57 protein-coding genes, 1 tRNA gene and 1 pseudogene (2 of these 59 only partly in view) are annotated in these 55,183 nt (G+C 62.9%); 33 read left to right on the plus strand and 26 right to left on the minus strand.

What is annotated here, in order from left to right; genetic code table 11:
* Window positions 1–429, plus strand: partial view of a mechanosensitive ion channel family protein gene (locus KBY99_RS05120; protein ID WP_254997756.1) — the final stretch only. The gene continues 813 nt to the left of window position 1, outside the view; 429 of the gene's 1,242 nt are visible here — the last part of the coding sequence; its start codon lies beyond the left edge, outside the window; it ends in the stop codon at window positions 427–429.
* Here KBY99_RS05120 and KBY99_RS05125 read toward each other — a convergent pair.
* A complete protein-coding gene (locus tag KBY99_RS05125) occupies window positions 394–1,095 on the minus strand; it encodes a hypothetical protein (protein WP_254997757.1) in 702 nt (233 codons plus the stop codon). The genes KBY99_RS05120 and KBY99_RS05125 overlap by 36 nt on opposite strands.
* Window positions 1,096–1,311: 216 nt before the next feature.
* Here KBY99_RS05125 and KBY99_RS05130 point away from each other — a divergent pair, with 216 nt between their 5' ends.
* Window positions 1,312–1,575 (plus strand): Nif11 family protein, encoded by a 264-nt coding sequence (locus KBY99_RS05130; RefSeq protein ID WP_254997758.1) that lies wholly within the window; start codon window positions 1,312–1,314, stop codon window positions 1,573–1,575.
* On the opposite strand, the gene KBY99_RS05135 is transcribed toward KBY99_RS05130, so the two are convergent.
* Window positions 1,566–2,192: a 2OG-Fe(II) oxygenase gene (locus KBY99_RS05135; protein ID WP_254997759.1), complete on the minus strand. Its 627-nt coding sequence runs from the start codon at window positions 2,190–2,192 to the stop codon at window positions 1,566–1,568. The genes KBY99_RS05130 and KBY99_RS05135 overlap by 10 nt on opposite strands.
* Window positions 2,189–2,641: a protein phosphatase gene (locus KBY99_RS05140; RefSeq protein WP_254997761.1), complete on the minus strand. Its 453-nt coding sequence runs from the start codon at window positions 2,639–2,641 to the stop codon at window positions 2,189–2,191. Before KBY99_RS05140 ends, KBY99_RS05135 begins: the two co-directional genes overlap by 4 nt.
* 47 nt (window positions 2,642–2,688) lie before the next feature.
* Here KBY99_RS05140 and KBY99_RS05145 point away from each other — a divergent pair, with 47 nt between their 5' ends.
* Together KBY99_RS05145 and KBY99_RS05150 are read left to right on the plus strand one after the other, a co-directional pair.
* Window positions 2,689–2,946: a hypothetical protein gene (locus tag KBY99_RS05145; protein WP_106502661.1), complete on the plus strand. Its 258-nt coding sequence runs from the start codon at window positions 2,689–2,691 to the stop codon at window positions 2,944–2,946.
* 148 nt (window positions 2,947–3,094) lie between these two features.
* Complete coding sequence (locus KBY99_RS05150; RefSeq protein WP_254997763.1) at window positions 3,095–4,153, plus strand: alpha/beta fold hydrolase; 1,059 nt, start codon at window positions 3,095–3,097, stop codon at window positions 4,151–4,153.
* A gap of 102 nt (window positions 4,154–4,255) precedes the next feature.
* Here the strand turns inward: KBY99_RS05150 and KBY99_RS05155 are convergent.
* Window positions 4,256–4,327: transfer RNA gene (locus tag KBY99_RS05155), tRNA-Val, on the minus strand.
* Window positions 4,328–4,348: 21 nt separating this feature from the next.
* Between KBY99_RS05155 and KBY99_RS05160 the strand changes: the two genes are divergently transcribed.
* The 3 genes from KBY99_RS05160 to mazG are packed head-to-tail and all read left to right on the plus strand — an operon-like array spanning window position 4,349 to window position 6,594.
* The gene (locus KBY99_RS05160; protein WP_254997765.1) at window positions 4,349–5,275 is read left to right on the plus strand and encodes a lysophospholipid acyltransferase family protein; all 927 of its coding nucleotides are present in this window, start codon (window positions 4,349–4,351) and stop codon (window positions 5,273–5,275) included.
* Window positions 5,276–5,278: 3 nt separating this feature from the next.
* Entirely contained in the window at window positions 5,279–5,779 is a 501-nt protein-coding gene (locus KBY99_RS05165; RefSeq protein WP_254997766.1) for a DUF2227 family putative metal-binding protein, read from the plus strand.
* On the plus strand, window positions 5,776–6,594 hold the full coding sequence (gene mazG, locus KBY99_RS05170) for a nucleoside triphosphate pyrophosphohydrolase (RefSeq protein WP_254997768.1): 819 nt from the start codon (window positions 5,776–5,778) through the stop codon (window positions 6,592–6,594). The genes KBY99_RS05165 and mazG overlap by 4 nt, the downstream gene beginning before the upstream one ends.
* Before the next feature lie 82 nt (window positions 6,595–6,676).
* Here mazG and arfB read toward each other — a convergent pair whose 3' ends face one another.
* Entirely contained in the window at window positions 6,677–7,129 is a 453-nt protein-coding gene (arfB, locus tag KBY99_RS05175) for an alternative ribosome rescue aminoacyl-tRNA hydrolase ArfB (RefSeq protein WP_106502657.1), read from the minus strand.
* Between the two features lie 66 nt (window positions 7,130–7,195).
* Between arfB and speE the strand changes: the two genes are divergently transcribed.
* Both speE and speB read left to right on the plus strand, forming a co-directional pair.
* Complete coding sequence (gene speE, locus KBY99_RS05180; RefSeq protein ID WP_254997770.1) at window positions 7,196–8,068, plus strand: polyamine aminopropyltransferase; 873 nt, start codon at window positions 7,196–7,198, stop codon at window positions 8,066–8,068.
* 7 nt (window positions 8,069–8,075) lie between these two features.
* Window positions 8,076–8,951, plus strand: coding sequence for an agmatinase (gene speB, locus KBY99_RS05185; RefSeq protein WP_254997772.1), 876 nt, complete (start codon window positions 8,076–8,078; stop codon window positions 8,949–8,951).
* 13 nt (window positions 8,952–8,964) lie between these two features.
* Here speB and KBY99_RS05190 read toward each other — a convergent pair whose 3' ends face one another.
* Entirely contained in the window at window positions 8,965–9,363 is a 399-nt protein-coding gene (locus tag KBY99_RS05190; protein ID WP_254997773.1) for a Crp/Fnr family transcriptional regulator, read from the minus strand.
* Between the two features lie 121 nt (window positions 9,364–9,484).
* On the minus strand, window positions 9,485–9,727 hold the full coding sequence (locus KBY99_RS05195) for a hypothetical protein (RefSeq protein WP_254942848.1): 243 nt from the start codon (window positions 9,725–9,727) through the stop codon (window positions 9,485–9,487).
* 112 nt (window positions 9,728–9,839) lie between these two features.
* On the opposite strand from KBY99_RS05195, the gene gcvT reads away from it, so the two are divergent.
* From gcvT to KBY99_RS05220, 5 genes are all read left to right on the plus strand, one after another.
* Complete coding sequence (gene gcvT / locus KBY99_RS05200) at window positions 9,840–10,952, plus strand: glycine cleavage system aminomethyltransferase GcvT (protein ID WP_254997774.1); 1,113 nt, start codon at window positions 9,840–9,842, stop codon at window positions 10,950–10,952.
* 43 nt (window positions 10,953–10,995) lie between these two features.
* A complete protein-coding gene (aspS, locus tag KBY99_RS05205; protein ID WP_254997777.1) occupies window positions 10,996–12,822 on the plus strand; it encodes an aspartate--tRNA ligase in 1,827 nt (608 codons plus the stop codon).
* Window positions 12,823–12,943: 121 nt separating this feature from the next.
* Window positions 12,944–13,882 (plus strand): RNA polymerase sigma factor, RpoD/SigA family, encoded by a 939-nt coding sequence (locus KBY99_RS05210; RefSeq protein ID WP_254997778.1) that lies wholly within the window; start codon window positions 12,944–12,946, stop codon window positions 13,880–13,882.
* A 45-nt stretch (window positions 13,883–13,927) separates the two neighbouring features.
* Entirely contained in the window at window positions 13,928–14,404 is a 477-nt protein-coding gene (locus KBY99_RS05215) for a Dps family protein (RefSeq protein ID WP_254997779.1), read from the plus strand.
* A 261-nt stretch (window positions 14,405–14,665) separates the two neighbouring features.
* On the plus strand, window positions 14,666–16,285 hold the full coding sequence (locus tag KBY99_RS05220; protein WP_254997780.1) for a CTP synthase: 1,620 nt from the start codon (window positions 14,666–14,668) through the stop codon (window positions 16,283–16,285).
* 34 nt (window positions 16,286–16,319) lie between these two features.
* On the opposite strand, the gene KBY99_RS05225 is transcribed toward KBY99_RS05220, so the two are convergent.
* The 3 genes from KBY99_RS05225 to KBY99_RS05235 are packed head-to-tail and all read right to left on the minus strand — an operon-like array spanning window position 16,320 to window position 21,171.
* On the minus strand, window positions 16,320–17,462 hold the full coding sequence (locus tag KBY99_RS05225) for an HlyD family secretion protein (protein ID WP_254997781.1): 1,143 nt from the start codon (window positions 17,460–17,462) through the stop codon (window positions 16,320–16,322).
* Entirely contained in the window at window positions 17,462–20,395 is a 2,934-nt protein-coding gene (locus KBY99_RS05230) for an ABC transporter transmembrane domain-containing protein (protein ID WP_254997783.1), read from the minus strand. The genes KBY99_RS05225 and KBY99_RS05230 overlap by 1 nt, the downstream gene beginning before the upstream one ends.
* A 5-nt stretch (window positions 20,396–20,400) precedes the next feature.
* The gene (locus KBY99_RS05235) at window positions 20,401–21,171 is read right to left on the minus strand and encodes a peptidylprolyl isomerase (protein WP_254997785.1); all 771 of its coding nucleotides are present in this window, start codon (window positions 21,169–21,171) and stop codon (window positions 20,401–20,403) included.
* A 267-nt stretch (window positions 21,172–21,438) separates the two neighbouring features.
* On the opposite strand from KBY99_RS05235, the gene KBY99_RS05240 reads away from it, so the two are divergent.
* Complete coding sequence (locus KBY99_RS05240) at window positions 21,439–22,083, plus strand: 7-carboxy-7-deazaguanine synthase QueE (RefSeq protein ID WP_409996533.1); 645 nt, start codon at window positions 21,439–21,441, stop codon at window positions 22,081–22,083.
* On the opposite strand, the gene KBY99_RS05245 is transcribed toward KBY99_RS05240, so the two are convergent.
* Window positions 22,084–22,602: an ecotin family protein gene (locus KBY99_RS05245; protein ID WP_254997788.1), complete on the minus strand. Its 519-nt coding sequence runs from the start codon at window positions 22,600–22,602 to the stop codon at window positions 22,084–22,086.
* Between the two features lie 123 nt (window positions 22,603–22,725).
* Here KBY99_RS05245 and queC point away from each other — a divergent pair, with 123 nt between their 5' ends.
* From queC to KBY99_RS05265, 4 genes are read left to right on the plus strand one after another with little or no spacing between them, the layout of a single operon-like run.
* Window positions 22,726–23,382, plus strand: a complete 657-nt coding sequence (queC, locus tag KBY99_RS05250) for a 7-cyano-7-deazaguanine synthase QueC (protein ID WP_254997893.1) — start codon at window positions 22,726–22,728, stop codon at window positions 23,380–23,382.
* Complete coding sequence (locus KBY99_RS05255; protein ID WP_254997789.1) at window positions 23,379–24,716, plus strand: anthranilate synthase component I family protein; 1,338 nt, start codon at window positions 23,379–23,381, stop codon at window positions 24,714–24,716. Before queC ends, KBY99_RS05255 begins: the two co-directional genes overlap by 4 nt.
* Complete coding sequence (locus tag KBY99_RS05260; RefSeq protein ID WP_254997790.1) at window positions 24,713–25,579, plus strand: aminotransferase class IV; 867 nt, start codon at window positions 24,713–24,715, stop codon at window positions 25,577–25,579. Before KBY99_RS05255 ends, KBY99_RS05260 begins: the two co-directional genes overlap by 4 nt.
* Window positions 25,580–25,586: 7 nt before the next feature.
* Window positions 25,587–27,107, plus strand: a complete 1,521-nt coding sequence (locus tag KBY99_RS05265) for an APC family permease (RefSeq protein ID WP_254997791.1) — start codon at window positions 25,587–25,589, stop codon at window positions 27,105–27,107.
* Here the strand turns inward: KBY99_RS05265 and KBY99_RS05270 are convergent.
* The 6 genes from KBY99_RS05270 to urtA all read right to left on the minus strand — a co-directional run bounded on the left by KBY99_RS05270 (window position 27,077) and on the right by urtA (window position 32,806).
* Entirely contained in the window at window positions 27,077–27,550 is a 474-nt protein-coding gene (locus tag KBY99_RS05270) for a hypothetical protein (RefSeq protein ID WP_254997792.1), read from the minus strand. The two genes, KBY99_RS05265 and KBY99_RS05270, sit on opposite strands and share 31 nt — an antisense overlap.
* A 38-nt stretch (window positions 27,551–27,588) precedes the next feature.
* On the minus strand, window positions 27,589–28,341 hold the full coding sequence (gene urtE / locus KBY99_RS05275; RefSeq protein WP_254997793.1) for an urea ABC transporter ATP-binding subunit UrtE: 753 nt from the start codon (window positions 28,339–28,341) through the stop codon (window positions 27,589–27,591).
* A complete protein-coding gene (gene urtD / locus KBY99_RS05280; protein WP_254942219.1) occupies window positions 28,338–29,087 on the minus strand; it encodes an urea ABC transporter ATP-binding protein UrtD in 750 nt (249 codons plus the stop codon). Before urtD ends, urtE begins: the two co-directional genes overlap by 4 nt.
* A 20-nt stretch (window positions 29,088–29,107) precedes the next feature.
* Window positions 29,108–30,250 carry an urea ABC transporter permease subunit UrtC gene (gene urtC, locus KBY99_RS05285; RefSeq protein WP_254997794.1) on the minus strand — a complete coding sequence of 381 codons (1,143 nt, stop codon included), beginning with the start codon at window positions 30,248–30,250 and terminating at the stop codon, window positions 29,108–29,110.
* A 3-nt stretch (window positions 30,251–30,253) separates the two neighbouring features.
* Window positions 30,254–31,411, minus strand: coding sequence for an ABC transporter permease (locus KBY99_RS05290; RefSeq protein ID WP_254997795.1), 1,158 nt, complete (start codon window positions 31,409–31,411; stop codon window positions 30,254–30,256).
* 99 nt (window positions 31,412–31,510) lie between these two features.
* Window positions 31,511–32,806, minus strand: a complete 1,296-nt coding sequence (gene urtA, locus KBY99_RS05295; protein ID WP_254997796.1) for an urea ABC transporter substrate-binding protein — start codon at window positions 32,804–32,806, stop codon at window positions 31,511–31,513.
* 448 nt (window positions 32,807–33,254) lie between these two features.
* Here urtA and KBY99_RS14865 point away from each other — a divergent pair, with 448 nt between their 5' ends.
* Entirely contained in the window at window positions 33,255–34,487 is a 1,233-nt protein-coding gene (locus KBY99_RS14865; protein ID WP_254997797.1) for a GGDEF domain-containing protein, read from the plus strand.
* On the opposite strand, the gene KBY99_RS05305 is transcribed toward KBY99_RS14865, so the two are convergent.
* From KBY99_RS05305 to ureE, 4 genes are all read right to left on the minus strand, one after another.
* The gene (locus tag KBY99_RS05305) at window positions 34,484–35,452 is read right to left on the minus strand and encodes an ABC transporter substrate-binding protein (RefSeq protein WP_409996534.1); all 969 of its coding nucleotides are present in this window, start codon (window positions 35,450–35,452) and stop codon (window positions 34,484–34,486) included. The two genes, KBY99_RS14865 and KBY99_RS05305, sit on opposite strands and share 4 nt — an antisense overlap.
* 102 nt (window positions 35,453–35,554) lie before the next feature.
* A complete protein-coding gene (gene ureG / locus KBY99_RS05310; protein ID WP_106502637.1) occupies window positions 35,555–36,151 on the minus strand; it encodes an urease accessory protein UreG in 597 nt (198 codons plus the stop codon).
* A 9-nt stretch (window positions 36,152–36,160) separates the two neighbouring features.
* A complete protein-coding gene (locus KBY99_RS05315; protein WP_254997798.1) occupies window positions 36,161–36,802 on the minus strand; it encodes an urease accessory protein UreF in 642 nt (213 codons plus the stop codon).
* Window positions 36,792–37,298 (minus strand): urease accessory protein UreE, encoded by a 507-nt coding sequence (ureE, locus tag KBY99_RS05320; protein WP_254997799.1) that lies wholly within the window; start codon window positions 37,296–37,298, stop codon window positions 36,792–36,794. Before ureE ends, KBY99_RS05315 begins: the two co-directional genes overlap by 11 nt.
* Window positions 37,299–37,319: 21 nt before the next feature.
* Between ureE and KBY99_RS05325 the strand changes: the two genes are divergently transcribed.
* The 4 genes from KBY99_RS05325 to ureC are packed head-to-tail and all read left to right on the plus strand — an operon-like array spanning window position 37,320 to window position 40,651.
* Window positions 37,320–38,246: an urease accessory protein UreD gene (locus KBY99_RS05325; protein WP_409996529.1), complete on the plus strand. Its 927-nt coding sequence runs from the start codon at window positions 37,320–37,322 to the stop codon at window positions 38,244–38,246.
* A 36-nt stretch (window positions 38,247–38,282) separates the two neighbouring features.
* Window positions 38,283–38,585, plus strand: a complete 303-nt coding sequence (locus tag KBY99_RS05330; protein ID WP_254997801.1) for an urease subunit gamma — start codon at window positions 38,283–38,285, stop codon at window positions 38,583–38,585.
* Window positions 38,586–38,597: 12 nt separating this feature from the next.
* Window positions 38,598–38,915, plus strand: coding sequence for an urease subunit beta (locus tag KBY99_RS05335; protein ID WP_254997803.1), 318 nt, complete (start codon window positions 38,598–38,600; stop codon window positions 38,913–38,915).
* Window positions 38,916–38,926: 11 nt separating this feature from the next.
* Window positions 38,927–40,651 (plus strand): urease subunit alpha, encoded by a 1,725-nt coding sequence (gene ureC / locus KBY99_RS05340; RefSeq protein ID WP_254997805.1) that lies wholly within the window; start codon window positions 38,927–38,929, stop codon window positions 40,649–40,651.
* Here the strand turns inward: ureC and KBY99_RS05345 are convergent.
* Window positions 40,648–41,163 (minus strand): PilZ domain-containing protein, encoded by a 516-nt coding sequence (locus tag KBY99_RS05345; protein ID WP_254997807.1) that lies wholly within the window; start codon window positions 41,161–41,163, stop codon window positions 40,648–40,650. The genes ureC and KBY99_RS05345 overlap by 4 nt on opposite strands.
* A gap of 144 nt (window positions 41,164–41,307) precedes the next feature.
* Here KBY99_RS05345 and KBY99_RS05350 point away from each other — a divergent pair, with 144 nt between their 5' ends.
* Genes KBY99_RS05350 through KBY99_RS05370 form a run of 5 tightly spaced genes read left to right on the plus strand, consistent with a single transcriptional unit; the run spans window position 41,308 to window position 47,019 of the window.
* Window positions 41,308–42,747 (plus strand): circularly permuted type 2 ATP-grasp protein, encoded by a 1,440-nt coding sequence (locus KBY99_RS05350; protein WP_254997809.1) that lies wholly within the window; start codon window positions 41,308–41,310, stop codon window positions 42,745–42,747.
* Window positions 42,741–43,700: an alpha-E domain-containing protein gene (locus KBY99_RS05355; protein WP_254997812.1), complete on the plus strand. Its 960-nt coding sequence runs from the start codon at window positions 42,741–42,743 to the stop codon at window positions 43,698–43,700. Before KBY99_RS05350 ends, KBY99_RS05355 begins: the two co-directional genes overlap by 7 nt.
* Window positions 43,685–44,566 (plus strand): transglutaminase family protein, encoded by an 882-nt coding sequence (locus KBY99_RS05360; protein WP_254997814.1) that lies wholly within the window; start codon window positions 43,685–43,687, stop codon window positions 44,564–44,566. Before KBY99_RS05355 ends, KBY99_RS05360 begins: the two co-directional genes overlap by 16 nt.
* A 50-nt stretch (window positions 44,567–44,616) precedes the next feature.
* On the plus strand, window positions 44,617–45,108 hold the full coding sequence (locus tag KBY99_RS05365) for a GGDEF domain-containing protein (RefSeq protein ID WP_254997816.1): 492 nt from the start codon (window positions 44,617–44,619) through the stop codon (window positions 45,106–45,108).
* A 36-nt stretch (window positions 45,109–45,144) separates the two neighbouring features.
* Window positions 45,145–47,019, plus strand: coding sequence for a sensor domain-containing phosphodiesterase (locus tag KBY99_RS05370; RefSeq protein ID WP_254997818.1), 1,875 nt, complete (start codon window positions 45,145–45,147; stop codon window positions 47,017–47,019).
* Here the strand turns inward: KBY99_RS05370 and KBY99_RS05375 are convergent.
* From KBY99_RS05375 to KBY99_RS05390, 4 genes are all read right to left on the minus strand, one after another.
* Window positions 47,009–47,485 carry a redox protein gene (locus KBY99_RS05375; RefSeq protein WP_254935613.1) on the minus strand — a complete coding sequence of 159 codons (477 nt, stop codon included), beginning with the start codon at window positions 47,483–47,485 and terminating at the stop codon, window positions 47,009–47,011. The genes KBY99_RS05370 and KBY99_RS05375 overlap by 11 nt on opposite strands.
* Window positions 47,486–47,628: 143 nt before the next feature.
* Complete coding sequence (cobA, locus tag KBY99_RS05380; protein WP_254997821.1) at window positions 47,629–48,417, minus strand: uroporphyrinogen-III C-methyltransferase; 789 nt, start codon at window positions 48,415–48,417, stop codon at window positions 47,629–47,631.
* Window positions 48,414–49,784: a CbiX/SirB N-terminal domain-containing protein gene (locus KBY99_RS05385; protein WP_254997825.1), complete on the minus strand. Its 1,371-nt coding sequence runs from the start codon at window positions 49,782–49,784 to the stop codon at window positions 48,414–48,416. Before KBY99_RS05385 ends, cobA begins: the two co-directional genes overlap by 4 nt.
* Window positions 49,784–51,322, minus strand: coding sequence for a ferredoxin--nitrite reductase (locus KBY99_RS05390; RefSeq protein ID WP_254997827.1), 1,539 nt, complete (start codon window positions 51,320–51,322; stop codon window positions 49,784–49,786). Before KBY99_RS05390 ends, KBY99_RS05385 begins: the two co-directional genes overlap by 1 nt.
* Window positions 51,323–51,547: 225 nt before the next feature.
* Between KBY99_RS05390 and KBY99_RS05395 the strand changes: the two genes are divergently transcribed.
* The 4 genes and pseudogenes from KBY99_RS05395 to KBY99_RS05410 all read left to right on the plus strand — a co-directional run.
* Window positions 51,548–52,615, plus strand: a complete 1,068-nt coding sequence (locus KBY99_RS05395) for an anthranilate phosphoribosyltransferase (protein ID WP_409996535.1) — start codon at window positions 51,548–51,550, stop codon at window positions 52,613–52,615.
* 153 nt (window positions 52,616–52,768) lie between these two features.
* The gene (locus KBY99_RS05400) at window positions 52,769–54,082 is read left to right on the plus strand and encodes a CmpA/NrtA family ABC transporter substrate-binding protein (protein WP_254997830.1); all 1,314 of its coding nucleotides are present in this window, start codon (window positions 52,769–52,771) and stop codon (window positions 54,080–54,082) included.
* Between the two features lie 43 nt (window positions 54,083–54,125).
* Window positions 54,126–54,959 (plus strand): nitrate ABC transporter permease, encoded by an 834-nt coding sequence (gene ntrB / locus KBY99_RS05405; protein WP_409996530.1) that lies wholly within the window; start codon window positions 54,126–54,128, stop codon window positions 54,957–54,959.
* A pseudogene (locus KBY99_RS05410) lies at window positions 54,960–55,183 on the plus strand (nitrate ABC transporter ATP-binding protein) (its annotated part continues 580 nt past the right edge of the window); the annotation flags it as partial.

The raw sequence follows: 55,183 nt of genomic DNA on the forward strand, positions 1-55,183 counted from the left end.
GATCGTGACAATGCCGAACTACTGATCCCCAACCAGACCTTCTTCACCGAGGCGGCCACCACCTACACCGCTAGCGACCGCATGCGCCGCAGCCAGGTAAGCATTGGCGCCGCCTATCACCACAACCCAGCAGAAGTGATTGCGCTGCTCGAGGCCACAGCTCTGGATGTGGCACGGGTGCTTCCCCAGCCAGCCCCCAAAGCCCTACTGCTGAATTACGGCGACTCCGCTATTAATTACGGCCTGCGCTTTTGGATAGCCAACCCGATGGACAACGTGGGTATATGCAGCGAGGTGAACCAGGCAATTTGGCAGGCCTTCCGTCAGGAGGGCATCGAAATTCCGTTTCCCCAGCAAGTTCAATACCCCATGGCTTGGCCTCCTGAAAACCATTTAGGATGCGGAAGCAGGCGGCAAATCGACCTTTAGCCTAACAACAATATCTTCTAGAAGATGAATCGAAACATCTTCAGCCGAGTTGATATCAGACTGCCCAAAGGGGTTGTCAATATCATTAATTAACCGAAGCAACAGAATTAACAGAAACGAAATTACTCCAAGGAAGAATACTGACTCAGGAAGGTTTTCTGACTTGGTCACAACCAAGCCAGCAAATAGGAGGGTAGAGGCAATTTCTGCCATCCAGTATACAAGCGGCACAAATGTTGTATCGCGGATGGTTCTGACTCGGTTGACCTTCTGCAAAATCACAGCCAAGTCCTGCATCAACCTCCCCCGCAGCGTGGAGGCATCCCCCTTGAACTGAACGGCAGCTCCAACCACGTCACTGTGGGCCTTCCTGTAATTGATCAGGAGCTGCTCAGTACTCAAGCCCTCCCGCAGCCAATAGAGCAAATCTTCAGCAAGGGCAGCAATTGAGAATACTGCTACATCGACCTTAGCTTCAGGATGATATTTTGGTATGGCCCTAACTTCTAAGTCGAGGGATTCCAATGCCGTAGCGAATTCGCCAGGAATTTTTTCACTTTCCTTAAAGTCTGCCAGAACACCGTTCAGCAAAAAACCGAGAAGGAATACCGTAGATGCGACCAACGCCGAAAATAAAGCATTGGCACTAATCTTTTCGAAGCCCATAAAATGGACAATGATTTTAATGCCACAAAGAACAGCTACCTGAAGCGCAACGCTTCGAATTTTTCTCAGCCTTCGACGCTTAGCGCTAGCCAGAACCGGTCCGCAAGTTTATTGATCTTTGCAACAGAGGCCTACTAAGCAGAGGTATTGCAGGACACACCTGAAAGATTTAGCCCATCCTGACGCTCTAAAGTCATTTCATACGATTGAAGACACATGGTTGAGGATTTCCTGGTCGCGATCCGCACCAATGAGGATTTGCAACGCCAGTTGCGCAGTGCCACCACGGCGGCTGACCTGGCTGCGGTGGGCGCTCAGGCAGGCCTGACCATCGAACCTGCTGCGCTGGTGAAGGGCTTCGCCCAGTTGCTGCTCGAGAGCGACGACGCCATGGCCGTACGCAACTTCGACAACCTCGGCTGGGACATGGGCGAGCTGCTATGGGCAGCCAAGACCTGGGAAAGCCCCGATCAGGCCTGAGCTAGACGGGCCAAATAGTCCGGATAGCTGCCGGCATTGATCCAGCCGGTAGCGATCGTTTTGGTGTGCTCCTCGCTCACCCTGCCTCGGTGTATGTGGGAGGGGCCAGCCGGAAAGATCACGAGCTTGCCCCGCTCAGCAGGCTCGTGGTGAGCCTGCCAATGAAACTCGGTGCCTCCGTTGGGCACATCGTTGCAATAGAGGATCCAGGCCAGCACCCTGTGCACCGGTTCAGTGGCTTCGTCGCTGATTGTCCAGTCGCAGTGCCAGCGCTTAAAACCCTCACCAGGGGCGTATCGCTGCAGGTTGAAGATTGGATTCACAAACAGCTCCTGCTCCGGGCAGCACTGGCGAAAGAGGCCGCGCTCCTGCAGGTAGCGATCCAGCCCAGCCGTTACGCCGCGCAGGATCACCTCCGCTAGGGCGAAGGCCTCAGGATCGGAGCGGTCGATGGCTACCAGGCTGATATCGGTGGAAATTTTGGCAGGCTCAGTTTTGCCGCCAGGGCCAAAGGCCACCCCGGGCCGCCGCAGGTCAACGCGCCGCTCATAAAAGGCCATCACCCCATCGGCGAGGGCCTCGAAGCCGGCATTGCGATAGGTAGCTAGCAGGTTCATCGGGAGAGCTCCTGCCAGGGAAGGGCCAGGGCCGCCTCCAACTGCTGCCAGCGCTGCGGCTCCGCCGCGACCCTTGCCAGCAGACCCAGCCGCTCCAGAGCCGCCACCACTCGCCCATGATCCAGGGGGCCAGCAGGCCCTAGGGGCAGCACCAACACCTGGGGCTCGGCGGGATCGGCAAGCACCCGCAGCTCCAAATCCTCCAGCTCGCGCTCAAAGAAAATTCGCCGCATGCGGCCGGTGAGCCCTGGCCCCAGCGCCTCGGCATAGGCCTCCAGCGAGTCACGATCTCCGCTGCAACCGCAATTGAGCGCCAACCAGATCAGCAGCTTGGCCCAGCTATCAGCAGTCCAGAGCGGCTGAAAGCTCTCACGGTGCTGCCGCACCAACTCGCCAATGGCGAAATCAAACAGGGTTGCCTGCAGGTTGATGGCATTCATGCCTGCCATCCTGCCCAGCTGCCGGCAGACTGCACGGGCATGCGACTGCCCCACCCATGGCCCTCGACTTCAACGACCCCGATTTGGAGTTCAGCGATCTCGTTTACGCCTACCAGAGCTGGGTAATGGCGGTGATCAACGACGAAAAGCTCGGCGGCGAAGAAACCCTGCTCACCGACGAGATCGCTGACGACGCCCTCAACGCCATGCGCTTTCTGCCCGGCGAAGTGACCAGCGCCATCGAAACCAGCCTCGCCCGTGTCTACGACGTAGATGCCGACGAACTCGCCAGCCTGTTGTTCCCAGAAGGCTGACGCCCACGACTGCCCTGGTACCCCTGCTCGCCCTCGGAGCAGCCGGCGCGCTGATCTGCGGCGCCTCCCCACCGGGGATGGCGACCGCGGCCCGCGTGGGTCAGGACTCCATGACCAGGCTGCCTGAGAAACACGCTGAAACAACTGATTGGGAGTAATAGCCGGCGACGACATATCAATCCACATGCATGATCTTAATACGCTGATCGGCGAGGACGGCGAAAAGCTGCATTTGATTCGCAATATTGAGTTTGACGGTGGTCAGACCCTTGCCCAAGCACGCATCAATTACGTCACTCTGGGCACGCCTCAGCATGACTCAAATGGGCATATCAATAATGCGGTCTTGCTCATTCATGGAACCGCAAGCAGCTGGCACATGTATGCGGAGAAATGGTGGAGCAGCCACATGTATGGCCCTGGACAACCGCTAGATCTCCGCAACACGTTCATCATTATTTCAGACAATATTGGAGCGGGGAGCTCCAGCAAGCCCAGCGATGGCATGCGCATGGGATTCCCCTCCTATCAACACAGCGACGTTGTGCGCGCCCAGCACGACCTGGTGACCAAAAAGCTCGGCATCCAACAATTAAGGGCAGTAATCGGCAGCTCCTATGGCGGCAGGCTCACATGGCAGTGGGGCGTTCAATACCCGGATGCGGTAAGAGGCATTATTCCAATGATTGCCTCCCCATTTGCTCTGGCCGGCCGTCGCGGCATGCAAGATTATCTCGGAATCGAACCCTTGCTGCTTGATCCAACCTGGGATGGCGGCAATTACAATGAACCACCACGGAACTTCCCCTTAGCCATCATGGCCTATTGGGTTTTCATGTCTGGGGTGAACCATCTTTGGAATGCTGCGCCCACGCGAGAGCGGTCCCAACAGCACCTGCCCAGGCTGGCGGAAAAGATCGCCGCAAAACTAGATGCCAACGACTGGATCTATCAACTGCGGGCCAATGACGAATTCAACGTTGCCCCAAAGCTTGAGGAGATTCAAGCCCAAGTGCTAGCCATCGCTGTGGATGGGGACGAAATGGTAGCGGTTGAACTCGGACACCTGGACGAAGCCAAGCGAAGACTCGGTGACAAAATGGATATTGTTCTGGCCAAAGATTCAGGGCGGGGCCACGCCGCTTTGCAGCATGAAGTTGGGGCTTATGCACCAAAAATCAACCAATTCCTAAAATCCCTTGACTGACAACCTGGGGCCTACACCTTCAACGGGTTACCGCACTGCAAGAGAGTCCTTGGCACGGGAGAGTCCATTGCCCCAGATAGTCCATTGAGCGGTTGGGTCCAATGCGCGATGCCGGGTTCGAACCAGCGACATCCTGCTTGTAAGGCAGGCGCTCTACCGCTGAGCTAATCGCGCGGTGTAGGCAAAATACACCCCATGGCTCAGGCCCCACTTCAACGCAAGCTGCGCTGGCAACTTGAGGCCCTCGGGGTGCGGCTGCTGCTGCTGGCGCTGCGGGGGCGCTCCCACAGCAGCATGGCCCGCGGCATTGCCCAAGCCCACCGGCTAGCCAGGCCCTGGCTGCGGCGGCGCCACACCACGGCGATCGCCAACCTGACGCGGGTCTATGGCGAGCAGCTCAGCCAGGGCGAGCGGGAAGCCATCGCCGAGCAGTCGATCAACAGCTTTTTTCTCTCCTGCCTCGAATCGATCATCCAACCGGTTGACGCCTGCTTGATCAGCGCTGAGGGGGAGGGGCTCGACGAACTGTTGCAGCTGCATCGCCAGGGCCAGGGGGTGATCGTGGGATCGCTGCACCTGGGTTGCTGGGATCTGGGGCTGCGCTGGCTGAGCGAACGGCTGGATACCCCATCTGTCGTGTACCGCCCCGCCCGCAACCCCTACAGCGACGAGCTGCTCAACCGGGCCCGCCAGGCCAACAGCTACTGCAACTGGATTCCCCAGGCCGATGCCAGGTCAATGTTGCGCTGTCTGCACAGCGGCGGCAGCCTCGTGGTGATGACCGACCTTTACAGCCGCAACAGCGAAGTGCAGGTCGACTTCCTCGGCCTGAGCACCAACTTCGTCAAAGGGCCTGCGGCCCTTTCGCAGAAATCGGGTTGCCCCCTGTTTCCCGTGGCCCAGGTGCGGGAAGCCAACGGCCGCTTTCGGCTGATCTTTGGCGCACCGCTATGGCCCGGCCAGGGTGCCGCTGCCCTGAGCGACCAGCTTGCCGCCGTAGCCCGCTGGCACGAACCCCTGATTCAGGCCTATCCGGAGCAGTACTACTGGATCAACCGGCGCTGGCGAACGGGCGATGGCAGCGGTGAGCGGCTGCGGCCCATCGGCCCACCCGGGCGCTGATCGATGGCCAGCGGCCGCAGCCACGACCGAGCCACCTGGCTCCTGAGCCTCCCCTTTGGGCTGCTGTGGTGGCCCTGGCTGGGGTTGGCGGGGGTGAGCGTGGCCGGCCTGAGCTTTCTGCTGGGAGGCCTGCTGCTCTCCCCCGACCTCGACACCCGCTCCAACCCCACCCGCCGCTGGGGACCGTTGCGGCTGCTCTGGTGGCCCTACCGCAACCTGCTGCGCCATCGCTCCCTGGTCTCCCACAGTCCCCTGCTGGGCACCAGCGGGCGCCTGGCCTACCTGGCGGCGCTGCTGCTGGTGAGCTGCCTGCTGCTGCAACCCCTCGGTGGACCAGCACCCCAGCAGCTCATAGCCACCGCCCAAGCGCTCTGGCAGGGCGAGCGTCCGCTGCTGCTGGCCGCCCTGGTGGGCCTGGAGGCCAGCAGCTGGCTGCACCTGATCCAAGATGGCGACCCGATGCCGCGCCTGCCCCGCCTGCTGCGCCGCCGCCGCCGCCGATGAACCCCCACCCCCAAACCCCAGCCCACCTTGAGGCCCTAGCTGAGCTGATCGCCGTGGTGGCTCGCCTGCGCGACCCCGAGGGCGGCTGCCCCTGGGATCTGGTGCAAACCCACGCCTCCCTGGTGCCCTACGTGCTGGAGGAGGCCCACGAGGTGGCCGATGCGATCCGCTCGGGCGACGATCACCACCTGGCGGAGGAACTGGGCGACCTGCTGCTGCAGGTGGTGCTCCACGCCCAGATCGCCAGCGAGGCTGGCAGCTTTGATCTGGCCCAGATCGCTGCAGGCATCAGCGCCAAGCTGGTGCGCCGCCATCCCCATGTGTTTGGTGGCGGCGAGCCGGCCAGCTGGGAGGAGATCAAGGCCGCAGAAAAACCCCAACCCGCCTCCACCAGCCCCCTGAGCGATCGGCTGGCCGGCAAGGTGCGCGGCCAGCCAGCCCTAGCCGGTGCCATGACGATCTCCAAGCAAGCCGCCGCCGCCGGCTTCGAGTGGGATGACATGGCAGGGGTGTGGGCGAAGGTGCACGAGGAGCTAGACGAGCTCAAGGAAGCTGTGGCCTCCGGGGATCGCCGCCATGCCCAGGAGGAGCTGGGCGACGTGCTGTTCACCCTGGTGAACGTGGCCCGTTGGTGCGGCCTCGACCCAGAAACCGGCCTGGCGGGCACCAACAGCCGCTTCCTCGATCGTTTCTCCCGGGTGGAAGCAGCCCTGGATGGCGACCTAAAGGGCCGCAGCATCGGCGAGCTCGAAGGCCTCTGGCAGCAGGCCAAGGCCGAAATCCGCGCTGAAAACAAGCCAACGCCAGGCTGCTAAGCCCTGAGCGCAACAGCCTCGCGAATTCCGTACAACCTGCAGATTTAGGGGCACCCAGTCAACAGCTCAATCCTCCGGCAGCTCAGTCCTCCGGCAGCTGAGGACGCGACCCCCGCTGCCCCTTGATCGCACCGCGCTGCTTCTTGGCCGCCAGACGCCGCTGCACAGAACCACGGGTGGGCCGAGTCGCCCGACGCGGTGGCGGCGGCGGCTTGATCGCCTCCTGCAGCAGCTCCACTAGGCGCCGCTGGGCCGCCACCCGGTTTTGCCATTGGGAGCGGTGCTCACTGGCCGCAATCACCACACAACCTTCCACCAGCTTTCCCTCCAGTCGCCCCAGGGCCCGGGCCTTGATCGTGGGCGGCAGCGCCGCAGAGGCCGCCAGATCAAACACCAGCTCCACCCGAGAATCGGTGGTGTTCACGTTTTGGCCGCCGGGGCCGGAGGAGCGAGAAAAACGCCAGGCCAGCTCGGCGGCGCCGATCACCAGCGCTGGGGTCAGCCGCAGATCCGCCGTGGGTCGCAGGGGAGCCATGGATTCAGGGCAGCCAGGAAATCAGGGGAGCCAGGAAATCAGCCTGTCACGGCCAACACACCGGCGATGCGCAAGGCTGGAGACTGCGAAATTTTGGCAATGGGCTGGATCGACGAGGTCTTCGACGGCGTGCGCTACGGCCTGGAGGGCACGGTGGTCGCCGAACAGGATTCAGCCTTCCAGAAGGTGACGATCATCGACAGCCAGCGCTACGGCAAGGGCCTGCTGCTCGATGGCTGCTGGATGACTGCCGAGCGCCAGGAGCGGCACTACCACGAGGCGATCGTGCATCCGGCCCTCTGCAGCGCCGCCAGCATCGAGCGGGTGCTGGTGATCGGCGGCGGCGATGGCGGCACCGCCCGCGAGTGCCTGCGCCACGCTGGCGTGCAGCACCTCGACCTAGTGGAGATCGACGGCCTGGTGGTGGAGTGGAGCCAGAAGTACCTGCCCAGCATCGGCGGCGGCTGCTGGAGTGACCCCCGCTTCCACCTCACCGTGGGCGACGGCATCGCCTGGGCCGCCAATGCCCCTGAAGCCAGCTACGACGTGGTGATCGTGGATGGCTCAGACCCCGCCGGCCCGGCCGAGGGCCTGTTCAACCGGGCCTTCTTCGAGCACTGCCGCCGCATCCTCAAGCCAGGCGGCGTGTTCGCCACCCAGAGCGAATCACCCGAGGCCTTCCGAGTGGTGCATATCGACACGGTGAAGCTGATCCGTGAAGTGTTCGGCCACGCCGATCCGATGTATGGCTGGGTGCCCATGTATCCGAGCGGCTGGTGGAGCTGGACGTTCGCCGCCACAGACGGCCGTCGCTATCTGCAGCCGGATCCCGCCCGCGCCGCGGCCGTCGACTGTGGCTGTGAGATCTGGTCCCCCCGCTGGCAGCGCGGCGCCTTTGATGCTGTGCCCGCCGCCATCGAGCGCGCCCTCAACGCCTGAGCCCGCCATGCCCGACCTTTCCCTGTTTGACACCGATCTCTTTGACCAAGACGGCGCTATTTACATGGGCAGCCAGCGCGACCCCGCCGGCTGCCGGGTGGGTCTGTTCGGCGTGCCCTACGACGGCACCACCTCCTTCCGCCCCGGCACCCGCTTCGGCCCGGCGGCAATCCGCGAGGTGAGCAGCGGCCTGGAGAGCTACGACCCCCAGCTCGATCGCGACTTGGAGGAGCTGGCCATCGCCGACCTCGGCGCGGCGGACATTCCCTTCGGCGCCCCCGAGCCGGTAGTGGCGGCCGTGAAGCGGGCCACCGAAGCTGTGCTGGCCCTGGGGCTCAAGCCACTGATGCTGGGCGGCGAGCACTCGATCAGCTCCGGCGCCGTGGCGGCCGTGGCCGCGCAGCACCCGGAGCTGGTGCTGGTGCAGCTCGATGCCCACGCCGACCTGCGCCAGGAGTGGCTCGGCGCCCACCACAGCCACGCCTGCGCCATGCGCCGCTGCCTGGAGGTGCTGCCCAGCCAGCAGCTGCTGCAGATCGCCATCCGCAGCGGCACCCGCGAGGAATTCAGCGAGTTGCGGAGCAGCGGCCGCCTGGTGGCGATTGAGCGGATGGCCGAAAGCCTGAAACCCCTGCGCGGCAAGCCCCTCTATCTCACAGTGGATCTGGATTGGTTTGATCCAGCGGTGATGGCCGGCACCGGCACCCCGGAGCCCGGCGGCTTCCTCTGGCGGGATTTCGCCGCCCTAGTGGAGGAGCTGCGCCACCACAACCTGGTGGCCGCCGATGTGGTGGAGCTGGCGCCGATGCTGGATGCCACCGGCGTGAGCAGCGTGCTGGCCGCCAAGGTGGTGCGCAGCCTGCTGTTTCTGCTCGACCGTTAATGCCGAAAGCCGATCAGTAGCAGCAGGTGCCGCTGGTGCGCTGTTCGCGCAGGCGCTCGTGCTGCTGGCTGATCAGCAACACCGCCAGAGTCGGATGGTTGTGGAGCAGGTTCAAGAAGCGCAGGCGATCTAGCCGCAGAATCTCAACAGGGGTACAGGCCACGGCTTCGTTGCGATAAATGCCGTCGCGCCAAAGGATGTCTTGATAGCTGAACAGCTCTCCGGGGCGGTAGCAAAGCTTCTCGCCGCTCTCGCTGATCACCTCGATGATGCCGCGGCGCACCCCATAAATCGAGTCGGCCCGGGAGCCCCTGGAAAACACCTTGGAGCCGGTGGGCAGGGTAAGAACCTCGCAGTCCACTTGAACCGCCATCAGCTCTAGTGGAGTGGTGATCGCCACCGAAGCAACCATGCCCCACACCCCCTAATCGATACCAGTGATCCTTAATACAGCTCTGCCGCCCATGGCGGCTAGCCATGGCGAGCACAAAAGCCAAAAAAGCCCCAAAACGAGACAAAATTACAGATTTTCTTCAGCTTTTGCCAAAGGCTGATTCAAGGCTGAGCTGCTGATTCGGCTGGGCTGGTGTCCCCCCAGCTGCTGGCGCCGCATTAATCGCAGGCAGCCGCGGCGGCCGGGCCGTCCAGTGGTGGCACCACAGCTCCAGCGCCAATTCAGGGTGGATCGGCAACTGGCGCAGCTGACACCAGCCGAATTCAGCGCCACTGGGTGGGGCGCAATGGCGGCAGCTGCGGCAGCAAGGGCGCTGACCCATCCAAGGGAGAGATCTGGTCTCTCAAGGTATGGACGTTTGGTCAAAGTGGTATCGAATACGGCGAATCTTCCAGGTTCCTTATTGATTCCGCAGGCCTGCATAGGATCCGGCCATGGGTTTAATACGCACCCCCCTGTTTGAAGCCGCCCAAGCCGCGGGTGGCCGGATGGTGCCCTTTGCCGGCTGGGAGATGGCTGTGCAATTTGAGGGCTTGGTGGCAGAGCACCAAGCCGTGCGGCGCCGCTGCGGCATCTTCGACATCTCCCACATGGGGGTGCTGACCCTGCGGGGCGCAGGCGCCAAAGAAGCCCTGCAGGCTCTGGTGCCCACCGACCTGTTTCGGATTGGCCCCGGCGAGGCCTGCTACACAGTGCTGCTCAACGAGCGGGGCGGCATCCGCGACGACCTGATTGTTTACGACCGGGGCTGGCAGGCAGATGGCCAGTGCCACGAACTGCTGCTGGTGATCAATGCCGCCTGCGCCGCAATCGACACTGCCTGGATCCGCAGCCAGCTAGAGCCCCAGGGCATCAGTGTTGAAGATCGCAAAAGCGATGGCGTGCTGCTGGCCCTGCAGGGGCCGGAGGCGGCCGCTCGGCTGGAGGAGTTGGCGGGTACCAACCTGAGCGGCCTGCCCCGCTTCGGCCACCGGGAGCTGAAACTGGCTGGCGCCAGCGCCTTTGTGGGCCGCACTGGTTACACCGGCGAAGACGGCTTCGAACTGCTGCTGAACCGGCCAGACGGCCTGATCCTGTGGGACAAATTGCTGGCCAGCGGCGTCAGCCCCTGCGGACTCGGCGCTCGCGACACCCTGCGCCTGGAAGCGGCCATGCACCTCTACGGCCACGAGCTGGATGAGCACACCACACCCCTGGAGGCCGGCCTGGGCTGGCTGGTGCACCTGGAAATGCCCAAAGGCTTCATTGGCCGCGAGGTGCTGGAGCGCCAAAGCGCCGCGGGGCTCCAGCGGCGCCTGGTGGGATTGAAGCTGCAGGGCCGCGCCATCGCCCGCCATGGCTACCCGGTGCTAGCTGCCGGGGCTCCAGTGGCTAGTGAGCCGTTGGGGCACATCACGAGCGGCAGCTGGTCACCCAGCCTCGAACAAGCGATCGCCCTGGCCTACGTACCAGCCAGCGCCGCCAAGCTGGGCACCGAACTGGCGGTGCAGATTCGCGGCAAGGCCCAGCCAGCGCTGGTGGTGAAGCGTCCCTTTTACAAGCGCTGACGCCACCGGGTGGGACAATCGCCCATTCACTCCGGATCTCAGCATGCGCAGCCACGGATGCGGCGACCTGCGTCACGACGCCAGCGGCCAGACCGTGCAGCTCTGCGGCTGGGTAGACCGATGTCGTGACCACGGCGGCGTGATTTTTGTCGACCTGCGCGACAGCAGCGGCAGCGTGCAGATCACCGTCGATCCCGACAATGGCGCCGAGATGTTCGCCATAGCGGAGCACCTGCGCAACGAAACGGTGATTCAGGTGGAAGGCAAGGTGCGGGAGCGACCCGCCGATGCCATCAACGACCGACTGGCCACCGGCCGCATCGAAGTGCTGGCCAGCGCCATCACCGTGCTCAACGCCGTTAAGGGCAACCTGCCCTTCCCCGTGTCGGTGCACGACGAGGAGAACACCCGCGAAGAGCTGCGGCTGCGCCACCGCTACCTCGACCTGCGCCGCGAGCGCATGAACAGCAACCTGCGCCTGCGCCACCGCACCGTGCAGGCGATGCGCCGCTTCCTGGAAGACCAGGGCTTTATCGAGGTAGAAACCCCGGTGCTCACCCGCTCCACCCCCGAGGGCGCCCGCGACTACCTGGTGCCCAGCCGGGTGTGCGGTGGTGAGTGGTTTGCCCTGCCCCAGTCGCCCCAGCTGTTTAAGCAGCTGCTGATGGTGGGCGGGCTGGAGCGCTACTACCAGGTGGCCCGCTGCTTCCGCGACGAAGATCTGCGGGCCGATCGCCAGCCGGAATTCACCCAGCTGGACATCGAAATGAGCTTCATGGACCAGGAGCAGATCCTGGAGCTCAACGAGGCCCTGATCGCCTCGATCTGGAAGGCCGTGAAAGGGGTGGAGTTGCCCCGTCCCTTCCCGCGCCTCACCTGGCACGAGGCCATGGCCCGCTACGGCACCGATCGCCCCGACACCCGCTACGGCCTGGAGCTCACCGATGTCTCCGACCTGGTGGCCGGCATGGGCTTCAAGGTATTCAGCGGCGCCGTGGCCGCCGGCGGCTCCGTGAAGTGCATCGCCGTGCCTGGTGGCAACGACGCCATCAGCAACGTGCGCATCAAGCCCGGCGGCGATGTGTTTTCCGAGGCTCAGAAGGCTGGGGCAGGCGGCCTGGCCTTCATCCGGGTGCGCGAGGGCGGCGAGATCGACACGATCGGCGCCATCAAGGACAACCTCACAGAAGACAAAAAAGCCGAACTGCTGGCCCGCACCGGTGCCACCCCCGGCACCCTGCTTCTGTTCGGCGCGGGCGATACCGCCACGGTGAATAAGGCCCTCGATCGAGTGCGCCAATTTCTGGCCCGCGAGCTTGGCCTGGTGCCGGCCGACCGTGACAACGACCAGTGGAATTTCCTCTGGGTGGTGGATTTTCCGATGTTTGAGTTCAACGCCGGCGAAAACCGCCTAGAAGCCCTACACCACCCCTTCTGCGCCCCCAACGCAGACGACCTTGGGGCAAATCCCGCCGCCTGGGCCAACACCCTGCCCACGGCCCGCGCCCAGGCCTACGACCTTGTGCTCAACGGCCTCGAGCTGGGCGGCGGCTCGCTGCGCATCCACGATTCAGCCCTGCAGCGCCAGGTGCTGCAAACCATTGGTCTGCCCCTGGAGGAGGCCAACCAGCAGTTCGGCTTCCTGATGGACGCCCTCGACATGGGTGCCCCACCCCACGGTGGCCTGGCCTACGGCGTAGATCGGATCGTGATGCTGCTGGCGGGCGAGGAATCGATCCGCGACACGATCGCCTTCCCCAAGACCCAGCAGGCCCGCTGCCTGATGACCGGCGCGCCTGGCGGCGTGGCCACCAAACAACTCGACGAGCTGCATGTGGCCAGCACCTGGAGCGAAGAAGACGAAAGCTGAAGCCCAAAAGAACAACTGAAAGCAAAACTGAAAACCAAAACCAAAAACCAAAACAAAACGGGGCATTTGGCGCCGCAGCTGCCCAGCGCAGCAACGGTGAAGCACCACTAATCCATTGGGCGTGCCCCACACCCCCACCAGCACCGATCCGGTGCGGCTTTACCTGCAGGACATCGGTCGGGTCGACCTACTTACCCAGGAGCAGGAGCTCACCCTGGCCCGGCTGGTGCAGCGGCGAGAACAGCTACTGCGCGAGGGAGATCCAGACAAAGACGAACTGGCCAAAGACGAACTGGCCGACAAAGAGCGACGGCTGACCCTGCACCGCGGCAAAAGGGCCAAGGAGCGGATGATCCAGGCCAATCTGCGACTGGTGGTGTCAGTGGCCAAGAAGTACCAGCGCCGGGGCATGGACCTGCTGGATCTGGTCCAGGAGGGCACCTTGGGACTGGAGCGGGCCGTGGAGCGCTTTGACCCGACCCGGGGGTTTCGCTTCAGCACCTACGCCTACTGGTGGATTCGCCAGGGCATCACCCGGGCCCTTGCCAGCCAGAGCCGCACGATCCGGCTGCCGGTGCACATCACCGAGAAGCTCAACCGAATTAAACGGGCCCAGCGTGAACTCAGTGCCCGGCTAGGCCGCCTGCCCTGCGTGGCTGAAATCGCCCAGGAGCTGAATCTCAGCGAAGCGCTGATCCGCGAAACCCTGCTGCAGCTGCCCAAACCCGTCTCCCTGGAGGCCCGGGTGGGCAAGGAACACGATATGCAGCTCGGCGATCTGCTGGAAGATGGCCACGGCACACCTGAGCAGGAACTCGCCCGCGAGCAGCTGCACAACGACCTCGAGGCCCTGCTTGAAGACCTGAGCAGCCGCGAAGCCGAGGTGATCCGTCAACGCTTCGGGCTAGTAGACGACACTCCCCGCAGCCTGACTGAAATCGGCGCTGCCATGCAGCTCTCCCGGGAGCGGGTGCGGCAGATCGAATCTCGGGCCCTGCTGAAACTGCGCCAACCCCAGAATCGCTGCCGCGTGAAGGATTATCTGGGCAGCCTCGACTAACCCAAGCAATCCGGGCTAAAACGAAATCACTACGGATAAGTCGCCATGGCAACCGACATTGACATCGGCATCCCGGAAGCCCAGCGGCTGGAGATCGCCGCAGGCCTGGGCCGCGTGCTGGCCGACAGCACCGTGCTCTACGCCAAAACCCACGGCTTCCACTGGAACGTCACCGGGCCGATGTTCAACACCCTGCACCTGATGTTTATGGGGCAGTACACCGAGCTCTGGAACGCCCTAGACGCCATCGCCGAGCGCATCCGCGCCCTTGGCTGCCCGGCCCCCTTTGGCGGCGCCACCTATAGCCAGCTCTCCTCAATCGCCGAAAGCCAGGGCATCCCGGCAGCCTTGGAGATGGTGCGCGAGCTGGTCCTCGGCCACGAGGCTGTCGCCCGCACCATCCGCGGCGTCATGGTCACCGCCGATGGGGCCAACGACCAACCCACCGCCGACCTGCTCACCCAGCGGCTGCAGATCCACGAAAAGACCGCTTGGATGCTGCGCAGCCTGCTGGAGGCGTAATCCGCTGGTGCCTCTGGGATCGGCCGGTCGGCGCCCGCTACGCGGGCCATACCGGCCTCACCGCAGCGGCACCAGCGGACCAGCAAGCCTCCGCAGGCCGGGCCGAGTATTCAACACCCGAACCAGGCCCCAAGAACGCATGTAGCTCCTGTGGGGTTGGCTGCGGTGAGCGCGGTGTTGCCCGCGAAGCGGGCGTGACCGCCGAACCCAGCCAGCCCCCGCAGGCAGCGCCCGGTACATTGAAGGGGCAGCCACCGGGATATGAGCAAGTTCGTCTTTGTCACCGGCGGCGTGGTGTCGAGCATCGGCAAGGGCATCGTGGCCGCCAGCCTGGGGCGCCTGCTCAAGAGCCGCGGCTACAGCGTTTCGATCCTCAAGCTCGACCCGTATCTGAACGTGGACCCGGGCACGATGAGCCCGTACCAACACGGTGAGGTGTTCGTCACCGAGGACGGCGCCGAGACCGATCTGGATCTGGGCCACTACGAACGCTTCACCGATACCGCCATGTCGCGCCTCAACAGCGTGACCACTGGCTCGATTTACCAGTCGGTGATCAACAAGGAGCGCCGCGGCGACTTCAACGGCGGCACCGTGCAGGTGATCCCCCACATCACCCGCGAAATCCGCGAGCGCATCCATCGGGTAGCCGCCAACAGCAATGCCGACGTGGTGATTGGCGAGATCGGCGGCACGGTGGGCGACATCGAATCGCTGCCGTTTCTTGAGGCGATACGCGAATTCCGAGGCGATGTGGGCCGCCAAGACCTGGCCTATGTGCACGTCACCCTGCTGCCCTTCATTGGCGTTTCGGGCGAGCTCAAGACCAAGCCCACCCAGCACTCGGTGAAGGAGTTGCGCTCGATCGGCATCCAGCCCGATGTGCTGGTGTGCCGTAGCGACCGGCCCGTGAGCGACGAGCTGCGCCGCAAGATAGGTGGCTTCTGCGGCGTGCCGCAGCGGGCCGTGATCCAAGCCCTAGACGCCGACAGCATCTACGCGGTGCCGCTGGCGATGGAGCAGGAGGGGCTCTGCCGCGAGGTGCTCGATGTGCTGCAGCTCAGCAACGCTGAAAGTGACATGGCCCGCTGGCAGGAGCTGGTAACCAAACTGCGCCACCCCGGCCCGGCGGTGAAGGTGGCGCTGGTGGGCAAGTACGTGCAGCTCAACGACGCCTATCTATCGGTGGTGGAGGCCCTGCGCCACGCCTGCCTTGATCGGGATGCTTCGCTTGATCTGCACTGGGTATGCGCCGAGCAGCTTGAAAGCCAGGGCGCAGAAGCCCTGCTCGCCGGCATGGATGCGGTGGTGGTACCCGGCGGATTCGGCAACCGCGGTGTGGACGGCAAGGTGGCTGCAATCCGCTGGGCACGGGAACAGCAGGTGCCCTTCCTGGGCCTGTGCCTAGGCATGCAGTGCGCCGTGATCGAGTGGGCCCGCAACCAGGCGGGCCTGGCCGGTGCCACCAGCGCCGAACTTGATGCCGACACGCCCCATCCGGTGATCCACCTACTGCCTGAGCAACAGGACGTAGTTGATCTGGGCGGCACGATGCGACTGGGCGTTTACCCCTGCCGGCTAGCTGCAGACACGATGGCTCATCGCCTTTATGGCGACGAAGTTGTATACGAACGCCACCGCCACCGCTACGAATTCAACAATGCTTACCGCAGCCTCTTCACCGAATCGGGCTACACAATCAGCGGCACCTCGCCTGATGGCCGCCTAGTTGAATTAATTGAATTACAGAGCCACCCATTTTTTACAGCCTGCCAATATCACCCCGAATTTCTCTCCCGCCCCGGCAAGCCTCACCCCCTATTTCGCGGTTTGATTGAGGCCGCCCAGCAGCGCCTGCCCCACCAAGCTCAACAGGGCTGACTATTTCACCAAACTAACTTAACGGGCAAATTAGCTAGATTTGCTTAAGGGAGTCTGTTTTATCTTTAAATTCTCCAAGCAGAAGCTGCAGGTAAGTTACTTTGCGCAGCTTGATATTGGCCGTAAGTGACATACCCACTTGCAAAGGCAGGCTCTTGCCAGATTTCAGCTTGAGCTGCTGAGTATCGAGGGCAATCGTGGCGGGGAAGCGATAGGTCTGATTGCGCTCATCTGGGGGTAAGGCATCGGAGCCAATGCCCTTAACGGTACCAAGCAGCACTCCGAAATCGGTAGCAGGGAAGGAATCGATGCTGATATCGGCAGGGCGACCAACTCGCACAAAACCGATATCGCTACTCTCAATTTCTACCTTGGCCTGGAGCGCATCAAAGGGAACAATCTTCATCACCGGCTCACTGCCTTGGGCCACAAAACCTGGGCCAGTGGGCTTGAGATCAAACACCACCCCATTCACCGGGGAGCGAACATCCTGGTAGCGGATGTTGACCTGGAGCTCAGTGAGCTTGCTGCCGAGATCGGCCAGCTCTCCTTTGACCTGCTCCAGCGCCTGCTCGATGATCGCAGTTTGACGCAAGCGATCTACTTTGAGCTTGGCGATCTCTCCATCAACCTCACGCACCTTGTTGCGCTGTTGCAAATACTGCAACTCCGCAGAGGCCCCAACTGCCTTGAGGCCCTCAAGCCGCTGCAGGATTTCGGTTTCAAGCACGAGGTTCTGGCGTGTAACCGTCTGCTCGGTGTCGTTGAGGTTGAGATAGCGAGCAAGCTCTACCTCCTTGAGACGCAGCTGGGCCTTCTTAGCGGTGATGGTGGTACGCAAACTCTCCTGACGGTCGAGGGTGGCCTCGTTATCGAGGCGCAGCAGCACCTGGCCCTGGCTAACCCGCTGACCGTCCTTGACCAGCATGGTTTCCAGCACACCACCCACCGGCATTTGGATGGTTTTGACATCGCCGATCGGCTGGAGCTTGCCAGAGGCGACCACCACCTCGTCGGTTTTGGCGAAGGCCAGCCAGGCCAGGCCAGCAGCTGTGGTGCCCAGCAGGGCCCAGGTGATAGCTCGCGCTAAAAAGCGCGACTGCTGCAGCGCCATCTCCTCATGGCTGGTCTGAACCCGGCGCTCAATAGCGTTTTGGGCGCGGCGCACAATCGACATCAGTTGACCTCCTGCTGGCGGTAAAGGGCGTAATAGCGACCGCGGCGCTCCATCAACTCATCGTGGGTGCCCGTTTCCACGATGGCTCCTTCGTGCATCATCACGATTAGCTCGGCGCGGCGGATGGTGGAGAGCCGGTGGGTAATAAAGAAAACGGTGCAGTGCTTGAGGTTGTCGAGCAAGTTGTCGCAAACTCGGCGCTCGGTGTCGTAGTCGAGGGCGCTAGTTGCTTCATCAAGCACCAGCAGCCGGGGCTGGGAGAGCAGGGTGCGGGCGAGGGCCAGCCGCTGCCGCTGGCCGCCGGAAAGGCCGGCGCCGCGTTCGCCCACAGTGCTGCTGTAGCCCGCAGGAAGCTCCATGATGAAATCATGGGCGCAGGCCAGACGTGCCGCCTGCACAATCGAATCACTGCTGGCATCAGGATCGGTGAGGGCAATATTTTCTGCCACTGTGCCGGTGAACAGCAGGGGCTCCTGGGGCACAATGCCAATTTGGCGCCGCAGAGAGTAAAGCTCAACTTTGTCGATGTCGTAGTTGTCGATCAGGATCCGGCCACTACCTGGTGAATAGAGGCGTGCCAGCATTTTGGTGAGGGTGCTCTTACCGCTACCGCTCTGACCCACCACCCCCACAAAGGTACCGGCGGCGATGGTGAAGTCGATGTGACGCAACACCTGGGTCCCGCCGGGGGTGAAGGAGAAGCAGAGGTCGTCAAAGCGCACCTCGCCGGCGATGGGCGGCAGAGGAATCTTCTGCTTATCAGCCTCGTCTGATTCCTCCGGGGTGTCGACCACATCGGCAAGGCGCTCAAAGGAAACCTTGAGCTCCTGGATGCTCTGCCAGATCGAAGAGAGCCTCAGCAAAGGCTGGGTGACGTAGCCGGAGATGATCCGGAAGGCGATCAACTGGCCCAGGGTCATGTCGCCGGATAGCACTAAAGAGGCACCAACCCAGAGCACCAAGAGCTGGGAGAGCTTCTGAAGAACCTGGGAGGTTTCGTTAAGGGCCGTACCGGTGATTGTTTTTTCAAAGGTGCGGGAGATGTACTTGCCGTAAAAGTCTTGCCACTTCCAGCGGCTGATCATCTCGACGTTCTGGGCCTTCACCGTCTGGATGCCGGTGAGCACCTCAACTAGGTGGCTCTGGGTGCGAGCGTTCTCCTGGGCCGCATCGCGGTATTGACGGCGGAAGAGGGGAGCCCCCAGCACGGTGAGGCCGATCTGAATCGGCAGCACGCACAGGGCGATCAAGGTAAGCAGCCAGCTGTAGATCAGCATCACGGCGATATAGATCACCGAGAAGGCAGTGTCGAGCAGGGTGGTGAGCGCTTGGCCGGTGAGGAAATTACGGATCTTCTCCAGCTCAGCGATACGGGTACCGAGTTCGCCCACGGGACGGCGGTCGAAGTAATTGAGCGGCAGCCGCAGTAGGTGGTCGATCACCTCGGCGCCTAGGCGCAGGTCGATGCGATTAGTGGTTTCGCTGAATAGGAAGGTGCGCAGGGCGCCGATCAAACCCTCCATCAAGGTCACCACCACCAGGGCAAAGCCCAGCACCTGCAAAGTATCGAGGCTGCGCTGGTTGATCACCTTGTCGATGATCACCTGAATCAGCAGGGGGTTGGCCAGGCTGAACAGCTGCACCACAAAGGAGGCGATCAGCACCTGGGTGAGGATGCCGCGATAGCGCTGCAAAGCTGGCCAGAACCAGGCAAAACCAAAGCGCTGCTCTGGGGTGGCGGAACTGCGCTCAAGCAAAAGCACGTCGATGCCATCGGGGAAGGCCTCCGGAAGCTGGTCGGGGGAGAGCTCCACCCAACCCTCCCGCGGGGAGGCCAGCAGCAAACCGCGGGCATTGGAGCCCCGCACCACGGCAAACCCGCCCTGCCAGGGGATCAGGGCCGGGGTCTGCAGGCGCGTGCCCTGGATGGCAGGCACCCGCACGCCGCTTACGTGCAAACCCATCATCGCGGCGAGATTGCCGCAGAGCTGCAGGTCCGGCGTCTGGCCGCGGCGCAACACATCGCGCAGGATCTTCTCGATCGCATCGCGCCGGAAGGGCAGCTTGAGCTCCGCCGCCAACATCTGGAAACAGGCGAGGGTTTCCTCGAGGGGGCCGTTGCCTCGCAGCAGTTGCAGGGCCGTGCGATCCCGCTGGCCCAGATCAAGGGCTGAAGCCAAAGGCGGATTGGAGCCGCCAGGTTGGCCGGAGCTGCCAGAGCCCTCCGGCATCAGCTCGGCTTCCAGCACTGGAGCTACCGGAGCCAGCAGCTCCGCAGGCAGGGCGATCAGGCGTGGCGGTAGTGGTGGGGTGGCAGCCGGCACACCCTGGCGGGGATTTAGCGCTGCCCCGAGGGGGTGATCGATCAGGTTGTGGCTAGCGGCCAGCAAGCTGAAATCAATCGGCAGAGCGGCTAGGGCCGAAGGCTCAGGCGGAACCAGTCGAGCCTGGGGGCGGGCCTGATCCAGCAACTCCTGGAGCGAAGTGCCGGCCTGGGGGTGCTGCTCAAGCAGCAGGGCCAGCAAGGCTGCCAATTCAGCGGTGAATAGGTTTGAGCCACACCACTGGGCAAAGGAGGGTTCGCTGGCCAACAACTCCAGGATCAGGGAATCGGCCAGCACCAGGGCCTCCACTTCGGAGCCCGCACTTACCTCCTCACAGGGAGCTGCTCGCAACAGGGAGGCCAGGCCCACAAAGCTGCCCGGTCCCAGCTTTTCTGCGGTGCGCAGGCGGCCCTGATCCCGCACTAGCAAGCGAGCTGTGCCGGATTGAAGCAGCAGGATCTCAGAGGGGATCAAGCCCCTAAGGCAAAGGGGATCACCAACAGCAAACTGACGCCGGCTGAGCTGCTGCTGCAAACGCTCGGCGCTGGAGTCGGACAACCCGGCAAAGGCGGGATGGGTAGGCAGCTGCGAAGGGGCGGAATCGTCCATGGCTCTCATGATGAGCCTAGGCTGGCCTTCTGGCTCGCATCGGCGGATACGCGCTGCTCCAACAGGGGCCGCAGGTCCACTAGACGTCGTTCAACCTGCTCAGAGATCCACTGCTCGAACAGCTCTTCAGCCATGCGGGCGGCGGTGGCCTCGTCGAAGGTGGCGGAAGTGAGGCTTTCGAGCCGCACCACCAGCCACCAGGATTCGATTTGGAAGGGCTCGAGCACTACGCCAGGGGGAGCGGTGCGCAGTCGATCTACCAAGGCAGGGTGGGCTTGGGTGAGGGGCACCGGGCCGACAATGCCGCGGGTTGCCTGCTCAGGTCCTTCCGCGTAGCGAGCGGCTAAATCGGCGAAGTTGGCATCGCCGTCATCAATGCGCAAGTAAAGCTCGCGGGCGAGACCACCATCGCGGAGGCGCAGCAGGCTGTAGACAACGCGATCTAGTTGATTCTTGCGCTGCAGAAAGCGAGCTTCTGCCTTGGCGGAGAAATCGCGATGGCATAGAAGCTGCAGCTGCAGGGGCTGTCGCATCTGCGCCTCGAGGGCAGCAGGGCTGAGCATGCGAGCTATCGCCCAAGCCTTGAGGGCCTCGGCGTCGCGGATTTGGTGCTGACGACAAAAAGCCTGCCTGGCCGCATCTATTTGCTCATCGCTTAGTGCAACATCGCTAGCCGCAAAGGCCAGCAGATTGGCTCGCACATAGGGCTCAAGCAAGCCGAGACGGGCCAAGTCTTCGAATGAAACCGCGAGACTCTCTTGAGACTCAACCGACATGAATAAGCCTGTCTTTGAGAGATTTACAAAGAATAAAACATTTGCACGAATTTGCGCGATTGCGCAAAACTCTCCAACAGATGTCAATTATTCTATCAATATAATTTGATGGATTTGCCCCGTGCTGTCCAGTCTTGAATGCAAGCAGATGCAAATAAAACTCCATTAGCCCGGGCTGGCATGCACGCAAGCACTCCAAACCAAAAGGTACGCCAAGCGTTAGACCAATCTGGCAATTCCATTCCCCTCAGCCCGGTGCCCCAGCCCCTGGCCGCCGATTCGCTGCCAGCAACTGCCCTGCCAGTAGTGGAAACCTTCCGCTCTCTCCAGGGTGAAGGCCTGCACGCCGGCCGCAGCGCTTTCTTCATCCGCCTGGGGGGCTGCGCGGTGGCCTGCCCCTGGTGCGACACCAAACACTCCTGGCCTGCCGATCTGCACCCCCAGCGCCCCCTGGCTGAGCTGGCTGGCGAAGCCGAGGCCGCCGCCGAAGCCGGTGCCGCTTTTGTTGTGATCACCGGCGGTGAACCGCTGCATCACAACCTGGGCTTGCTCTGCCAGGCCCTGGAGCCCTCGGGCCTGCCCCTGCACCTGGAGACCAGCGGCGTGGATGAGCTCAGCGGCCGATTCGCCTGGATCACCCTTTCGCCCAAGCGCCACCGCCCCCCCAGCACCGAGCTGCTGGCCGCCTGCCAGGAGCTCAAGGTGGTGGTGCACGAGGCCGCCGATCTGGCCTTTGCCGCAGCCATGGCCGTCCAAGCCCGGGAGGCGCGCGGCGGGAGTCCTGGCCCCGAGCTGCTGCTGCAACCAGGCTGGGACTCCCCAGCCGGCCAGGCCCTGGCGATCGATTACGTGCGCCGCAACCCCGAATGGCGGCTCAGCCTGCAGAGCCACAAGTTGCTGGGATTGCGCTGATCACTGCAGCTGCGCCGGGCGCTCCTGGCTTTCCGCCTTCCACAGCCGCCAGCGCAGCTCCAGCGGCCGAGGGGCATCGACCACGATCGGGCGGCTGGCGTTGTAGGGCACCACAAACGCCTTACCGGCCATCGGCACAAAGCCGAGGCGACGCGGCTGGTCCGCCGGACAGGCCATGCGGGTGGAGGCCAACTGCCCCACATCCGTGACCCGATAGATCACCGGGCCACCCTTCTGGGCGGGTTTCACGGCGCGGAGCTTGCCGCCGAACATCTGGCGATTGCAATCCAGTTGCACCATCTGTCCCACCAACAACTGCACTCGCCAGTCGGCGGAGTTTGACGACATGGTGGAATCGGGGTTGAGGGGCAGCACCCCCGGCAGCTGAATCACCCAGCGCCGGTCGCCGGCAGCGACTTTGGGGTAACTGGAAAGATCCAGCCGCGGAACCGCCGAGACGGGCGCTGCAGCGAGCAGCAAAACAAGCGCCGCGTTCTTGATGCCCCTGGCCCAATTCATGTCCACATATGCGCTGTTATGGCCATCGTGGCGGCCGCAAGCGGCGCTGGCATTGGGGAAGATGTACTTCTGTACAAGTGCCTCAACGCCATCGCCAGCCCAGTAGCCGTGTCTGCCGCAACCATGCCCGCCCCACCCCTCGCCATCGCCCTGCTCTCCGGCGGCATGGATTCAGCTACCGCCGCGGCCCTGGCAATCGAAGCCGGTTATCAGGTGATCGGGCTATCGCTTGATTACGGCCAGCGCCATCGCCGCGAACTGCAAGCCGCGGCTGAACTGGCACCGCTCCTGGGGCTGGCTGAACACCACACCATCGCCGTCAACCTGGCCGCCTGGGGTGGCTCCGCCCTCACCGACACCGCCATCGCCGTGCCCAGCGCCGGGGTTGAGGCGGGCGTGATCCCGAGCACCTATGTGCCGGGACGCAACACCGTGTTCATCGCCCTGGCGCTGAGCCTGGCTGAGGCCCGCGGCGCCGAGAAGCTGGTGTTGGGCGTGAATGCTGTCGACTACTCCGGCTACCCCGACTGCCGTCCCGACTACCTCGAAGCCTTCCAGACCCTGGCTGAGCTGGCGAGCAAGGCCGGCCGCGAAGGCCACGCCGCCCAGCTCTGGGCACCCCTGGTGACCTGGAGCAAAACCCGGATCGTGCAAGAGGCCCGGCGGCTCGGCGTACCGATCGAGCGCACCTGGAGCTGCTACGAGGGCGGCGAGCAGCCCTGCGGCGTGTGCGACAGCTGCCGCATCCGCGATGCCGCCCTGCTGGCAGCCGGGGTATGAGCCCGCCCCGCCACCGCGAGATCCTGCATCACCCCCTGCCCTGGCGGGATCCCTGGCCCCTGGTGCAAGCCCTGGCGGCCGAGCTGGGGAGGGAAGGTCTGGTGTGGCTCGATAGCGATGGCAGCGCCCAGGGCCCCTGCAGCCGCCTCGGCCTGGCGCCCCTGGAGCAGTGCATCTGCCGCGGCCTACCGGGGGAGACCGGAGCCAGTGATCCCTTTGCGCTGCTAGCCGATCTGGCCGCTGGCGGCGGCCATTGGATGGGCTGGCTCAGCTACGAAGCCGGGGCCTGGGTGGAGCCGGCACCCCATTGGCAGTCGCCCGACATGGCCCTGCTCTGGGCCGCCCGCCACGACCCGGTGCTGGTGTTTGACCATGGCAGCCAGCAGCAGTGGCTGGAGGGTCAAGATCCAGCGCGGCTAAGCAGCTTCGCTGCCCTGTTGGAGCGGCTTGATCTAGGCACCGAGCCAGGGAACCAAGCCCCGGCCGCGATCGCGCCAGCCTCCTGGCACTGGCACACCCCACCGGAGCGCTTTGCCGCCCAGGTGGAGCAAGTGTTGGCCTGGATCGCCGCCGGCGATCTTTTCCAAGCCAATCTCACCGCCTGCTGCGAGCACACCTTATTAAGCCCCGCCGATCCCCTTGGCCTTTACGGCCGCCTGCGCGAGCTATGCGCCGCCCCCTTTGCTGGCCTGGCGATCGCCGGCGGGGCGGCGGCGGGGGAGGCGGTGCTGTCGGCCTCGCCGGAGCGATTTCTGCGGGTGGGGGAGAGCGGGCAGGTGGAAACCAGGCCGATCAAGGGCACCCGGCCGCGCCATGGCGATGCCGACGCCGATGCCGACGCCGCCGCCGACCTGGTGACCAGCCCCAAGGACCGGGCCGAGAACGTGATGATCGTCGACCTACTGCGCAACGACCTGGGCCGGGTGTGCAAGCCAGGATCGATCCAGGTGTCCCAGCTGGTAGGGCTGGAGAGCTACCGCCAGGTGCACCATCTCACCTCGGTGGTGCGGGGCCAGCTGGAGCCGGGACTGACCGCGATTGACCTGCTGCGGGCCTGCTGGCCAGGCGGTTCGATCACCGGCGCCCCCAAGATCCGCGCCTGCCAGCGCCTGCATGGCCTCGAGCCGGTGCCGCGGGGGCCCTACTGCGGCTCCCTATTCAGGATTGGCAGCGACGGCCAGTTCGACAGCAACATCCTGATCCGCTCGCTGCTGCTGCGCGGCCAGCGCCTACGGGCCCACGCCGGCTGCGGCATCGTGGCCGACTCCGACCCCGCCGCCGAAGCCGAGGAGTTGGGCTGGAAACTGCAGCCGCTGCTGGAGGCCCTGGCATGAGCACCCCGATCGCCTGGCTGGGCGACGGCACCGGACAGGGGCGCTGGGGGACACCGCAGACCCTGACCCTGCCGATCAGCGATCGGGGCCTGCTGCTGACCGATGGCCTGTTTGAAACCCTGCTGGTGGAGGCAGGCCATGCCTGGCTGCTGGAGGAACACCTGGGCCGCTGGCAGAGCTCGGCGGCGCTGCTGGGGCTGCCGCCACCGCCAGGAACGGCGACCGTGCAGCCCCTGATCGCCGCAGCGATCGAGCGCAGCGGCATCGGCAAGGCCCTGGGCAGCAGCGGCGCCCTGCGACTCAACTGGAGCCGCGGCAGCGGTGCACGGGGCATCGACCCGCCCAGCAACTGCAGCCCCAGCTTCTGGCTGCAGCTCAGTGCCATCAAACCGTGTTTTGAGCCGGTGCGAGTGATCGTTAGTGCCACCGAAACCCGCAGCGCCACCAGCCTGCTGAGCCGCTGCAAGAGCTTCGCCTACGGGGCCTCGATCCAGGCCCGCCGCCAGGCCCTGGAGGCGGGCGCCGACGACGCCCTGCTGGCCAGCTCCGCCGGCGGCCTCTGCTGCGGCACCAGCGCCAACCTGCTGGTGTGCCGCGGGGGCTCCTGGATCACCCCGCCCCTGAGCAGCGGCTGCCTGCCGGGGGTGATGCGGCAGCGGGGTCTGGATCGGGGCCTGATCACTGAAGCCCCGGTCAACGAGCAAGATCTGGCCAGCTGCGAGGCGGCCATATTGATCAACAGCCTGGGCTGCCGGCCGATCAGCCACCTGGGCGCCCTGCTGCTAGCCAACCACGCTCCATCTGGCTGCGGCAGCCAGGAGGCGGAGACGTTCTGGCGACAACTCCTGCAGGCCAGCCCATGACCCGGCGATGACCACCTCCGAACTCTCTCGCCAGCTGGGGCTGCGCAGCCTCACCCTGGCCGTGGTGACGAGCACTATCGGCTCAGGCTGGCTGTTTGCCCCCTTTTACGCCGCCCGCAGTGCCGGCCCAGCAGCCCTCGGCGCCTGGCTACTGGGCGGAATGTTTGCCTTCAGCCTGGCCCTGGTATTTGCCGAACTGGGCTCCCTGGTGAGCAGTTCCGGCGCCCTGGCCCAGATCCCCCTTCTGAGTCACGGCCGCACCGCCGGCTTCATCGGCGGCTGGAGCGCCTGGATCGCCTACCTGGCCCTGCCCACCATCGAGGTGCTGGCGGTGATGCAATACCTGGCCAGTAGCTTCCCCTGGCTGACGGCCGATGGGGGCAGCGGCCAGGTGCTCAGCGGTCCGGGCCTAGCCCTGGCCACGGCCCTGCTGGCATTGCTGACCTGGATCAACCTGTCAGGGGTGGGCTGGCTAGCCCGCTGGATCGACGGACTCACCGCCTGGAAACTGGCCGTACCCCTGGTGATCTCGGTCACGCTGATGCTGGCTTCGGGCCACTGGGGCAATCTCGCCGCCAGCCGCCTACCGCCGGGCGAAACCCTGCAGGGCATGGTGACGGCGATCAGCAGCGGCGGGATTTTGTTTTCGCTGCTGGGCTTTCGCACCGCCATGGATCTGGCCGGCGAAACCCGCCGTCCCCAGCGCACCGTGCCCCTGGCCATGGCCCTTGGTCTAGCCATCTCCCTTGGCATCTACCTAATCCTGCAGCTGGCCTTCCTGGTATCCATCCCCCCCGACCAGCTGGCTGGCGGCTGGGCCCGGCTTGAGCTCACAGCCCACGGCGGCCCCCTGGTGGCCCTGGCCATGGGCCTGGGCCTGGGCTGGGTGGCGCGGTTGCTGCTGCTAGATGCGGTGATCTCCCCGAGCGCCACGGCCATGGCCTACATGGGCGCCTCGGCGCGGGTTAGCTGGATGATGGGGCGCTGCGGGCTGCTACCCAGCAACTTTGGGCGGCTCAACCGCCAGGCCGTGCCCTCGGTAGCCCTATTAGTGAGCCTGGCGATGGGGGTGTTGATGCTGCTCAGCGGCCCCAGCTGGCAAACGGTGGTGAGCTTCCTCACCGCCACCTTGGTGATCGCCCTGGCCATGGGCCCGGTAAGCCTGATAGCCCTGCGCCAGCAGTTGCCCGATGCCCAGCGGGCCTACCGATTGCCCTGGGCCGGTGCCTGGTGCAGCTCCGCCTTCGTGCTGGCCACCTGGGCGATCAGCTGGTGCGGCACCAGCTCCCTGCGAGGAGCCAGCCTGATCGTGCTGGTGCCGGCCGGGCTGTTTGCCCTGGCCGATCGTCAGCACCTACGCCATGGACTTTGGTGGTTTCTATACCTCGGCGGCATCGTGGCCATCACCTGCGTGCCGCTGGGCCTATTAGCCCAGCTGGCTGCGCTAGCTATCTGGGCCCTGGTGGTATTTCCGATCGCCACCAGCTCCCGCCTACCTCAGTTGCAACCCATGGTGGAAATTCGATAGGTGAAACCAGTGGCCGCCTGGTCTGCGCTGGCACCAATCTTGAAGTTGAGCTGGCTCACGGTTTTGCCGGGAATGGCGGGGAAGGGGCCCCACATGCGGCCGGTACCCATCTGGGGTGCAAACGACTCATTGATCACCTGCAAGCTGGAACCGTCAGTGAACTTGAGATAGCCCTGGATGGGGTAGGTGGCACTCACCGAGGAGTTGGCGGTGAAGAAGAACTTGTAGCTGCCGTAGGGCTGAGTGACGAAGAAATCGGTGTTCCAGTTGGGCCGGCCAAAGGGATTGCCTGCACCAATCGTTTTGGTGACGACGTTGGTGGTGCCATCGCCACCCACTGGCGCCAGGAACTGGCAGGTTTGGGCCTGAACTGGAGCCAAACCAGCAACCAGGGTGGTGCTGCACATACCGGCCGCGAAGACCGCCACAAGGGAAGGGCGCATCGAATTTCTAGCTGACTTTGATCAGCCTATTTTTAGCCTCAAACGCTCAAGAAGCGCTGGATCATCTCCGAGCTGAGATCGGCCGTGGCGCCACTGGCCACGATGCCGCCCTTCTGCATGGCGTAATAACAGTCGGATTGGCGCACAAAACTGGCGTGATGCTCCACCAGCAACACCGAAATGCCAGTCTCTCGAATGATGCGGCTCACGGCCCGCTGGATGTCGAGCACCACCGAGGGCTGAATGCCCTCCGTGGGTTCATCGAGCAGCAGCAGACGGGGCTTGCCAAGCAGGGCCCGGGCGATGGCCAGCTGCTGCTGTTGACCACCGGAGAGGTCGCCGCCACGGCGAGCCAGAAACTTCTCCAGCACAGGGAATAGCTCAAACACCAGCGGGTCGATATGGCGATGGCGACCCATACCCCCCGGCAGGGCTTCCAGACCCAGCAGCAGGTTTTCGCGCACGCTGAGCTGGGGAATGATTTCCCGCCCTTGGGGCACATAGCCAATGCCCGCCCGGGCGCGGCGGTGGGGGGCCAGGCCGCCGCAATCACTGCCTGCCAGCTCAATGCAACCGCTGCGCTGGGGCACCAGGCCGATGATCGACTTGAGCAGGGTGGTCTTGCCAACTCCATTGAGCCCGATCAGGCAAGCCATCTCACCAGGCGCAATTGATAGATCGACGTTGCGCAGAATGTGGCTCTCCCCGTAATAGACGTTGAGCCCGCGCACGCTCAGCAAGCGGCTGGCCTCGCCCTGGGGTGGGGTTGTCATGGTGGCAGAAGCAGTCATACGTCGTCCTCAACACCGAGATAAACCTCGATCACGCGGGGATCGCTCTGCACCGTCTCCATCGTGCCCTCACAGAGCACGTGACCCTCATGCAGCACGGTTACAGGGCAATCGAGCTCTCGAATGAAATCCATGTCGTGTTCGATCACCAGCACGGTGTGGTCGCCCGCCAGGCTGCGCAGCAAGGCACCGGTGCGCTCGGTCTCCTCCTCGGATAGGCCGGCCACCGGCTCATCCACCAGCAGTACATAGGGGTCTTGAGCGAGCAACATGGCGATCTCAAGCCATTGCTTCTGGCCGTGGGAAAGGCTGCCGGCCCGCCGGGAGGCATGGGCCTCGAGGCCAACCACGGCCAGCAACTCTTGAACGCGCTGGCGCTGACGGCTATCGAGGCTGCCAAATAGCAGCTTGAAGGGTGAGTGGCTGCCCTTAACAGCCAGCTCCAGATTGCGGCGAGGGCTGAGGTTTTGGTAGACGCGCGGGGTCTGAAATTTGCGACCAATCCCGAGCCGAGCGATGCGGTGCTCGGCGATGCCTAGCAACGAGCGCCCCCGAAACACCACGTCGCCTTTGGTGGGGCGCACCTTGCCTGTGATCACATCAAGGAAGGTGGTTTTACCCGCACCATTCGGGCCGATCACAGCCCGCAGCTCGCCGGGTGCCAGGGAGAGGTTGAGATCGTTGAGGGCCCAAAAACCATCGAAGCTGACGCTGACACCGCGTAGCTCCAGCAACGGGGCGACCAAAGGGGCGGCAGTAGACGAACTCATGGGGCTCCTCCTGGAGGCAGATCGGACCTAAAGGCCTGGCGCTCCGCCTGCGCCGCAGGGTCGAGATCCAAGCCTGGATAAGTAGGAGCCAATGGTGGCCAGCAAACCATGGACTGGATATGGCGCAGGCCACCCTGACGCCACCAGCCCACCAAGCCATCAGGCAGCGCCGTGACCACCAATAGGAACAAACCACCCTGGATAAACAGCCAGGTTTCCGGCAGTTGTTCACTCACCAGGCTCTTGGCGTAGTTGATCAGAACGGCACCAAGCACGGCTCCGATCAGGGTGCCGCGACCACCCACTGCCACCCAGATCACCATCTCAATAGAGAAAGGTACGGCCATGTATTGGGGAGACACAATGCCGGACTGCACGGTGTAAAGCGCACCACTCACGCCAGCCATGGCACCGGCAATGGCAAACACCAGGGTTTTGTAAGCCGTGGGGTTGTAGCCGGTGAAGCGCAGCCGCGGCTCGTCATCGCGGATGGCGATCAAGGCATCGCCAAAGCGACCACGGGTGAGCCAGCGGCAGAGCAACCACGCAGCCATGACCAACACCACAGTGAGCCAGAAAAGGTTGCGCTGCATGGCATCACTGCCCACCAGCTCCCCAAAGATCCGCGCGGTATCAGTTTTGAGGCCGTTGGTGCCATTAATCAACTTCTGCTGGCCATTAAAAAAGTTGAAAAAGACCAGCAGGGCCGCCTGGGTAAGAATCGAAAAGTAGACCCCCTTGATGCGGTTGCGAAAAACTAAATAACCAAGCACACCAGCCACCAAGGCAGGCAACACCCAAATACACAATCCCGTGAACACAAACGACTGAAATGGCTGCCAAAAAACAGGGAGTTGCTTAACTCCATAAAGCCCGAAAAACTCTGGCAACTCCCCAGGCGCCAGAGATAAAAGCTGCAAATGCATGCCAATGGCATAGCCACCTAAGGCAAAGAAGATGCCCTGACCCAGGCTAAGCATGCCAGTAAAACCCCAGATCAGATCTATACCCAGGGCTACGATTCCAAGGGACAAGAACCGACCCAGCAGGTTGAGCCGGAACGGCGGCAAGATCGCCGGCAAGATCAACGCTGCTGCCACAAGCAGCAGCCACGGCAACCAGGTGCGCAATTTCGCCATGGCTCAGGCCTCCACCAGCCGTCCCTTCTGCGGGAACAGGCCAGCGGGCCTGAACTGCAGAAACACGACGATCAGAGCAAACACGAGCACCTTTGCCATCGAGGTGGTGGCGAAAAATGTGATCAGCTCATTTAGGCCAGCTGGCATAGCTGGCCAGAGCAGCAGTAGGGAGCCAGAGCCGATCACATAGCTGAGCACTCCAATACCCAGGGCCGCTACAACCGTGCCGAGAAGTTTGCCAACCCCACCCAACACCACCACCATGAAGCAGTCAACGATGTAGTTGCCGCCGAGGTTTGGGCCCACCGAGCCGAGCAAAGTCACAGCCACACCAGCTACGCCAGCCAAGCCCGATCCCACTAAAAAGGTGAGCGCATCGACGGTTTCGGTGGGAATCCCCAGGCAGTCGCTCATCGAACGATTTTGGGTAACGGCCCGGATGCGAATCCCCCAGACGCTCTTCTGCAGAAACCAATGCACCGCCACCAGGGCAATCGCCGTAAGAGCAACAATGAACAGGCGTGCCGTTGGCATATTGACACCGCCAAGTTCAACCGAACCACGCAACCAAAGCGGAGCAGTGACGTCTAGGTTGCGTGCGCTAAACCAGGGCTGATCCAGCACCCGAACACCACCCAATCCGGAGGCCAAGATGATGCCAATTAGGCCAGAAATTAGCCAGGTAGCCACTGCAAGCAATGGGGTCCAGCGCCGCTGAGCCCAGGAGCTGGGCCACAACCGCGGTGTCACCAGCCCTAGAGCCACTGCCACCACAAGCCCCACAACAAAGGCACTGCTCACCGAGCGTACAAATTGCTGCAAAATCAGGCTTACCCCCCAGGTTGCCAAGAGAGTTTCCAACGGCCTGCCATATAGGCGCCGAATTACGGTTTTTTCCAGCAACAAACCGGCCAAACCACTCACTAAAAAAGCAAGCGGTATAGCCACCAAAATGTAGATGGGGAAAAGACCCTCCAGAGGGCCATTTTTAAATAGGTTTTGCACCACGAAGGTGGTGTAAGCCCCGAGCATCATCAACTCGCCGTGGGCCATGTTGATGACCCCCATCAAGCCAAAGACAACGGCCAAGCCAAGGGCGGCCAGCACCAGCACCGAACCGATGGCTAAGCCATTGAAGAGTGTGTCGTAAAGAAGATCCATGGCGCCCAACAGGGCTCGGCAAGGGAAAGAAAAATAAAAACGAAGTGAAAAGGGGGAGCTGAGCTCCCCCGACCTGAAGTCAATAGGAAAGCCGAAGGCTCACATCTTGAACTTGCCAGCGTCAGGACGATCCTGGGTCCAATCGCAGGTGTAACCCTTGGTTTCGGGAACAAACTGGTTCCAGGCAATCGGCTTGAGAACTCCCTTGTTCTCGATAATCTTGAACATGCCGTCCTTTTGGACCTCACCAATCATCACCAGCTCGGTGGTGTGGTGATTGGGCTGCACCTCGATCTTGCCCTGGGGGGCATCGAAAGTCACACCGATTAGCGCCTTACGCACTGCGTTATCGTCAACGCTGTTGGCCTTCTCAGCCCCAGCGGCCCAGAGGTAGACCATGTTGTAGGCGGATTCAGCCGGGTCGTTGGTGACCCGATTCTCGCCGTACTTGGCCTTGAAATCAGTAGTGAACTTCTTGGAAGCGGGGGTATCGAGACTCTGGAAGAAGTTCCAGGCCGCATAGGTGCCTTCCAGATATTCGGGGCCGATTGCCGCAACCTCCTCCTCAGCAATTGAGAAGCTCATGATCGAGTAGCCATTGGCAGGGGTGATGCCAGCAGCCTTCATCTGCTTGAAGAAGGCGACGTTGCTGTCGCCGTTCAGGGTGTTGACAATCACGCCACCCTTGGGCAGGGCCTGCTTGATCTTGGCAATGATCGGAGCAACCTCGGTGTTGCCAAGAGGCAGGTAATCCTCACCCACCAGATTGCCGCCCTCAACCTTGAGCTGCTCCTTCATGATCGTGTTCGCGGTGCGCGGATACACGTAATCGGAGCCCACTAGGAAGAAGTCCTTGCCCTTGTTCTTGAGCAACCAGGAGACAGCAGGCTCAGCCTGTTGGTTGGGGGTGGCACCGGTGTAGAAGATGTTCTTGGAGCACTCCTGACCTTCGTACTGGATCGGATAGAAGAGGAAGTGATCCTTGGCCTCGAACACCGGCAGCATCGCCTTGCGGCTAGCTGAGGTCCAGCCACCAAACACCACAGCCACCTGATCCTGATCGATCAGTTTTTTGGCTTTCTCAGCGAAGGTGGGCCAATCAGAAGCCCCATCCTCTTCGACGGGAACAATCTTCAGCTTCTTGCCATCGATGGTGATCCCGCCCTTGGCGTTGATCTCCTCGATCGCCATCAACTCGGCTTCCGCCACCGTGTTTTCGGAGATGGCCATGGTGCCGGAGCGGGAATGCAGAATCCCCACCTTCACTTCACCGTCAAAATCGCCAGAGGCTTTTTCGCCGCCGCCGCCGCAGGCCACCAGCGAAAGGCTGGCTGCCATCGCCGTAGCACCAGCGACATAACGCATGGTGGTTTTGCGCATCAGGGAAGACTTCATAAAAACTCCTACGGGAAACCGCTGAATGTCCCGCTGCTATTTAGCGGTCAGTGGAAGGTATCCAGTTGTCACATGTTGGCCCTGTAGTGGTTGCTACGGTTCTCGCAAAAGCCCTGCGACCTCGAAGGAATCCAGAAAGTCCCGCAAAACAGCAGCAACAATCAGCCCCGGCGCCGTATCGCTCGACACCAATTACACAATGCCGAGATGGTCTCAGGGCTTGCTCAGCAAATGCTCACCAACTGAATTCGCCCACAACTCGCCTAACCCCGAACAATTTGATTCCTACCGAGTAGCATCGGATACTGAGATCGCCGACGGCGTGGGACTCCGAAGGCGGCTGTTTACAACCCAGGTCACTACTCTTGCCATCGTCTCTGTGGCGACTGTAGGCGGGTGGTTCCTTAGCGAATGGGTTAGCCAAAATGCCGGAGCCCAGGCCCGTGAAGTGGCCTTTGAGTCTGATGTCATAAGGCACCTCAGCTTTGAGATGCTCCAGTCTGTGCCGCACACGGCTCAGTACATGGCGCAAGGCGGGACAAGCGCGCTAAGCGATGAGCTGAACCATGACATCACGAAGCTCAAGAGCTTCCGCACCGCCCTCGATGAAAAGCTCACAACCCTGAGCCGGCTATCTAGAACCAACGCACTCCATCGGGAACTAGAGGCTATCCGGCTGCTCTCAGTCCAGGTGCAACGCAACCTGGAACAGACGGCTGCTGAAGTTAAAGAACTGCAAAAACAAAACAAACCACTTAGCCTAACGTTGATACAACGAACAACTCAAGACCGAACAATTAGTGAGATTCGGCGACACGGCGAAGTCTTGGCAAATCTGTACAACGAAAAAGCCCAAAAGCTTGATGCTCTTAAAAAAGAGCAATATTCAGCACGTCTTTTGGGTATGGGCATCTGGATGGCTGGGCTTGTGCTGGGCTGGGTAGTGGGCTTGAGCTTTGCCTGGCGCACAGCCGATCGGATTCTTAAACCGTTGCTACAGCTAGATGAGCTGATGCTGAACCCTGATAAAAATATAGCCACAACCCTGCAAAGCCCCAGCTTCAGCAAAGCCCCCCGGGAAATCATTAGCCTCAGCGGCAGCTTCTACAAATTGGTCACTGAATCCCTATCACTGACAGCACAACTCAAGGACCTAGCCCACACGGATGCGCTCACCGCATTGGGTAACCGCCGCCGCTTCGACGAAGTTTTCAGCCAGGAGTGGAAGCGGGGCCTGCGTAGCCGCCAACCCTTGAGTTTACTTCTGTTGGATGTGGACCATTTCAAGCTTTACAACGATAGCTACGGGCATGTTGAAGGAGACCTCTGCCTCGAGAAAGTTGCAGATGCGATAAAAAGCAAGGTGCTACGCAGCACCGACCTTGTCTGCCGTATCGGTGGCGAGGAATTCGCGATTCTGCTGCCGGAAACTGGGTTGACCGAAGCCTGTCGACTGGCGCAAGTCATTATTAACGCCCTGGATTCCGCCTGCATCGACCATGAATCCAGCCCAGTTGCCAGCTGGGTTACGGCCAGCATTGGGGTCGCCAGCGGGATACCTCAACAGGGGACCAGTCAACGCCAGCTGATGGAAAAAGCCGACCAAGCTCTCTATCACCGCAAACGCAACTTGGGACGACATGGCGTCACGGCCGCCGATCCCTGGCCTAGCTCGCTCTAGCCCCCGGCTTGCAAGGCCTGGCGAATGGCGGTGCCGTCAACCGAGGGGAGTGGTGATGCAGTAGGCACCAGACCCAGATAGGCCTGCACGTCACGGACTGTGCTGAGGTTGCGCTCTAGAACGCCGCCTTGCACAAAGAAAGGCTCCTGGTTGGCCAAAGAGAAAAACACCAAACCCTTCAACGAATCACGGAATCCCCGTTCAGTTACACCCTCCCGACGGGCCATGGTGGCGATCGCGGCGTCAGGGTTGGCAGCCGCCTCCTTGTGGGAAGCCTGCCAGACCCTCAAAAGCCGTGCCACTAAAGGCCGGTTGGCCGAAAGGAACTCCGGATCAGCAACCAGAATGTCGAAAATCTGGCCAGGAATTTCACGGCTAGTGAATAGGGGGCGAACCTTACCTGAAGCAATTGCTTGGTCGGAAAAGGGTGGGAACAGGGCTGCCGCGGCAACTTCACCCCTGGCTAGAGCCTTCGGCATCGCCTCCAATGGCATTGGCCTCAGTTCCACATCCTCCAGGCCTAGACCATTAAGGGCTAGAGCGCGGCTGAGCACAAAAGGGCCGAGGGTGGAAGGAGTGATGGCCACCGGGCGGGAGCGAAGCTGGGCAATAGAATTCAAAGACTGGTCAACTACCACCTGATCGGCGCCCCTGGATTCATCAAGCACCAATACCACCACTGGGCAACGCTTCGGCACCCGGTGACAGATGTCAACGGCTTCAACGGTGGTCAGCTGGGCCAGCTTCAACTCTCCCCGCAAGTAAGCGTGGACAATATCTTGGGGATTCGTATAATTTTTGAGGTCAAGCTTTAAGTCATAACGCTGATCTAGTTTACGGTCCTGGGCCAGCGAGAAATACTCATAGCCAGGCCAATTGCTGGCCGGAACGGTAACAGTGGCTACCCCAGCCCCACAGCCCGCTGCACTCAGAAGCAGGGCAGATGAAGCAACCAGGCGCAGCAAATATCGGGGAGAGGCAGACACGGGAGAGATCACCACGCCGTAAATGGACCCGGGGAAGAGAGATGCTTAATCTTGTTTCCATTCAGCAAATTATCAAAAAAATCAGGGCAGCTGGGCCCACAAAAACTTTTCCACCGCCTCCAGTCCTTCGCCGCTGCGGATGTTGGTGAAGCACCAAGGGCGCCCAGGGCGCATGCGTTCGGTGTCGGCTGCCATCACCTCAAGGCTGGCTCCCACCATGGGAGCCAGGTCGATCTTGTTGATCACCAGCAGATCGGAGCGGGTGATCCCCGGGCCCCCCTTGCGAGGGATTTTATCGCCGGCGGCCACATCGATTACATAAATGCAGAGGTCCACGAGCTCGGGGCTGAAGCTGGCGGCCAGGTTGTCGCCGCCGCTCTCCACCAGCACCAAATCCAGATCGGGGAAGGCCGCCTCCAGCTCGGCCACCGCCGCCCGGTTAATCGAACAGTCCTCGCGGATGGCGGTGTGGGGGCAGCCACCGGTTTCGACGCCGCGGATGCGCTCCGGCTCTAGGGCCCCAGCTCGGGTGAGGAACTGGGCATCCTCCTGGGTGTAGATGTCGTTGGTGACAACCGCCAGCTGCAGGCGATCGCGCAGCCGCCGGCAGAGGGCCTCCACCAGGGCGGTTTTGCCCGAGCCCACCGGCCCGGCTACGCCCACCCGCAGCTTGCTCATCCGATCCGCTCAGCTGCGAAACAGCCTGGAGTACAGCTCGGCGTGGCGCAACTGGGCCAGACCCGCACCCACGCCGCCGCTCCAGAGCTGGTCGGGATCGGCTGCCGCCAGTTCGAGGGCCCGCTGGGCAATCAAAGGCGCCAGACCCAGCTGCAGGCGCTGGGCCTCGGTGGGTCCTAGAGGCACCAGCCGCAACGCCGCACTGAGCTGGTTTGCCACCCAGCCATATAAGTAGGCCTCCACCAGCTCGGTGGCGCCAACCTCCAGGGCGCGACCCGCCAGGGCAAAGGCTGCCGGCCAAGCCAGGTTCAGGGCGGGCGGATTGAAGCCCAGATCAGCCAGCAGCCCCAGCAGCGAAGCGCCCATCTGGCGCTGCTGGGCGCGCACCTCCGCCGCCTCCCGCAGGGCCAGCAACCAGCTATCGCGCTCGCGCAATTCGGCTACCTCAGCCACCAGCAAGCCCGGCAGGCTCGCCACCTCCAGCACCAAGGTGCCGCGCTGCAACTCAGACTCCAGCCAGGCGCTCACCCCAGCCCCGTCCAGCAAAAGCCCGCGCTGCACCAGCACCTCCAAGCCCTCCGAATAACTGAAGGCCCCCACCGGCAGCGCTGGGCTGATCAGTTGAAACAAGCGCAACCGGCTAGTGGTCATGGCTATGGCTGTGGCCGTGGATGGGGCCGTAGGCACCGGACTCGGGCTGAAAGGGAGCCTGCAGCTGATCCACCTGCAGACCGCGATGCTCCAGCAGGTGGGCCAGCACGGAATCGGCGAGCAGGCGCAATTCACCAGCCCTGATCTCCATGGCCACGTGGCGATTGCCAAGGTGATAAGCGGCCTGGAGCAGGGCCAGGGGATCGGCGCTGCGCACCTGGATCAGCTCCTCCGCCGCCGCCCGCACCTGCACCAGCGGTTCGGCAGCCGTGGCGGCCAGCCACTCGCCGGGTTCCAGGGCTGAGCCCCGGGGCAGCTGCAGCAGCACCTGCCTGCCACAGACAGTGCAACGCAACCCCCGCAGCTGGGTGCGCTCCGCCGCCGAAAGGGCAAGCACCAAGGCAGGAACACCCCCCGGGCTGGCGGCCAGCCCGCGCTCACGCAGCACCAAAGGCCTGTCAGCAGGCTCGGAGCTGGCCATCGCCGGGTGCACCATGGTCTCTAAACAGCATGCCTGGTGAATCATCCCAACACCATTGCGGCAGGCCGCTGGCACGGCGCCGCTGAGCTGGAGTTCACGGCCCGACAGGGCAGTCCGGGGGAGCCGCCTGCAACTGTGCATCAGGGCTGGGCTACATCCCCTCTGAAATTGCAACGGGCCTACCCCCAGGCTGGTGGCCGCTGCGAATTGCCCCTCCTGCACACCGCCGGCGGCCTGGTGGGAGGCGACCAACTCACGGTGCGGGCCCACCTTGCCCCTGCCAGCCAGGCCCTACTGACCAGCGTGGCGGCCCAGAAGGTGTATGGCACGGTGGGGCGCTCCCGCTTGGTGCCGCAGGGCCAGTGGGCCCGCCAGAGTCTGCACTTCAGCCTTGAAGCAGGCAGCGACCTGGAATGGCTGCCCCAGGAGCTGGTGCTGTTTGCCGGCGGGCTGCTGGAGCAGAACCTCACGGTGGAGCTGGCACCAGGAGCCAGCTGGCTGGGCATGGACGTCGTACGGCTAGGCCGCAGCGCCGCCGGCGAAACCCTGGGCCAGGGCTGCTGGCGCTCACGGCTGCAGGTTTGTCGCCGCGGCCCCGAAGGTCGCCGCTGGGAGCTGGTGGATCCCCTGGAAATCAGCGGCGCCAGCCTCGCTGCAGAACACGGCATGGCGGGCCAACCAGTGCTGGGATCGCTGGTGTGGGCAGCGCCGCAGCCCCTGGGGGCCGCTGCCCTAGCCCAGCTGCTGGCCGACTGCCGCAGCGACCGCCAGGGCCTGGAGGGCGACCTGGCCTGCGGAGCCCTAGACCAAGGCCTGATCGCCCGCTACCGCGGCCCTTCCAGTCAGGCGGCCCGGTTTTGGTTCACCAGGGTATGGGCCCGGATCCGGGCCGCACGCGGCCTCAGCGCCCCAGAACTGCCGCGGGTATGGCCCTTCCAGGAACAGCCCTTGGGTTCAGGCTGAACGGGTCAGACGCCCTAAGGCTGCCAAAGTTGGGCCATGCACCTAACCCCCCAGGAAAAGGACAAGCTGCTGATCGTCACCGCCGCCCTGCTGGCGGAGCGGCGGCTCAACCGCGGCCTCAAGCTGAATCACCCCGAGGCCGTTGCCTGGCTCAGCTTCCAGGTGATCGAGGGCGCCCGGGACGGCAAGACCGTTGCCACCCTGATGGCCGAGGGCAGCACCTGGCTGAGCCGTGAACAGGTGATGGAGGGGATTCCTGAGCTGGTAAGCGAAGTGCAGATCGAAGCGATGTTTCCCGACGGCACCAAGCTCGTGACCCTGCACGACCCGATCCGCTGATCACCGAAAACCATGCCCCCCCTGATCCCTGGTGAACTACTGCCCGAACCCGGCGAGATCGTGCTGAACGCCGGCCGGCCCGTGACAACGCTGCTGGTGGCCAACAGCGGCGACCGGCCCGTGCAGGTGGGCTCCCACTTCCATTTCCACGAGGCCAACAGCGCGCTCAAATTTGACCGCGACGCCGCCCGCGGCCTGCGGCTCGACATCCCCGCCGGCACGGCTGTCCGCTTTGAGCCCGGCGACAGCCGCGAAGTGCAGCTGGTGCCCTTCGCCGGCGAGCGCCGCGTTTTCGGCTTCAACGGCCTGGTCAACGGACCGCTCGATTAACCCTTTTCCACATGCCATACCGCATCTCCCGCCGCGCCTACGCCGAGACCTACGGCCCCACCACCGGCGATCGGCTGCGGCTAGCCGACACCGAGCTATTTCTGGAGGTGGAAAAGGATTTCACCGTCTACGGCGATGAGGTGAAATTTGGCGGCGGCAAGGTGATCCGCGACGGCATGGGCCAGAGCCAGACTCCCCGCGCTGAAGGCGCCGTAGACACAGTCATAACCAACGCCCTGATCCTGGATTGGTGGGGGATCGTCAAGGCCGACATCGGCCTGCGCGACGGCCGCATCTGCGCCATCGGCAAAGCGGGCAACCCCGACACCCAAGCGGGCGTGACGATCGTGGTGGGCCCGGGCACCGAAGCGATCGCCGGCGAGGGGCACATCCTTACGGCCGGCTCGATCGACACCCACATCCACTTCATCTGCCCGCAGCAGATTGAAACGGCCCTGGCCAGCGGTGTAACCACCCTGCTGGGGGGCGGCACCGGCCCGGCCACCGGCACCAACGCCACCACCTGCACCCCGGGCGCCTTTCACCTAGCCCGCATGTTGCAGGCCGCCGAGGGCCTGCCGGTGAATCTGGGCTTCTACGGCAAGGGCAACGCCTCCACCCCCGAAGCGATCGAGGAGCAGGTGCGCGCCGGCGCCTGCGGCCTCAAGCTGCACGAAGACTGGGGCACCACCCCAGCCGCGATCGACTGCTGCCTGACGGTGGCCGACCGCTTCGACGTGCAGGTGTGCATCCACTCCGACACCCTCAACGAAGCCGGCTTTGTGGAAGACACGATCCGCGCCATCGGCGGCCGCACCATCCACACCTTTCACACCGAAGGGGCCGGCGGCGGTCACGCCCCCGACATCATCAAAATCTGCGGCGAAACCAACGTGCTTCCCAGCAGCACCAATCCCACCCGCCCTTACACCCGCAACACGCTCGAGGAGCACCTCGACATGTTGATGGTGTGCCACCACCTGGATCCACGCATCCCGGAGGATGTGGCCTTCGCCGAATCGCGCATCCGCCGCGAAACTATCGCCGCCGAAGACATCCTCCACGACCTGGGCGCCTTCTCAATCATCGCCAGCGACTCCCAGGCCATGGGCCGGGTGGGGGAGGTGATCACCCGAACCTTCCAGACCGCCCACAAGATGAAGGTGCAGCGCGGCGCCTTGCCCGAAGATGCCGCTTCAAGTGGAGGCCGCAACGACAACACCCGCTTAAAGCGTTACATCGCCAAAACCACGATCAACCCGGCGATCGCCCACGGGCTCGATTCCCAGATCGGTTCGGTGGAGGTAGGCAAGCTTGCCGATCTGGTGTTGTGGAAGCCGGGCTTTTTCGGGGTGAAACCGGAATTGGTGATCAAGGGCGGCTCAATCGTGTGGGCCCAGATGGGCGATGCCAACGCCTCGATTCCCACCCCCGGACCGGTGCACGGCCGGCCGATGTTTGCCGCTTTTGGGGCCGCCCTGGCCCCCAGCTGCCTCACTTTCATGAGCCAGGCAGCCCTCGATGCCGACCTACCCCGCCAGCTGGGCCTGAAACGCCCCTGCGTGCCCGTGACCAACACCCGCGGCGACATCGGCAAGGCCTCAATGAAAAACAACACGGCCCTGCCGAATGTTGAGGTTGACCCCCAGACCTATGAGGTGTTCGCCGATGGGGTGCTGCTCAGCTGCGAACCAGCCGATGTGCTGCCAATGGCCCAGCGCTACTTCTTGCTCTAATCAGCCACCGTTTTGGGGTCACGCGGGCTATTGCGCCGCTCCGGCAGCAGCTGGGGAAGCTGGGCCAGGGGTTCGCTGAAGCCCATCCCCATGGTGGTAAAGGTGCTGGAGCGAACAAACCAACGCAGAAAACCCGCCACCTGATGCAAGTCGGCGGTCCGATGCACATGGAAATCAACCAGCAATGCTTGACCTACCTGTAAATCATGGTTTCCGGTGATAAACAGGCACAAGCCACCGAGACTGATGTCGAGGATGTCGGCATAAAACCACTGGGTGCGAGCTTCACAGCCTGGGCTGGGCAGCTGAATCAGCAATGGAGGACAGGGAAGCGCCAGGAACCTTTCAAAGCAGCGCTGACCGTCGTCGTGACCCAGAATTTCTGGGTATTCATCCCCAGTAAGGATTGTTTGGGCCTCATTGCCCCCTGGACCTTTACCGAAGGGTTCTGCCCAGGAGACACCAGGCCCTCTGGAGGCATCGCCAGCAGGATTTGGGAGATGGCTGGGCATAACAAAAGCCCCAGAGAGCTGCCGTCCCTTCACCCTAATGCCCAAGAAAGAAAGCAGCCATGGACGGAGCTGGCCTTCCGTATCAACCCACACCGGCGTCAACCCAACGGGTGGACATGATCCCCCCTTAGCAGGTGGTGGAGCATGTTTGGGGAATACAGACCAAATCGGGGCTACGACGAATACTTCAGTGCGCCTGATCAGCCCCGCAGCGCCCTGCGGCCCCTGCTCTCCTCCCTGGGCCAGCTGGGGCTCGATGAACTAAATCGCAATCACGCGGCGGCCGGCGTTTTGCTGCGGCGGCTGGGGGCCACCTTTCGCCTCAATGGCTCGGGCAACCATGGTGGTGAGCGCATCCTGCCCTTTGACCCCCTGCCGCGGCTGATCGGTAGCGGGGACTGGCAACGCCTCGAGGCAGGCCTGTTCCAGCGGCTGGAGGCAATCGACCTATTTCTGGCCGATGTCTATGGACCCCAAAAAATCTTGAACGACGGCGTAATTCCGCGGCAGGACGTGGAGAGCTCCCAGGGCTGGCGACCCCAACTGCAGGGCTTCCAGCCGCCCCTGGGCCGCTGGTGCCACATCTCCGGTTTGGATTTGGTGCGCGATGGCCAGGGCACCTGGCGAGTGCTGGAAGACAACCTGCGCTGTCCCTCCGGCGTGGCCTACTTCCTGGAAAACCGCCGGGTGATGAAGCGGATGTTCCCGAGCCTGTTTGCCGGCCGCACAGTGCAACCTATCGACGATTACCCCTCCCACCTGCTGCAGACCCTGCGGGAGCTGGCCCCCTGGACCGATACCCCCAAGGTGGTGCTGCTCACCCCCGGGGTGTTCAACAGCGCCTACTTCGAGCACAGCTACCTGGCCCAGCAGATGGGCATCCAGCTGGTGGAGGGCCGCGACCTGATCTGCCAGGACGACCGGGTGTGGATGCGCAGCACGGCCGGGCCCGAACCGGTGGATGTGATCTACCGGCGCATCGACGACGACTTCCTCGACCCGGCCGTATTCCGCAGCGATTCGATGCTGGGGGTGCGGGGCCTGATGGCCGCTTACCGGGCCGGCCGGGTGGCAATCGCCAACGCACCAGGCACCGGCGTAGCCGACGACAAGCTGATCTACGCCTACCTGCCGGAGATGATCCGCTACTACCTCGGCGAAGATCCAATCATTGAAAACGTGCCCACCTACCTCTGCTCCAGGGAGGATGACCGGGCCTACGTGCTGGCCCACCTCAGTGAGCTGGTGGTGAAGGCGGTGGCCGAAGCCGGTGGCTACGGCATGCTCATCGGCCCCCACGCCAGCAGCGAGGAGATCGCCGAGTTTGCCGTCAAGATCCAGGCCGATCCCCGCAACTACATAGCCCAGCCCACCCTCGAGCTCTCCACCGTGCCCTCGCTGAGCGAGGGCGAACTGTTCCCCTGTCACGTGGATCTACGGCCCTATGTGCTGCGCGGCAAGGGAGCCTGGGTAAGCCCGGGCGGCCTCACCCGGGTGGCCCTGCGCCGGGGTTCCCTGGTGGTCAACTCTTCCCAAGGTGGCGGCTGCAAGGACACCTGGATCGTGAGTGAACAACCATGCTGAGCCGCGTCGCCGACTCCCTTTATTGGATCAACCGCTATGTGGAGCGGGCCGAAAACATCTCCCGCTTTGTGGAGGTGAGCGAAGCGATGGCCCTCGACTGCCCGCCCGGCAGCGCCGAACCCTGGCTGCCCCTGGTTGATGCCAGTGGTGATCGGGAACTGTTCGACCGTCTTTATCCAGAAGGACGCCCGGAGCAGGTGGTGGAGTTTCTAGTGCGGGCAGAGGCCAATCCCAACAGCGTGGTGAACTGCATCGCCATCGCCCGCGAAAACGCTCGCCAGATCCGCGATGTAATCACCACCGAAATGTGGGAGCAGCTCAACGACATCTATTGGACGCTGTTCGACAACAAGGGGTTCTGGGATCAGCCCCCCCAGGAGCAACTTCGGGACATCCGCCGGGCCTGCCAACTTTTTTATGGCATCACGGATGCCACCCTCAGCCGCGACCTCTCCTGGCAATTCAGCCGCCTGGGGCGGGTGCTGGAGCGGGCTGAAAAAACCACCCGCATCCTCGATGTGAAGTACTTCCTGCTGCTGCCTTCACCTGATGAGGTGGGCGGCGTACTCGATGAACTGCAGTGGATCTCCCTGCTGCGTAGCGCTGGGGCCTATCAAATGTTCCGTCAGTCGCGCCAGCAGGCGATCGAGCCCAAGGCGGTAGCCAGCTTCCTGCTGCTCGACCCGATCTTTCCGCGCTCGGTGCGCTACTGCCTGGAGCGCATCCACGAAACCTTGAGAATCGTGCGAGGCCAGGCGGTGCCAGCAGCTCCAGACGAGCTCGAATGCCTCAGCGGCCTCACCCTGGCCCGCTGGAGCTACAGCCGCATCGATGAACTGATTGCGGGAGGTTTGCACGAGTCGATCGACGGCCTGCAAAGCGACCTCAACCGGCTCCATGATCTGATCGAACAGCGCTACTTCATCGCCGACCACGCATGCGTGCCCGCGTAACCCACACCTTCACCTACCGCTACAGCGCCCCGGTGCTGCTGGGTCCGCACCGGTTCTGCCTCAAGCCCCGGGGCCACGGCTTTCAGCGGCTACTGGACTTCCAGCTGGTAGTGACGCCGGAGCCTGGGCGGCTCTACCCCTTGGTGGCAGCCAGCGGCGATGAAATCCTGCGGGCCCGATTCAATGGGCCAACAGATGCGTTCATCGTGCGGGCCAGCAGCCTGGTGGAAACGGAACCGGCACCGCTGCTGCAGGTTTGCCTGGAGGGCAACGAACCGATGCTGCCCTACCCAGTGGGCCACCTGAACGGTGACCTGGCCGGCAGCCTGGAGGGCTGGCTACCCAACGGCCAGCACGATCCAGCCGCGGTGGACATGGCCCAGGAAGCGCTGATGGGCAGCGATCAAAGGGCGCTGATGTTTTTGCAACAGCTGGTGGAAATCATCCAAGACCGGGTCAAATACACCCAGCGACACGTGGGTCCGGCCTGGCCCGCCGGCCGCACCCTCAAGGAAAGGGTGGGATCCTGCCGCGATCTCGCCATGCTGATGGTGGAAGCCTGTCGCTGCGTGGGTTTACCGGCCCGCTTCGTGAGCGGCTACCACCTGGTGGAACCAAAGCCTGAGAGCTACGACCTGCACGCCTGGGCCGAGGTGTATCTGCCAGGTGCCGGCTGGCGGGGCTTTGATCCCAGCGGCATAGGCGTGATCGACGATCGCTACATCACCTTGGCCACTTCCTCCAAGCCGGAGCTGACCGCTGCAGTCACAGGCAGCTTTTCGGGACCGAATGGCGTCGAAAGCCTGCTGGAATGGAGCATTGAGGCAGACATCCAAGAGCCGGCTGCAACCATGCAGTCCGCCTAAGCAAAAGGTGCCTGCAATTGGGTGTCCTCCATTTCCAGACAAACCACCTGATGGCGGCCGCGATCCTTAGCCACGTAAAGCGCGCCATCGGCTGCGGCAATCGCAATGCCCTGTTCTTAAGGCTCAAAGAGGAATGCCTGCGCTGCCGCCGCACCGGCGAGCCCCTCAGCTGCATCACTATCGACGTGGATGGTCTCACCAAAATCAATGACCGCTTTGGCCATAAAATCGGCGCCCTAGTTCTGAAACGAGTGGCCAGCGCGGTACGCCAACGGCTGCGCATCACCGACCACTTCTTCCGCAGCGGCGGGAATGAATTCGTGGTGGTGGCCACAGATTGCAATAGGGCCGCCGCCCAGGAAATGGCTGCGGATCTACAAGCCCTGGTGAGCCAGCTGGGGCTAGGCAGCAAGCAGGAACCAGTGCCCACCAGCATCAGCACTGGGATCAGCACCATGGAAGGCGATGAGCTCAAACCTGACACCCTGCTGGCTCGCTCGGATACAAACATGCGCCGGGCGAGACAAAATAGGAACTGCTGACCTAATGTTGTTGAGAGGTTTTGACATCTAGCCCGCGTGCAGGAAGCGTCCATACCCGAAGATGATTCGGCTCGCCTCAAGGAACTGCAGAGCTACGGCGTACTTAATACGCAATCGGAAGCAATCTTTGACGATATCACCCACCTAGTTCAAGATATTACTGGCGCAAAAATAGGAGTTATAAGCCTTATCGACGAAAATCGTCAGTGGTTCAAGTCTTGCGTTGGCCTCGAAGACGCACCCAAGGAAACGCCCAGAAATATTTCATTTTGCGGCCACACAATCGTTCAGCGCCGGCCCTTAATTATAAACGATGCCCTTGAAGATGATCGCTTTGCCGATAATCCACTTGTATTAGGCGAGCCTCGCATCCGTTTTTATGCCGGCTTCCCCTTAATCGCCGCCAACGGCTTCGCATTGGGCAGTCTTTGCGCCATTGATATCGAACCGAAGGCCCTCTCGCCTAAGCAGGTCACCTCCCTAGAGCGACTGGCTCGCCAAGTGGTTAGCCAAATGGAACTGCGGCGAGAAGCCCACCTACTGCAATCCGCCGAATTAGCACTGCAGGCCCAAGGGGGAAATGGCCAGGTCAAGCCAGGCATCCAGCTGCTTAGTGAAATCAATCCAGTAATGAATCGGGAGCAGCTACAGCAGATGCTGAGCCTGCTGCTAGGCCTAGATCAACCACCCTGCTTTGCACTGGCGCGCTGCAAGTTCAAGGAGTATTCCCGCGTCAGCGCCACCATTGGGAGCGCTGCGGCGGAGAACCTAATCCAAACTGGCTTAGAGCGCCTACGGGACTGTCTACCTGCTCAAGCATCAACCGCCTACTTCTCGGATGACGAGATAGCAATCGTGCTACCACACCTCTCAGAAGAAAGTGCTCTCACAGCGATTGCAGAAAGATGCATGGCGAGACTTGAGGCACCATTAAAACTAAACGACCGTGATATAGAGCTGGGAATAAACATGGGCATTGCAATCTTCAGAAAAAACTATAGCGATGTTGATTCTCTACTCTCTGACGCCAGCATCGCCCAACGCATAGCCATCACCGATCGCAGCAAAAACAGCAATTTCAACTTCATCGATCTGCCCGCACGACTGGCGGCACAGCAGCACTACCAAGTGGAAACCGATCTACGCCGCGCTATCCGACGCAACGAAATCACCCCCTATCTGCAACCGATTGTTGATCTCGCCACGGGCAAGCCTGTAGGCCTGGAATGCCTGATGCGCTGGCGCACCGACAGCGGCGAAATGATGCTTCCCAATAATTTTTTGCCGATATCTCACCTGGCCGGGCTCAGCGGTGAACTTGATCTTCAGATAATCCAGAAAGCAATTCAAGCCATCCATGATCTAGCAAGCGCTGCACCAGGGCAGCCGCTGCAACTCTCAGTGAATCTCTCCGGCGTACTGCTGGAAAGTGAGGGCCAGCGCCAACGGTTGCTGCAACTGATCCGCTCCACCCCCTTGCCAAAAAATTGGCAGCTGCAAGTAGAACTGGTCGAGGATTATTTAGATGACAATGGCTCGGAACTGGGCATCTTCCTCGACTCCCTGCGCCGCCTTGGAGTTGCCATCGCCATCGACGACTTCGGCACGGGTTATTCCTCGCTCAGCCGCCTCCACAACTATCCAGTGCGCACGGTGAAGGTCGATTGCAGCTTTGTTGAGCGCATCGACGACAGTAGCAATCCCAGCAACCAGTTGCTAAAAACAATCCAGAATCTCTGCGCTGATTTAGGTCTGGACAGTACCGCTGAAGGTGTTGAAACCGACTCTCAACGCGCCTGGCTACTGCGGAACGGCTATAAGCATGGTCAGGGCTACCTATTCAGCCGGCCGATGTCGGTGGCTGCTATGGCCCACTACTTAGCCGAAATTTACCAGGAAACTACCAACTAACCCCGTGCAACTTAGGCAAGGGGGCCGTTTTAAACGTTGTAGCAAATAATCGGGGAATGAGGCGGCTGTTATATACCCGAAACTCCCGCACCACGCTGGCACCCTCCTCACGCACAGCCTGATTAAGCACCACCGAACCATCGTGATCAGAAACGGAGCGGTGAAACGTTCCCGGAGGAATGCGCAGGATGTCGCCACCTGTTTCTAGGCGAACAATGTGATAGGGATAATTCCAGCCCAAATTGACCAAGTAAAAAGTTCGGCCGCCGTGCAGGGCCAACAAATTATCTTCCTGGTGGGGATGCAGATAAAACTGCCAGGCACCAGTCTTCTCCTCATCCGGAGGGCTCACCGCCGGACCGGCATGGATCACCAGATCGCGGGCATTGGAGCTGGCAACGGTGATATCAAAGAAACGAACAGCGGGGGTATCGCGGAACTTCTCGTAGGGAATCAGCTCAAACATCGGCGCAGACCGGGAAGGGCCAGACCGGGGAAGGGCAGACATTTGGGTAAGAGCAGCGGGTGCTGCCAGATCAAGACCTAATGAAACTCACCACCGGGGGGCCGGCCGTCGCAACCACTACCTATCAAGGAAACTTGCTTGGCTCAAAAGGGGATCGGCATCTCCACATCAGCTGGCTCGGGGGCACACACCGGCACCCGCTGGGCCACCACTTCGCCCAGCACCACGATTGAGGGCGAAGCAAAATCCTGCTCCTCAGCCCGGTCGGCCAGCTCACCCAGCACGCTGATCAACTGCCGCTGCCCCCGCACCGTGCCCTGCTGAATCACGGCCGCAGGCGTGTCGGCCGCCAGGCCACCCGCCATCAGCTCCTCGGCGATGCGGCGCAGGTTGTGCAGGCCCATGTAGATCACTAAGCCATCACTGGCCTGGGCCAGGCCGCGCCAGTTCACCCCGGGCCGGCCCTTGTCGATTTCCTCGTGGCCCGTCACGAAGGTGACGCTGGAGCCGGCGCGGCGGTGGGTAACGGGAATGCCCGCATAGGCCGGGGCCGCGATGCCAGCCGTTACCCCAGGCACCACCTGCACCGGCACTCCCCTGGCGGCTAAGTGGGCCGCCTCCTCGCCCCCGCGGCCAAACAAAAAGGGATCACCGCCCTTAAGCCGCACGATCAGGCGATGGCGGCTGGCCAGTTCCACAAGCACCGCGTTGGTGCTTGGCTGCGGCACGGAATGGTGACCGCGGCGCTTGCCGACAAAGTGGAGCTCGCAGCCCTGGGGCACCAGATTCAGCAGGGCCTGCGGCACCAAGGAGTCGTAGACGAGGGCGTCGCACTGCCGCAGCAGCCGGTGGGCCTTGAGGGTGAGCAGCTCCGGATCACCGGGACCCGCCCCCACCAGGTAAACCGTGCCGAGCTGGGCCGGGGCACTCATGGCAGGGCCTCGAGTTCAGCCAGCAGCAGCTGGCGCAGACCAGGCCGCTGCAGCAAAGGCGGACCCACCTGCTCCACTAGCTGGTCGGTGAGCCGGTTGGCGGCCAAGGCCAGAGGCAGAGCTGGAGCGGTCAAGGCTGGAGCGGCAAGGGTCAGCTTCAGCTCCGCGAGGTGTTCTGCACTGTATGGAGTGGCGATGCAGTGGGCGCCGGTGCGCCGCTCCAAAGTGGTGAGGTAGCGGGCGGCCAGGGGGCCCTCCAGGGGGTGATGCAGCAGTAGGGGCCGGGCATCCTGCATGGCCAATCCGGCTAGCTCCATAGCGAGGGCAGCCTGCCAGCGGGGCCAGGCCCCCAGGAAGGGCCAGTGCTGCACGCGAGCAAAAGCCGACCAATGGCGCACGATCGCCGGCAAATCGTGGCGCACATGGCCGCCGGGCAGCAGCAGCAGCGGCACCAAGCCGAGAACCTGACCAGGCTGCAGCAGCTCGCTCGCCGGCGGCGGCGCCGCAGCCGAAAGGGCCTGTAGCCGCACGGGCGCACCACGACGACACTCCAGCTCGGCGGCCAAGGCCACCAACTCGGCAGGCAGCTGGCCGCCCGCACGGCCGTGCACCACCAGCAGCAGGGGTTGGGCTGGCGTAGCAGCCAAGCGGCGCCCCAAGCGCTCGGCCACCCGCGGATCGAGCCGGCGACGGCGGAGGGGCACCAGGGCGCGGCGGGCTCCTGGCAGACGGGCCAGCAGATCCACCGCCGGGGCAGCCAGCTGGGGATCGAGGTCGCTGGCCAGGGCGCTGAGACCTTCCACCAACTGGGACCGGGGCCACACCGACAAACCACGGGCTACCCCTTCGAGAGCGGCGCGCCGCAATGGGGTGGCGATTGGGGCCTCCAACCAGCACAGCAGCACGGGCCAAGCCGCAACCTGGCGCTGGTGACCCAGCAGGGGCAGCAGGGCTGCCGACACAACTTGGGGCAAAGCCGAGAGGGGCAAAGCCGAGAGGGGCAAAGCCGAGAGGGGCAAGGGCGAGCCAAGGGCGCCAGGGCCGGGAGCCAATTGCTCAAGCAGCCAGGCGGCACTCGCCCCATCCCGGTGGCGCAATACCTGGCTGGGCAAGCCTGGGTCCGGATCGGGCTGCTGGCGCCACCAGCGCAGCAGGCGCAATTGGGCCGGCGGATCCAGGCGCTCCGCCAGGACGGCCAAAAGATCCTGGTCTGCCCTCAAAATTCCAGCCTCCAGAGCCGCCAGCCAGGGTTCTGCGTCCAGCTCGGGCTGGCTGCGCAGCTGTTGCAGCCAGGGCCAGCGATCCGCGCAGCCACTGGGTGGCAGATCCGCCGGCATTAGCTGGGGCGCAAGAGGGGCAAGGGCCATCAGGAGGCTGCCGACTCGCGGCGGCGAGCTCCAAAGTGCTCTACGAAGAGCTGCTCCAGCACATCCGGCAGGTCGCTGAGGGGAACGCCCTTGTGGTGCAGCTCGGCCAACTTGGGCTCGGCACCCATGGAGCCGCCAAGAAAGATCTTGGCCGCCTCCACCATCTGACCATCCTTACGGGCCTTGGCCCCCATCAGCCCGATCTGACCCATGTAGGGCTGGCCGCAGGCATTGGGGCAGCCGGTCCAGTGCATGCGCACCGCCTCGGGCAATTCGATGCGCTGCTCCAGCTCTTCGAGCACCTGTTGGGCCACGCCCTTGGTGGGAATTAAAGCGAAGCTGCAGTAGGCGCTGCCGGTGCAGCTCACCGCTTCGGCCTGCAGGGTCGAGGGGGCGGGGCGGAAGCGCTGCAGCAGGGGTTCGGCCAGCAGGGCCTCGATGCGATCGCCTGGCACATCAACAATCAAGGCGTTCTGCGCCTCGGTGAGACGCAGCTCGCCGCTGCCATAGGTGCGCGCCAAAGCGGCAAGTTCCAGCATCGAAGCCGCGTCCAACCGGCCCATCGGCACGTGCAGCCCCACCCAGTGGAGCCCCTTCTGCTTCTGGGCCTGCACACCCAGGCCCGAGCGGGGAGCCCGGTTTACCAGGTGGGAGCCATCGTGGGGGAGCACGGATTCGGCAAATGCTTCAACCAGCTCAGCCCGGTAAGCATCGATCCCGAGCTGGTCGATCAGATACATCAGCCGGCTTTTGTTGCGCTGCTGGCGGTTGCCGTGGCACTCGAAATGGCACAGCAAGGCCAGGGTGAAGTCGGCGAGCTGCTCAGGCCGCAGCCACAGGCCTAGGGGGATCGCCAACTCGTTGCGCTGGGCTGAGAAGAAGCCCCCCACCAGCACCGTGAAACCGAGCTGACCGTTGTGCTCAGCCGGCAGAAAGGCCAGGTCGTTGTGCAGCAGGAAACTATCTGGGGCTCCGCCCACGGCCACATTGAATTTGCGCGGCAGGTTGCGGGGGCCAGCGGGGCCCAGCAGCCGCACCTGAATCGCCTCCACCAAGGGGCGGGTGTCGACGATCTCCTCCGGGTCAATGCCCGCCAACGGGTTGCCGGTGATGTTGCGAGGGTTGTCGTGGCCCGATTGGCGGCTGGTCAGACCCCCAACCTCCAGGGCCTGCAGAAGGGGCGCCATGTCCTCCAGCAGCAGGCCTCGCAGTTGGAGATTTTGGCGGGTGGTGATGTCGGCACTGCCCTGATCGCCACAACGATCGATCACCTCAGCCAGCAGCTCCAGCTGGTCGGCCGAGATCACGCCGTTGGGCAGCCGCAGCCGCACCATGAAGCGCCCCGGGGTCACCGGACGGAAGAAGATCCCCAGCCACTTGAGCCTGATAGTGAGCGTGGCTTCGTCGAGCGATTCCCAGCCCTGGCGGCCCAGCTCCTCGAGGCGAGGCGCCAGCTCCAGCCCACAAGGCTCGACCTTGGCCTGCTCGATTTTGCTGAGCTCCGGCTGGCTGGCCGCAGAAATGGTGGGGCTCGTCATGGGGCGGACTCTCGGAACACGGAACAACCTCGGCTTGCCCTCCCTGCCGCCACAGAGCTGCAAGGGGGTCCGAGCAAGCGCCGATGAGAGCTACGCCGCCGGATAACAAAAATGGGAAAAAGCTCCCCGCAGGGAGACAATTGGAATTGTCTGCAGTGCGGGTCGCTTCCTGTGTCGCAACCGCTACAACCCGCACCAGCAGCGGCGGTGGCAGAGCCCAGACGCCTGCAGCGCCTCGAAGCCCTCGGCCCTGAGCGGGCCCGCTTTCGCGAACTTATTGCCAAGGTGGGCAGTGGCGAGCACACCAGCACAGGCCTCAGCCGCGATGAGGCCCGCGACGCCATGGACCTGATGCTCCAGGGCCAGGCAAGCGATGCGCAGCTGGGAGCCTTCCTGATCGCCCACCGCATTCGCCGGCCGCTGCCGATCGAATTGACCGGCATGCTCGACAGCTACCGCAGCCACGGCCCAAAGCTGCAGACCCCTGGCCGCCAGGCCATTTGTTTCGGCGTGCCCTACGACGGCCGCAGCCGCACCGCCCCCCTGCTGCCCCTGCTCGCCCTGGTGCTGGCCGGCGCCGAAATACCGGTGGTGCTGCACGGCGGCGACCCGATGCCGGTGAAGTACGGCGTCACCCTGGCCGAGCTGTTCGCCACCCTCGGCATTGAATGGCGTGGGCTCAACCTCGCCGCTCTGCAGCAACGGTTGAGCACGCACCACCTGGCCCTCACCCACCAGCCCGACCACTTCCCAGCGGCGGAAAGGTTGCTGCCGGTGCGCGATGAAATTGGCAAGCGCCCCCCCGTAGCCAGCCTGGAACTGCTTTGGACCCCCCACTGCGGCGACCATCTATTAGTGAGTGGCTTCGTCCATCCCCCCACCGAAAAACGGGCCTGGGAGGCCCTAGCCACCGCCGGTGAAACCGAGGTGCTCACAGTGAAGGGACTGGAGGGGTCAACCGACCTGCCCACCAGCCGGGCCGGCATCACCGGCCGTGTCCGCCAGGGCTCGCTGGAGCGGCTGCTCGTGCACCCCCGCGACCACGGCCTCCACGGCGATGAGATCGCCTGGGTAAATCTGGAAACCTGGCAGCAGCAAGCACTGGCCGCTCTCGGTGGCGAAGGCCCCCTGGCTGGACCGCTGCTCTGGAATCTGGGGGCCTACCTCTGGCTAGCCGATCGCTTCGAAAGCCTTGCCGATGCCATCGAGCAAGCGCGGGCTCTGCTGGCCTCTAGATGCGGCGAGCGACTGCGGCAAACCCTTGCCGATCCCAGCGAAAGCGGCAATTGGTAGCAATTGCAACCCTCAACTTGAAGCCAGCCGTGGTCTTGTAAACGGGTCGGTCAGCTTGTGCGCCGGCTCGATTTTTAGACCGGTTCGGTGCGCTTCTTTGTGGAGCCCGTCCGGAGTGCAATTGCCACCACTCCGGCCCATCCCAATCCAGCCATGTCCAACCTTTCGCGCCGCAAGTTTCTGATCACCGCCGCCGGTTCGGCAGCTGGAGCTATCTGGCTAGCCGCCTGTGGCAGCCCCAGCAAAAAATCTGAAAATCAAACCCCAAGTCCAGCCGACGGTGCGGATGCGCCTGAGCTGAAGACCGCCACTTTGGGCTTCATCGCCCTCACTGACGCCGCGCCCTTGATCATTGCCCTGGAGAAGGGTTTGTTCGCCAAGCACGGCATGCCCGAGGTGAAGGTGGTGAAGCAGACCTCCTGGGCCGCCACCCGCGACAACCTGGAGCTAGGCAGCAGCCGTGGCGGCATTGATGGTGCCCATATCCTCTCGCCGATGCCGCTGCTGCTAACTGCCGGCACGATCACCAAGACCAAGCAGCCCCTGCCGATGTACACCTTGGCGCGGCTCAACTTGCAGGGCCAAGCCGTGTCAGTTTCAAAGGACTACTTGGACAACAAGCTCAGCATCGACAACAAAGCGGGCTTAGCAAAAGCAACTCAACAAGCCATTAGTAAGGGCAAGAAATTCAAGGCGGCCGTTACCTTCCCCGGCGGCACCCACGACCTATGGATGCGCTACTGGCTCTCCGCCAATGGCATCGATCCCAATAAGGATGCCGACCTGGTAGTGGTGCCACCCCCCCAGATGGTGGCGAACATGCAGACCGGCACAATGGACACCTTCTGCGTTGGTGAACCCTGGAATCAGCGCCTGGTCAATAAGAAGCTGGGCTACACCGCCGCCGTCACCGGCGAACTCTGGAAAAACCACCCCGAGAAAGCCTTCTCGATGCGCGCCGACTGGGTTGATAAAAATCCCAAGGCCGCCAAAGCCCTGCTGATGGCCGTTCAGGAGGCTCAGATCTGGTGTGAAGACCCAGCAAACCTTGATGAGCTCTGTGAAATCACTGCCAAGGACAAATACTTCAAAGCCAACGTGGCAGATATCAAACCCCGTCTAGCCGGCGACATCGACTACGGCGATGGCCGCGTAGTTAAAAACAGCCCCCTGAGAATGCGCTTCTGGAGCGAAAATGCTTCCTTCCCCTTCAAGAGCCACGACCAGTGGTTCGTTACCGAAGATATGCGCTGGGGCTACCTACCCTCGGACACCGATATCGATGCCTTGGTGAACAAGGTGAACCGGGCTGATCTCTGGAAGGAGGCTGCCACTGCAATCGGTCAAGAAAAGGCCATTCCCGGCAGCGATTCGCGCGGCAAGGAAACCTTCTTCGACGGTGTGGTGTTCGACCCGGAAAATCCCAAGGCCTACCTAAACGCCCTGGCAATCAAGGCGATGAAATGAGCTCCAACGCCTAGCAACTTCCCCGTTCCCACTCCCGCCATCCGTGACCCCCACCGCTTCCCCGGGCCGGCCCTCCCGCCGGCGCCGGCTGCTGCCGGCACTGCCCCAGATCCTGCCCTACCTGCTCTGCATCGGTGCCTTTCTGCTGGTTTGGCAGTTGCTTTCGGGCGCCCTTGGTTCTGCGCGACTGCCCGGCCCGATCAACGTGCTGGTTGATACCTGGGATCCCTACATCAGCCAGCCGTTTTTCGATGACGGTGGCACCAGCAAGGGCCTGGGCTGGCAGATCCTGATCTCGCTGCAACGAGTGGCCGTGGGCTACGGCCTGGCGGCGGTCGTGGGAGTCGCCATCGGCGGCCTGCTGGGATTAAATCGCTTCGCCGGCAAAGGGTTTGATCCGGTAGTGCAGGTGCTGCGCACCGTGCCACCGCTGGCCTGGTTTCCGATTTCGCTGATGGTATTTCAAGACGCCAATACCTCGGCGGTATTTGTGATCTTCATCACGGCGATCTGGCCGATCATTATCAATACGGCTGTGGGCATTCAAGAGATCCCCCAGGACTACACCAACGTGGCCCGGGTGCTGCGACTCAGCAAGCGGGCCTACATCAGCAACATCGTGATTCCTGCCACGGTGCCCTACGTATTCACCGGCCTGCGCATCGCCGTGGGCCTGGCCTGGCTGGCAATCGTGGCTGCAGAGATGCTGAAGGCCGACGGCGGCATCGGCTACTTCATCTGGGATGCCTACAACGCCGGCGGCGATGCCAGCTCCAGTCAAATAATCCTGGCGATCATTTATGTGGGCGTGGTGGGCCTGCTGCTGGATCGCCTGGTGACCTGGGTGGGGCGCAAGGTGAGCAAGGGAGCCGCCTAAATGACCACTCCAGCTGGACTGATCAGCGTCGATGCCGTAACCCAGGTATTTCCCCTCGATGACGGCGGCCGCTACGTAGCTCTGCAGGGCATCAATCTCGATATCGCCGCTGGCGAATTTGTGTCGCTGATTGGCCACTCCGGCTGCGGCAAGAGCACCCTGCTCAACCTGCTAGCCGGGCTCGACCAGGCCAGCGAGGGCGGTATCTTGATAAATGGCCGTCA

Origin of the sequence: Cyanobium sp. Maggiore-St4-Cus, from assembly GCF_024345615.1 — a bacterium.
Classification (GTDB): domain Bacteria; phylum Cyanobacteriota; class Cyanobacteriia; order PCC-6307; family Cyanobiaceae; genus Cyanobium_A; species Cyanobium_A usitatum.

Coding starts and splice junctions, on each gene's coding strand:
- KBY99_RS05355 (WP_254997812.1), top strand. CDS start 42,741: ATGCTGAGCCGCGTCGCCGACTCCCTTTATTGGATCAACCGCTATGTG.
- cobA (WP_254997821.1), bottom strand. CDS start 48,417: ATGAGTGCCCCGGCCCAGCTCGGCACGGTTTACCTGGTGGGGGCGGGT.
- KBY99_RS05255 (WP_254997789.1), top strand. CDS start 23,379: ATGAGCCCGCCCCGCCACCGCGAGATCCTGCATCACCCCCTGCCCTGG.
- KBY99_RS05335 (WP_254997803.1), top strand. CDS start 38,598: ATGCCCCCCCTGATCCCTGGTGAACTACTGCCCGAACCCGGCGAGATC.
- KBY99_RS05195 (WP_254942848.1), bottom strand. CDS start 9,727: ATGGGTCAGCGCCCTTGCTGCCGCAGCTGCCGCCATTGCGCCCCACCC.
- KBY99_RS05245 (WP_254997788.1), bottom strand. CDS start 22,602: ATGAATTGGGCCAGGGGCATCAAGAACGCGGCGCTTGTTTTGCTGCTC.
- KBY99_RS05125 (WP_254997757.1), bottom strand. CDS start 1,095: ATGGGCTTCGAAAAGATTAGTGCCAATGCTTTATTTTCGGCGTTGGTC.
- KBY99_RS05345 (WP_254997807.1), bottom strand. CDS start 41,163: ATGCCCAGCCATCTCCCAAATCCTGCTGGCGATGCCTCCAGAGGGCCT.
- urtA (WP_254997796.1), bottom strand. CDS start 32,806: ATGAAGTCTTCCCTGATGCGCAAAACCACCATGCGTTATGTCGCTGGT.
- KBY99_RS05375 (WP_254935613.1), bottom strand. CDS start 47,485: ATGTTTGAGCTGATTCCCTACGAGAAGTTCCGCGATACCCCCGCTGTT.
- aspS (WP_254997777.1), top strand. CDS start 10,996: ATGCGCAGCCACGGATGCGGCGACCTGCGTCACGACGCCAGCGGCCAG.
- KBY99_RS05270 (WP_254997792.1), bottom strand. CDS start 27,550: ATGCGCCCTTCCCTTGTGGCGGTCTTCGCGGCCGGTATGTGCAGCACC.
- KBY99_RS05365 (WP_254997816.1), top strand. CDS start 44,617: ATGGCGGCCGCGATCCTTAGCCACGTAAAGCGCGCCATCGGCTGCGGC.
- KBY99_RS05145 (WP_106502661.1), top strand. CDS start 2,689: ATGGCCCTCGACTTCAACGACCCCGATTTGGAGTTCAGCGATCTCGTT.
- arfB (WP_106502657.1), bottom strand. CDS start 7,129: ATGGCTCCCCTGCGACCCACGGCGGATCTGCGGCTGACCCCAGCGCTG.
- urtE (WP_254997793.1), bottom strand. CDS start 28,341: ATGACTGCTTCTGCCACCATGACAACCCCACCCCAGGGCGAGGCCAGC.
- KBY99_RS05350 (WP_254997809.1), top strand. CDS start 41,308: ATGTTTGGGGAATACAGACCAAATCGGGGCTACGACGAATACTTCAGT.
- KBY99_RS05315 (WP_254997798.1), bottom strand. CDS start 36,802: ATGACCACTAGCCGGTTGCGCTTGTTTCAACTGATCAGCCCAGCGCTG.
- KBY99_RS05190 (WP_254997773.1), bottom strand. CDS start 9,363: ATGGTTGCTTCGGTGGCGATCACCACTCCACTAGAGCTGATGGCGGTT.
- queC (WP_254997893.1), top strand. CDS start 22,726: ATGCCCGCCCCACCCCTCGCCATCGCCCTGCTCTCCGGCGGCATGGAT.
- KBY99_RS05140 (WP_254997761.1), bottom strand. CDS start 2,641: ATGGCAGGCATGAATGCCATCAACCTGCAGGCAACCCTGTTTGATTTC.
- mazG (WP_254997768.1), top strand. CDS start 5,776: ATGAACCCCCACCCCCAAACCCCAGCCCACCTTGAGGCCCTAGCTGAG.
- urtC (WP_254997794.1), bottom strand. CDS start 30,250: ATGGCGAAATTGCGCACCTGGTTGCCGTGGCTGCTGCTTGTGGCAGCA.
- KBY99_RS05330 (WP_254997801.1), top strand. CDS start 38,283: ATGCACCTAACCCCCCAGGAAAAGGACAAGCTGCTGATCGTCACCGCC.
- KBY99_RS05135 (WP_254997759.1), bottom strand. CDS start 2,192: ATGAACCTGCTAGCTACCTATCGCAATGCCGGCTTCGAGGCCCTCGCC.
- KBY99_RS05260 (WP_254997790.1), top strand. CDS start 24,713: ATGAGCACCCCGATCGCCTGGCTGGGCGACGGCACCGGACAGGGGCGC.
- KBY99_RS05290 (WP_254997795.1), bottom strand. CDS start 31,411: ATGGATCTTCTTTACGACACACTCTTCAATGGCTTAGCCATCGGTTCG.
- gcvT (WP_254997774.1), top strand. CDS start 9,840: ATGGGTTTAATACGCACCCCCCTGTTTGAAGCCGCCCAAGCCGCGGGT.
- speB (WP_254997772.1), top strand. CDS start 8,076: ATGCCCGACCTTTCCCTGTTTGACACCGATCTCTTTGACCAAGACGGC.
- KBY99_RS05390 (WP_254997827.1), bottom strand. CDS start 51,322: ATGACGAGCCCCACCATTTCTGCGGCCAGCCAGCCGGAGCTCAGCAAA.
- KBY99_RS05385 (WP_254997825.1), bottom strand. CDS start 49,784: ATGGCCCTTGCCCCTCTTGCGCCCCAGCTAATGCCGGCGGATCTGCCA.
- KBY99_RS05165 (WP_254997766.1), top strand. CDS start 5,279: ATGGCCAGCGGCCGCAGCCACGACCGAGCCACCTGGCTCCTGAGCCTC.
- KBY99_RS05215 (WP_254997779.1), top strand. CDS start 13,928: ATGGCAACCGACATTGACATCGGCATCCCGGAAGCCCAGCGGCTGGAG.
- KBY99_RS05235 (WP_254997785.1), bottom strand. CDS start 21,171: ATGTCGGTTGAGTCTCAAGAGAGTCTCGCGGTTTCATTCGAAGACTTG.
- KBY99_RS05360 (WP_254997814.1), top strand. CDS start 43,685: ATGCGTGCCCGCGTAACCCACACCTTCACCTACCGCTACAGCGCCCCG.
- KBY99_RS05220 (WP_254997780.1), top strand. CDS start 14,666: ATGAGCAAGTTCGTCTTTGTCACCGGCGGCGTGGTGTCGAGCATCGGC.
- KBY99_RS05230 (WP_254997783.1), bottom strand. CDS start 20,395: ATGGACGATTCCGCCCCTTCGCAGCTGCCTACCCATCCCGCCTTTGCC.
- ureC (WP_254997805.1), top strand. CDS start 38,927: ATGCCATACCGCATCTCCCGCCGCGCCTACGCCGAGACCTACGGCCCC.
- ureG (WP_106502637.1), bottom strand. CDS start 36,151: ATGAGCAAGCTGCGGGTGGGCGTAGCCGGGCCGGTGGGCTCGGGCAAA.
- KBY99_RS05225 (WP_254997781.1), bottom strand. CDS start 17,462: ATGTCGATTGTGCGCCGCGCCCAAAACGCTATTGAGCGCCGGGTTCAG.
- KBY99_RS05400 (WP_254997830.1), top strand. CDS start 52,769: ATGTCCAACCTTTCGCGCCGCAAGTTTCTGATCACCGCCGCCGGTTCG.
- ureE (WP_254997799.1), bottom strand. CDS start 37,298: ATGGTGCACCCGGCGATGGCCAGCTCCGAGCCTGCTGACAGGCCTTTG.
- speE (WP_254997770.1), top strand. CDS start 7,196: ATGCGCAAGGCTGGAGACTGCGAAATTTTGGCAATGGGCTGGATCGAC.
- KBY99_RS05265 (WP_254997791.1), top strand. CDS start 25,587: ATGACCACCTCCGAACTCTCTCGCCAGCTGGGGCTGCGCAGCCTCACC.
- KBY99_RS05130 (WP_254997758.1), top strand. CDS start 1,312: ATGGTTGAGGATTTCCTGGTCGCGATCCGCACCAATGAGGATTTGCAA.
- KBY99_RS05160 (WP_254997765.1), top strand. CDS start 4,349: ATGGCTCAGGCCCCACTTCAACGCAAGCTGCGCTGGCAACTTGAGGCC.